The organism is Polynucleobacter sinensis, assembly GCF_001595985.1.
GTDB lineage: Bacteria > Pseudomonadota > Gammaproteobacteria > Burkholderiales > Burkholderiaceae > Polynucleobacter > Polynucleobacter sinensis.
Map to the genome: position 1 here is coordinate 279616 of NZ_LOJJ01000001.1, position 57449 is coordinate 337064.

General features: G+C 45.1%; 59 protein-coding genes and 1 tRNA gene (2 of these 60 only partly in view). 41 read left to right on the plus strand and 19 right to left on the minus strand.

What is annotated here, in order from left to right; translation table 11 throughout:
• The 4 genes in view from aroB to AOB49_RS01610 are tightly spaced (at most 12 nt apart) and all read right to left on the minus strand, a layout consistent with a single transcriptional unit that may run on beyond the window.
• Positions 1–1079: the 5' portion of a 3-dehydroquinate synthase gene (gene aroB, locus AOB49_RS01595; protein WP_062307087.1), read on the minus strand. The gene continues 4 nt to the left of window position 1, outside the view; the window shows 1079 of its 1083 coding nt (coding positions 1–1079); the start codon lies at positions 1077–1079; the stop codon falls past the left edge of the window.
• A gap of 8 nt (positions 1080–1087) precedes the next feature.
• Positions 1088–1612: a shikimate kinase gene (locus AOB49_RS01600; protein ID WP_082784011.1), complete on the minus strand. Its 525-nt coding sequence runs from the start codon at positions 1610–1612 to the stop codon at positions 1088–1090.
• 12 nt (positions 1613–1624) lie between these two features.
• Complete coding sequence (locus AOB49_RS01605) at positions 1625–2740, minus strand: secretin and TonB N-terminal domain-containing protein (RefSeq protein WP_062307093.1); 1116 nt, start codon at positions 2738–2740, stop codon at positions 1625–1627.
• A 3-nt stretch (positions 2741–2743) separates the two neighbouring features.
• Complete coding sequence (locus AOB49_RS01610) at positions 2744–3511, minus strand: hypothetical protein (protein WP_062307094.1); 768 nt, start codon at positions 3509–3511, stop codon at positions 2744–2746.
• A gap of 51 nt (positions 3512–3562) precedes the next feature.
• Between AOB49_RS01610 and AOB49_RS01615 the strand changes: the two genes are divergently transcribed.
• The 16 genes from AOB49_RS01615 (at position 3563) to hisD (ending at position 22152) form a co-directional block, all read left to right on the plus strand.
• Positions 3563–5899, plus strand: coding sequence for a penicillin-binding protein 1A (locus tag AOB49_RS01615; protein ID WP_062307097.1), 2337 nt, complete (start codon positions 3563–3565; stop codon positions 5897–5899).
• Positions 5900–5911: 12 nt separating this feature from the next.
• Positions 5912–6616 (plus strand): transposase, encoded by a 705-nt coding sequence (locus AOB49_RS01620; protein WP_062307099.1) that lies wholly within the window; start codon positions 5912–5914, stop codon positions 6614–6616.
• 194 nt (positions 6617–6810) lie between these two features.
• Positions 6811–11556 carry a glutamate synthase-related protein gene (locus AOB49_RS01625; protein WP_062307102.1) on the plus strand — a complete coding sequence of 1582 codons (4746 nt, stop codon included), beginning with the start codon at positions 6811–6813 and terminating at the stop codon, positions 11554–11556.
• Positions 11557–11607: 51 nt separating this feature from the next.
• Positions 11608–13071: a glutamate synthase subunit beta gene (locus AOB49_RS01630; protein ID WP_062307103.1), complete on the plus strand. Its 1464-nt coding sequence runs from the start codon at positions 11608–11610 to the stop codon at positions 13069–13071.
• A gap of 10 nt (positions 13072–13081) precedes the next feature.
• Entirely contained in the window at positions 13082–13948 is an 867-nt protein-coding gene (locus tag AOB49_RS01635; RefSeq protein ID WP_172793380.1) for an ABC transporter ATP-binding protein, read from the plus strand.
• Complete coding sequence (mlaE, locus tag AOB49_RS01640; protein ID WP_062307106.1) at positions 13945–14742, plus strand: lipid asymmetry maintenance ABC transporter permease subunit MlaE; 798 nt, start codon at positions 13945–13947, stop codon at positions 14740–14742. The genes AOB49_RS01635 and mlaE overlap by 4 nt, the downstream gene beginning before the upstream one ends.
• A 21-nt stretch (positions 14743–14763) precedes the next feature.
• Positions 14764–15246 carry an outer membrane lipid asymmetry maintenance protein MlaD gene (gene mlaD, locus AOB49_RS01645; RefSeq protein WP_062307109.1) on the plus strand — a complete coding sequence of 161 codons (483 nt, stop codon included), beginning with the start codon at positions 14764–14766 and terminating at the stop codon, positions 15244–15246.
• On the plus strand, positions 15246–15992 hold the full coding sequence (locus AOB49_RS01650; RefSeq protein ID WP_082784012.1) for an MlaA family lipoprotein: 747 nt from the start codon (positions 15246–15248) through the stop codon (positions 15990–15992). The genes mlaD and AOB49_RS01650 overlap by 1 nt, the downstream gene beginning before the upstream one ends.
• Before the next feature lie 72 nt (positions 15993–16064).
• A complete protein-coding gene (locus AOB49_RS01655) occupies positions 16065–16712 on the plus strand; it encodes an MlaC/ttg2D family ABC transporter substrate-binding protein (RefSeq protein ID WP_062307115.1) in 648 nt (215 codons plus the stop codon).
• Positions 16713–16745: 33 nt separating this feature from the next.
• On the plus strand, positions 16746–17006 hold the full coding sequence (locus tag AOB49_RS01660) for an STAS domain-containing protein (protein ID WP_062307117.1): 261 nt from the start codon (positions 16746–16748) through the stop codon (positions 17004–17006).
• Between the two features lies 1 nt (position 17007).
• Complete coding sequence (locus tag AOB49_RS01665; RefSeq protein ID WP_062307120.1) at positions 17008–17760, plus strand: ATP-binding cassette domain-containing protein; 753 nt, start codon at positions 17008–17010, stop codon at positions 17758–17760.
• Positions 17757–18545, plus strand: coding sequence for an ABC transporter permease (locus tag AOB49_RS01670; protein WP_062307123.1), 789 nt, complete (start codon positions 17757–17759; stop codon positions 18543–18545). The genes AOB49_RS01665 and AOB49_RS01670 overlap by 4 nt, the downstream gene beginning before the upstream one ends.
• A gap of 54 nt (positions 18546–18599) precedes the next feature.
• Entirely contained in the window at positions 18600–18848 is a 249-nt protein-coding gene (locus AOB49_RS01675) for a BolA family protein (RefSeq protein ID WP_062307335.1), read from the plus strand.
• Between the two features lie 33 nt (positions 18849–18881).
• A complete protein-coding gene (gene murA / locus AOB49_RS01680; protein ID WP_062307125.1) occupies positions 18882–20156 on the plus strand; it encodes a UDP-N-acetylglucosamine 1-carboxyvinyltransferase in 1275 nt (424 codons plus the stop codon).
• A 20-nt stretch (positions 20157–20176) separates the two neighbouring features.
• Positions 20177–20803 (plus strand): ATP phosphoribosyltransferase, encoded by a 627-nt coding sequence (hisG, locus tag AOB49_RS01685; RefSeq protein ID WP_062307127.1) that lies wholly within the window; start codon positions 20177–20179, stop codon positions 20801–20803.
• Positions 20804–20814: 11 nt separating this feature from the next.
• Positions 20815–22152 carry a histidinol dehydrogenase gene (gene hisD, locus AOB49_RS01690; protein WP_062307128.1) on the plus strand — a complete coding sequence of 446 codons (1338 nt, stop codon included), beginning with the start codon at positions 20815–20817 and terminating at the stop codon, positions 22150–22152.
• Positions 22153–22175: 23 nt separating this feature from the next.
• Here the strand turns inward: hisD and hisC are convergent, their stop codons facing one another.
• Positions 22176–23249, minus strand: a complete 1074-nt coding sequence (gene hisC / locus AOB49_RS01695; protein WP_062307130.1) for a histidinol-phosphate transaminase — start codon at positions 23247–23249, stop codon at positions 22176–22178.
• Between the two features lie 125 nt (positions 23250–23374).
• Here hisC and hisB point away from each other — a divergent pair, with 125 nt between their 5' ends.
• The 10 genes from hisB to tatC all read left to right on the plus strand — a co-directional run bounded on the left by hisB (position 23375) and on the right by tatC (position 29111).
• The gene (hisB, locus tag AOB49_RS01700) at positions 23375–23962 is read left to right on the plus strand and encodes an imidazoleglycerol-phosphate dehydratase HisB (RefSeq protein ID WP_062307133.1); all 588 of its coding nucleotides are present in this window, start codon (positions 23375–23377) and stop codon (positions 23960–23962) included.
• A gap of 62 nt (positions 23963–24024) precedes the next feature.
• Positions 24025–24687 carry an imidazole glycerol phosphate synthase subunit HisH gene (gene hisH / locus AOB49_RS01705; protein ID WP_062307135.1) on the plus strand — a complete coding sequence of 221 codons (663 nt, stop codon included), beginning with the start codon at positions 24025–24027 and terminating at the stop codon, positions 24685–24687.
• 18 nt (positions 24688–24705) lie between these two features.
• Positions 24706–25467, plus strand: a complete 762-nt coding sequence (gene hisA / locus AOB49_RS01710; protein ID WP_062307137.1) for a 1-(5-phosphoribosyl)-5-[(5-phosphoribosylamino)methylideneamino]imidazole-4-carboxamide isomerase — start codon at positions 24706–24708, stop codon at positions 25465–25467.
• 11 nt (positions 25468–25478) lie between these two features.
• The gene (gene hisF, locus AOB49_RS01715; protein WP_062307140.1) at positions 25479–26237 is read left to right on the plus strand and encodes an imidazole glycerol phosphate synthase subunit HisF; all 759 of its coding nucleotides are present in this window, start codon (positions 25479–25481) and stop codon (positions 26235–26237) included.
• A gap of 32 nt (positions 26238–26269) precedes the next feature.
• The gene (hisI, locus tag AOB49_RS01720; RefSeq protein ID WP_062307141.1) at positions 26270–26680 is read left to right on the plus strand and encodes a phosphoribosyl-AMP cyclohydrolase; all 411 of its coding nucleotides are present in this window, start codon (positions 26270–26272) and stop codon (positions 26678–26680) included.
• A 32-nt stretch (positions 26681–26712) separates the two neighbouring features.
• Positions 26713–27114 carry a phosphoribosyl-ATP diphosphatase gene (locus AOB49_RS01725; RefSeq protein ID WP_062307144.1) on the plus strand — a complete coding sequence of 134 codons (402 nt, stop codon included), beginning with the start codon at positions 26713–26715 and terminating at the stop codon, positions 27112–27114.
• Positions 27115–27117: 3 nt separating this feature from the next.
• Complete coding sequence (locus tag AOB49_RS01730; protein WP_062307145.1) at positions 27118–27474, plus strand: histidine triad nucleotide-binding protein; 357 nt, start codon at positions 27118–27120, stop codon at positions 27472–27474.
• A 15-nt stretch (positions 27475–27489) separates the two neighbouring features.
• On the plus strand, positions 27490–27723 hold the full coding sequence (gene tatA / locus AOB49_RS01735) for a Sec-independent protein translocase subunit TatA (protein WP_062307147.1): 234 nt from the start codon (positions 27490–27492) through the stop codon (positions 27721–27723).
• 50 nt (positions 27724–27773) lie between these two features.
• Positions 27774–28250 carry a Sec-independent protein translocase protein TatB gene (gene tatB, locus AOB49_RS01740; protein ID WP_062307148.1) on the plus strand — a complete coding sequence of 159 codons (477 nt, stop codon included), beginning with the start codon at positions 27774–27776 and terminating at the stop codon, positions 28248–28250.
• A 63-nt stretch (positions 28251–28313) separates the two neighbouring features.
• Positions 28314–29111 carry a twin-arginine translocase subunit TatC gene (gene tatC, locus AOB49_RS01745; RefSeq protein ID WP_062307151.1) on the plus strand — a complete coding sequence of 266 codons (798 nt, stop codon included), beginning with the start codon at positions 28314–28316 and terminating at the stop codon, positions 29109–29111.
• On the opposite strand, the gene AOB49_RS01750 is transcribed toward tatC, so the two are convergent.
• A complete protein-coding gene (locus AOB49_RS01750) occupies positions 29096–30571 on the minus strand; it encodes a tetratricopeptide repeat protein (protein WP_062307152.1) in 1476 nt (491 codons plus the stop codon). The genes tatC and AOB49_RS01750 overlap by 16 nt on opposite strands.
• Before the next feature lie 208 nt (positions 30572–30779).
• Here AOB49_RS01750 and AOB49_RS01755 point away from each other — a divergent pair, with 208 nt between their 5' ends.
• Together AOB49_RS01755 and AOB49_RS01760 are read left to right on the plus strand one after the other, a co-directional pair.
• The gene (locus AOB49_RS01755) at positions 30780–31973 is read left to right on the plus strand and encodes a porin (RefSeq protein ID WP_062307154.1); all 1194 of its coding nucleotides are present in this window, start codon (positions 30780–30782) and stop codon (positions 31971–31973) included.
• A gap of 217 nt (positions 31974–32190) precedes the next feature.
• Positions 32191–34380: a tetratricopeptide repeat protein gene (locus tag AOB49_RS01760; RefSeq protein ID WP_062307156.1), complete on the plus strand. Its 2190-nt coding sequence runs from the start codon at positions 32191–32193 to the stop codon at positions 34378–34380.
• Between the two features lie 13 nt (positions 34381–34393).
• On the opposite strand, the gene mscL is transcribed toward AOB49_RS01760, so the two are convergent.
• Entirely contained in the window at positions 34394–34816 is a 423-nt protein-coding gene (mscL, locus tag AOB49_RS01765) for a large conductance mechanosensitive channel protein MscL (RefSeq protein WP_062307159.1), read from the minus strand.
• Between the two features lie 137 nt (positions 34817–34953).
• Here mscL and petA point away from each other — a divergent pair, with 137 nt between their 5' ends.
• The 10 genes from petA to AOB49_RS01815 all read left to right on the plus strand — a co-directional run bounded on the left by petA (position 34954) and on the right by AOB49_RS01815 (position 43494).
• Positions 34954–35556: a ubiquinol-cytochrome c reductase iron-sulfur subunit gene (gene petA, locus AOB49_RS01770; protein WP_062307162.1), complete on the plus strand. Its 603-nt coding sequence runs from the start codon at positions 34954–34956 to the stop codon at positions 35554–35556.
• A 10-nt stretch (positions 35557–35566) separates the two neighbouring features.
• Positions 35567–36967 (plus strand): cytochrome b, encoded by a 1401-nt coding sequence (locus tag AOB49_RS01775; RefSeq protein ID WP_062307164.1) that lies wholly within the window; start codon positions 35567–35569, stop codon positions 36965–36967.
• A gap of 41 nt (positions 36968–37008) precedes the next feature.
• Positions 37009–37782: a cytochrome c1 gene (locus tag AOB49_RS01780; protein WP_062307166.1), complete on the plus strand. Its 774-nt coding sequence runs from the start codon at positions 37009–37011 to the stop codon at positions 37780–37782.
• A gap of 79 nt (positions 37783–37861) precedes the next feature.
• A complete protein-coding gene (locus AOB49_RS01785) occupies positions 37862–38473 on the plus strand; it encodes a glutathione S-transferase N-terminal domain-containing protein (RefSeq protein ID WP_062307169.1) in 612 nt (203 codons plus the stop codon).
• A gap of 30 nt (positions 38474–38503) precedes the next feature.
• Entirely contained in the window at positions 38504–38905 is a 402-nt protein-coding gene (locus AOB49_RS01790; RefSeq protein WP_062307172.1) for a ClpXP protease specificity-enhancing factor, read from the plus strand.
• An 18-nt stretch (positions 38906–38923) separates the two neighbouring features.
• Positions 38924–38999: transfer RNA gene (locus tag AOB49_RS01795), tRNA-Thr, on the plus strand.
• Between the two features lie 163 nt (positions 39000–39162).
• Positions 39163–40806 carry an exostosin domain-containing protein gene (locus AOB49_RS01800; RefSeq protein ID WP_172793381.1) on the plus strand — a complete coding sequence of 548 codons (1644 nt, stop codon included), beginning with the start codon at positions 39163–39165 and terminating at the stop codon, positions 40804–40806.
• Positions 40807–40852: 46 nt separating this feature from the next.
• Positions 40853–41956, plus strand: coding sequence for a glycosyltransferase family 4 protein (locus AOB49_RS01805; RefSeq protein ID WP_216634592.1), 1104 nt, complete (start codon positions 40853–40855; stop codon positions 41954–41956).
• 155 nt (positions 41957–42111) lie between these two features.
• Positions 42112–42786, plus strand: a complete 675-nt coding sequence (locus AOB49_RS01810; RefSeq protein WP_062307180.1) for a glycosyltransferase family 25 protein — start codon at positions 42112–42114, stop codon at positions 42784–42786.
• A gap of 42 nt (positions 42787–42828) precedes the next feature.
• The gene (locus AOB49_RS01815; protein ID WP_062307181.1) at positions 42829–43494 is read left to right on the plus strand and encodes a hypothetical protein; all 666 of its coding nucleotides are present in this window, start codon (positions 42829–42831) and stop codon (positions 43492–43494) included.
• Between the two features lie 6 nt (positions 43495–43500).
• Here AOB49_RS01815 and AOB49_RS01820 read toward each other — a convergent pair whose 3' ends face one another.
• From AOB49_RS01820 to hemA, 6 genes are all read right to left on the minus strand, one after another.
• Complete coding sequence (locus AOB49_RS01820; protein WP_062307184.1) at positions 43501–44844, minus strand: MFS transporter; 1344 nt, start codon at positions 44842–44844, stop codon at positions 43501–43503.
• Positions 44845–44847: 3 nt separating this feature from the next.
• On the minus strand, positions 44848–46122 hold the full coding sequence (gene rmuC / locus AOB49_RS01825; protein ID WP_062307187.1) for a DNA recombination protein RmuC: 1275 nt from the start codon (positions 46120–46122) through the stop codon (positions 44848–44850).
• Between the two features lie 49 nt (positions 46123–46171).
• Complete coding sequence (gene grxD, locus AOB49_RS01830) at positions 46172–46480, minus strand: Grx4 family monothiol glutaredoxin (RefSeq protein ID WP_062307190.1); 309 nt, start codon at positions 46478–46480, stop codon at positions 46172–46174.
• A gap of 104 nt (positions 46481–46584) precedes the next feature.
• On the minus strand, positions 46585–47433 hold the full coding sequence (gene prmC / locus AOB49_RS01835) for a peptide chain release factor N(5)-glutamine methyltransferase (protein ID WP_062307193.1): 849 nt from the start codon (positions 47431–47433) through the stop codon (positions 46585–46587).
• 12 nt (positions 47434–47445) lie between these two features.
• Positions 47446–48525: a peptide chain release factor 1 gene (gene prfA / locus AOB49_RS01840; RefSeq protein WP_062307195.1), complete on the minus strand. Its 1080-nt coding sequence runs from the start codon at positions 48523–48525 to the stop codon at positions 47446–47448.
• Positions 48526–49842, minus strand: a complete 1317-nt coding sequence (gene hemA, locus AOB49_RS01845; RefSeq protein ID WP_062307197.1) for a glutamyl-tRNA reductase — start codon at positions 49840–49842, stop codon at positions 48526–48528.
• Position 49843: 1 nt separating this feature from the next.
• Here hemA and AOB49_RS01850 point away from each other — a divergent pair, with 1 nt between their 5' ends.
• Positions 49844–50146, plus strand: coding sequence for a hypothetical protein (locus tag AOB49_RS01850; protein ID WP_245640582.1), 303 nt, complete (start codon positions 49844–49846; stop codon positions 50144–50146).
• A gap of 12 nt (positions 50147–50158) precedes the next feature.
• Here the strand turns inward: AOB49_RS01850 and AOB49_RS01855 are convergent, their stop codons facing one another.
• The 4 genes from AOB49_RS01855 to AOB49_RS01870 are packed head-to-tail and all read right to left on the minus strand — an operon-like array spanning position 50159 to position 54690.
• Positions 50159–50917, minus strand: coding sequence for a uracil-DNA glycosylase (locus AOB49_RS01855; protein ID WP_062307199.1), 759 nt, complete (start codon positions 50915–50917; stop codon positions 50159–50161).
• A complete protein-coding gene (locus AOB49_RS01860; RefSeq protein ID WP_062307202.1) occupies positions 50917–52701 on the minus strand; it encodes a M61 family metallopeptidase in 1785 nt (594 codons plus the stop codon). Before AOB49_RS01860 ends, AOB49_RS01855 begins: the two co-directional genes overlap by 1 nt.
• Positions 52702–52706: 5 nt before the next feature.
• Complete coding sequence (locus AOB49_RS01865; protein WP_062307338.1) at positions 52707–53423, minus strand: DsbC family protein; 717 nt, start codon at positions 53421–53423, stop codon at positions 52707–52709.
• The gene (locus AOB49_RS01870) at positions 53416–54690 is read right to left on the minus strand and encodes an FAD-dependent monooxygenase (RefSeq protein ID WP_062307204.1); all 1275 of its coding nucleotides are present in this window, start codon (positions 54688–54690) and stop codon (positions 53416–53418) included. Before AOB49_RS01870 ends, AOB49_RS01865 begins: the two co-directional genes overlap by 8 nt.
• 40 nt (positions 54691–54730) lie before the next feature.
• Between AOB49_RS01870 and ychF the strand changes: the two genes are divergently transcribed.
• Entirely contained in the window at positions 54731–55825 is a 1095-nt protein-coding gene (gene ychF, locus AOB49_RS01875) for a redox-regulated ATPase YchF (protein WP_062307206.1), read from the plus strand.
• 86 nt (positions 55826–55911) lie between these two features.
• On the opposite strand, the gene AOB49_RS01880 is transcribed toward ychF, so the two are convergent.
• Positions 55912–56256 carry a hypothetical protein gene (locus AOB49_RS01880; RefSeq protein WP_245640583.1) on the minus strand — a complete coding sequence of 115 codons (345 nt, stop codon included), beginning with the start codon at positions 56254–56256 and terminating at the stop codon, positions 55912–55914.
• Between the two features lie 115 nt (positions 56257–56371).
• Here AOB49_RS01880 and AOB49_RS01885 point away from each other — a divergent pair, with 115 nt between their 5' ends.
• A complete protein-coding gene (locus AOB49_RS01885) occupies positions 56372–56926 on the plus strand; it encodes a hypothetical protein (RefSeq protein WP_062307211.1) in 555 nt (184 codons plus the stop codon).
• Here the strand turns inward: AOB49_RS01885 and trpC are convergent.
• On the minus strand, positions 56923–57449 hold the 3' portion of the coding sequence (trpC, locus tag AOB49_RS01890) for an indole-3-glycerol phosphate synthase TrpC (RefSeq protein WP_062307214.1). It continues 277 nt past the right edge of the window; only the last 527 of its 804 coding nucleotides appear in the window; its start codon lies off the right edge, out of view — the gene reads right to left on this strand; its stop codon occupies positions 56923–56925. The genes AOB49_RS01885 and trpC overlap by 4 nt on opposite strands.

A 57449-nucleotide genomic window follows, 5' to 3' on the forward strand; every position in this document is an offset into this window, starting at 1 on the left:
ACTGCGCCTGTAGCGGCAAGGGTCTCAATGACTTGATCATCCGGGACGCTCTTAATCTGAGCTTTACCGATTTTTTCAAGAACCACATAACGAATTTGGCCGCTTTCAGTCTTTTTATCTACCTGCATCAGCTCCATATAGCGTTGTGCGCCAAATTTCGGGGGATTGGTTGGCAGATTCATTGATTGAATAATCTTGGTGAGACGGTCTACTTCAGCTTGCGTGATGTAGTTGAGGCGACGCGAAAGATCGGCGCCCATCACCATTCCGCAACCTACGGCCTCGCCATGAAGCCACTCACCATAACCCATGCCTGCCTCAATAGCATGACCAAAAGTGTGGCCAAAGTTAAGAGTGGCGCGGATACCTCCCTCTCTTTCGTCTGCAGAAACAACTGCAGACTTAATTTCACAAGAGCGTAGAACGGCATGAGCCATAGCAGTAGTATCACAAGCTAGTAGTGCCAGCGTATTTACCTCAATCCAATTGAGAAACTCAGCATCTGCAATGGCACCATGCTTGACCACCTCAGCTAGACCGGCGGAGAGTTCGCGGGCTGGCAATGTCTTTAGGGTATTGAGGTCAGCAATGACTGCCGCAGGTTGATGAAACGCGCCAATCATGTTTTTGCCGAAGGGGTGATTGATGCCCGTTTTTCCACCTACAGAAGAGTCGACTTGCGCGAGCAGCGTTGTGGGTACTTGAATAAATCTAATGCCACGCATAAAGCTGGCTGCTGCAAAACCAGTCATGTCACCAATGACTCCACCACCGAGAGCAACCAGCATTGTTTGGCGATCCGCGCCAAACTTTAAAAGATCATCAAAAATGAGTTGGAGATTTTTCCAATCCTTATAAGATTCACCATCTGGTAAAACGATAGTTCTTACAGGCTTTCCCAGCTTCTCTAGGGTCTTGGTAAGGCGCTCAGCATACAAAGGCCCAACCGTAGTATTTGTAACTATATAAATTGAACTGGCCTTTTCACAAGCACTAAAGAGATTAACTTGATCGATTAAATCCGTACCAATATGAATGGGGTAGCTGCGATTGCCGAGATCAACTTCTAGTGTTTTCATGGATAAATTCAAGCAGAGAGTTCAAGTTGCATGATTAAAGTATTGACTAATTGATTGACGCTTGGTTTACCAGTTTCAATGACGTGGTCGGCAATCTCGCGATATAGCGGATCGCGAATGGCGTATAAATTTTCTAAGATTTTTTTGGCATCGCCATTTTTAAGAAGAGGTCTTCCCTCTCCGCCTTTCGTGCGGTGCCAGAGCTCAATAGGATTTGCATGCAGGTAAATCACAGTCCCTCTTTCTTTGAGGAATTGGCGATTTTCTGGAAGTAGTACGGCGCCTCCGCCTGTTGCCAAAATAATGTTCTGTTCAGCTGTAATATCTTTTATGGCTTGCGCCTCACGTTTGCGAAAACCTTCCTCTCCCTCCATCTCAAAGATGATGGGAATTTTGACGCCGCAGCGCTCTTCAATGACATGATCGGCATCTAAAAAGCGACGCCCTAATTTTTTTGCCAGCAATTTACCAACGGTCGACTTTCCGGCGCCCATTAGGCCGATTAGAAAGATATTGGTAGACGAAGAGTTCACCTCTCGATTTTATTAGGGTTTATCGATAACGGTGGGAGTTAGGAAGACTAATAGCTCAGTTTTATCGGCTAATGTCGATTTATGGCGAAATAAATGGCCAATGATGGGAATATCACCCAGAAGCGGAACCTTTACCTCATCTTCTCTATGGGTGGTTTGAAAAATCCCTCCAATGATGGCCGTACCGCCATTTTCAACGGTAACCTCCGAGCTTAAGTTTTTGGTATCAATGGCATAGCCTTGTTCAGTTTTCATGCCAATTGTGTCTTTATTGATGCCGACAAGCATTGAGATTTTTCCATCTGGATGAATCTTGGGCAGCACTTCTAGCCTGAGGTTTGCTTTACGAAACTGGAGTTTGCTACCGCTCTGTGAGCTCACTTGATATGGAAGTTCTGTACCTTGCTCAATGACTGCCTTTACTTGATCGCCCGTCATGATGCGGGGATTGGATAGTATTTTTCCTTGACCATCTGATTCGAGCGCGGAAAGCTCTATTTGTAGTAATTGCGCAGCATTTCTAGATACCAGTGTAGCGGCGAGGGTTGCTGGTTGAAATCCATTGAGTCCTGCCCCGGCCAAATCGAGGCTCCCGCTGATCTTTTGGTCGGTATGTTGCCCAATGCCATTAGCTTGGTGGCCCAGCTTTATACCCAGTTCCCTGGCAAAGCGCTGATCGGCTTCAACGATGCGCGCCTCAATTAGTATTTGGCGTGGGCTGTTGATATGGTCGCCGCCAAAAGGCAGCGCTGCATCTTCCCTGCGAAATTTTTGGAAGCTTTGGATTTCTGCATGGGTACCAATCCAGTAGATGTCACCATTACGTATGAGTCTCAATCCTCTGCTGGCAAGAATGGAGTGTAGGGCGGTTTTCCATGGGGTGTTATCTAGATCGATGGAAATCTTCCCTTGAATGGACTCACTGAGGAGAAAGTTGGTTTTTCCGATTTTGGCCAAAACTTGCAATAGTTCGGTCACCTCAATTTGGTGAAATTGGAGGCTAATTAGCTCACTTTTGATAGGGTTTGACTGGTCGATTTCTGAACTGGTTCCTAGGGCTGGCTGGAGTAAAAGAGCGAGCAAGATTGCCGATAGTAATTTGAGGTTGGGGGGTGGGAATTTCAGCATTTTTTATTCCGACTTGGCAGATCTAAAGTTGAGTGACTTGCCCCTAGGATGAGATAAGGTAGCAAGCTCTTTTTGAATATCCATCAGGCGCCATTCCCCTAGGACAAGCTCGTTTTTAGCCATCATTCTTGTGGCCTTTCCGGTGTGGAAAAAAGCCTGCTCAACCCCATTCACTTTGATGAGCCCTAGATATCGCCAGCTACGTAGTTCTGCCTCGTGAGGCGTTGCTAATGGCTGGCTCCGAGGTGTTGAAATGGGGCGTTTTTCACTTAAAGAGTGAATACTCACTTGTAATTCTTCCAATGTATCGTAAAGATCCTCCTGTTTTTCATCTAAATCCCCTTGTTGCTTATGCAGCTCCCTTTTAAGGCCCGAGAGCTCGTCTTGAAGGCGATGAGTTTCCATTTTTAACGCTTCCTTATGGGACTCAAAGGCTAAAAAAAGTGCTCCATTAAGGAGAATCGATACTCCACCAAGAATGAATAAAGGAGCCATTTTGAGACCTGCTAACTTGATGTTGTTCATGGAAAGTGATGGCGACTTTGGTTTCATTTGGCTCTCGGGCGTAGGCCTTTGAGGTGCGGTTGATTTTCGAATTCCATGGGGGTCTGGAATGGCGGGGTCGTCCCCCAGCTCACTTAAAATGTCGTCAAAAGATTGGGAGGAAATGTGGCGTGAAGGCATGCCATATTGTTCGCCCTGGGGGTAGTAAAAACGATCAGGAAATGCGTAATTGCTCGTCAGAAAATAGAGCAATTTATTCTGAAACAAGGGTTTTGGAGCTTGAGGAGAAATTGGCCAAGCACCCTATAATTTGACTCTATGGCTCTACCTCCAAAAGACAAGCCGCCCTTAAATCGGCGGTTTAACCGTCAGCCTGATAGACGTCCCGGTCAGCAAAGAGCGGAGCATTCCTCATTTAATAAATCAGGCAGCAATCCCCTAGTAAAAGCCTTGCTGATTATTTGCATGGTTTTTGCAGTGGTATTTACCCTTTTGCTCGGATATGCGTTCTTGATCGCCAAGCCGAATTTGCCAAAAATTTCTGCTTTGGTGGATTACAACCCTAAAACCCCTTTACGAATCTATACCGCTGATAAGGTCTTGATTGGAGAATTTGGGGAGGAGCGCCGCAAAGTCATTCCCTTAAATGAAATTCCCATGAGCATGCGCAATGCGGTCTTAGCTATTGAAGATGACCGTTTTTATTCTCATGGTGGAGTAGATTATGTTGGCATCATGCGTGCCGCCCTCACAAATCTGCGCGGCAATCTTTCGCAGGGAGCATCAACCATTACGATGCAGGTGGCCCGAAATTTTTTCCTGAGTAATGAGAAGACATTCAGTCGAAAAATTTACGAGGTACTACTTTCTTGGGAAATTGAATCTCAATTGAGTAAAGACAAGATTCTTGAGATTTACATGAATCAGATTTTCTTGGGCCAAAGGGCGTATGGATTTTCTAGTGCAGCTCAGATTTACTTTGGCAAAGAATTAAAAGATATAACCATTGCAGAGTCTGCAATGTTGGCAGGTTTGCCAAAGGCCCCTTCGGCATATAACCCCGTTAGCAACTTCCGACGTGCCAAAATTCGTCAAGAATATATTTTGCAGCGGATGCGTGACTTGTCATATATCACGCCCGAGCAATATCAAATTGCCATGGCTGAGGAGTTGCATATTCGCGGTCTTGGGAATGAATTTAGTACGCGCGCAGATTTCCCTGCTGAAATGGTGCGTCAATTGCTATTTACCCAATACGGTGAGGCGATCTATTCTCAGGGTATTGATGTCTACACAACCATCTTGAAGGCTGATCAAGATGCCGCATACAAAGCAGTACGACATGGCATTTTTGAATATGACTTACGTCACGCTTATCGTGGTCCCGAGGGTTTTATTGATTTGCCAGACGATACAGTGAAGCGTCAACGCGCAATTGATGAGGCTTTACTTGCTTATCCGCAGTTAGATGACCTGCAATCTGGTGTAGTGCTCGACATCAAACCAAAAGAGATGCAAGTCATGATCTCTACTGGTGACACCATCACACTCAAGGGCGAAGGTATGAAACTCGCTGCCGCGTCTTTGACGGATAGTGCGCAACCTAAAAAACGCTTGCGCCCCGGTGCGATAGTGAGGTTGTTATCTGATAATGGGGTTTGGAAATTAGCCCAACTACCTCAAGTCGAGGCCGCTTTTGTTTCTATGAACGCAGAGACAGGTGCGATTCTGTCATTGGTGGGCGGCTTCGATTTTCGGCGCAACCAATTTAATCATGTCACTCAGGCGCAGCGCCAACCAGGCTCTTCATTTAAGCCATTCATTTATGCAGCCGCTATCGAAAAAGGTTTTTCCCCAAGCACTATGGTCAATGATGCTCCATTATCTATTGGCAGTATGGAAACGGGAAGTCAGGCTTGGGAGCCGAAGAATTACGATGGTAAATATGACGGCTTGATGCGTTTACGTACCGCTCTAGCAAAATCGAAGAACTTAGTTTCTGTTCGCATCATTCGAGCTATTGGCCCTTCTTACGCACAAGAATATATTCAGCGATTTGGTTTCGAACCTGAAAAGCATCCTCCATACCTAACGATGGCATTGGGTGCGGGTTCGGTTACACCTTTGCAAATGGCCGCAGCCTATAGTGTTTTTGCTAACGGTGGCTATCGTGTCGATCCTTTCTTAATTAGTAAGATGACCGATTCCAAAGGGGCGGTATTGTTTGAAGCTAAGCCTACGCATGCGCGTGAAGATGCTACTCGCGTACTAGATGCTCGAACTGCTTTTGTAATGGATAGCATGTTGCAAGAAGTAACCAAGAGTGGAACCGCTGCAAGTGCGAGGGCTAAGTTAGGTCGAAACGATATTGCAGGTAAGACGGGCACAACCAATGATTCTCATGACGCTTGGTTTGCTGGTTACAACCCCAAAGTAGTTGCCATTGCTTGGATTGGTTTTGATAAGCCTGCGAGTTTGGGCGATCGTGAAACGGGTGGCGGCTTAGCGTTGCCAATGTGGACTTCGTATATGGCAACCGCATTAAAGGATGAGCCACAACAAGGGCGCGAAGTGCCATCAGGTGTGACCCAAGTCGATGGTGATTGGTTTATTCCTGAGTTCTCTAATAATGGCGGTGTTCGCGAACTACAGTAGTTCGCTTGAATAATGGCTCGGCAAGCACGCACAATTATTCCCGGTCAGGCAATGCATGTGCTGGTGCGTGGTAACAATCGTGAAACCTTATTTTTTAATGAAGTAGATCGTCGTCAATATCTTGATTGGTTGCGTGAGGCGGCCAAACAATTTGGGTGTGCTGTGCATGCATTTGCTCTAATGCCAAATCATGTTCATTTGTTGATGACACCGCAGCATGAAGATTCATTATCTAAAACAATGCAGTCCTTGGGTAGACGCTATGCCCAGTACTTTAATCAATTGCATCATCGCTCTGGAACGATTTGGGAAGGTCGGTTTCGCTCTTCTCTAATAGACCCTAATTATTTTTTACGGTGCCAGCGCTTTATTGAGTTAAATCCTGTCAGGGTAGGATTTGAATCTAGCCCTCAGGATTCGGTGTGGACCAGCTTTTCATCCCATATCGGTGGAAATGTTGAATCTTGGCTTGTAGACCATCAGCACTTTTGGGGCTTGGGAAATACTCCCTTCGAAAGACAAATGGCTTGGGCGTCCTATGTCAAAGAGGGGGCTCCTCATTGGGAGGACCAGCAAATCACTGAAGCCTTAATTCGATCTAAGCCATGGGTCAGCGATGGCTACGCCAAAATACTCTTCAAAGATCATCCTGAGCGGGTATTAATACGCCATCGAGGGCGTCCAAGAAAGTTAGATTCAATCAATTCAACAACTTAGCGCAGAAGTTAGTTGATTTGCCCCTCAGAGGGGAAGCAATATTGTTTGACTCTGTCCCTTTTATGAGAATCAATTTGGCTCCTTCCGAATATTAAATGGGACAGAGTCATTTTATTTCTATTGCATCAGCATGGGTATTCCCCTATATTTGATCCTCCAAAAGTAATCAGCCCACGATGGCATACGGAAATACCATGACTACACAAATGAATACCGATCTTCGTCCAATCGCTCAAGGTCTATATGACCCACAAAATGAGCACGATGCTTGCGGCGTAGGATTCGTCGCGCATATTAAAGGTAAAAAAACTCACGAGATCGTTACCCAAGGGCTGCAGATTCTTGAGAACTTAGATCATCGTGGAGCCGTTGGTGCCGATCCGTTGATGGGCGATGGCGCTGGAATCTTGATTCAGGTTCCTGATACTTTGTATCGCGAAGAAATGGCTAAGCAAGGAATTGAATTGCCGCCATTCGGTGAGTATGGAGTTGGAATGATTTTCTTGCCAAAAGAACAAGCTTCACGTTTGGCTTGTGAGCAAGAATTAGAGCGTACTGTACGCCTGGAGGGTCAGGTTGTTCTAGGTTGGAGAGATGTTCCAATTGATGTCAAATTACCGATGTCTCCAACGGTTCAAATGACAGAACCATTTATACGTCAGATCTTCATCGGCCGCGGTCGTGACATCATGACAACGGATGCATTAGAGCGCAAGCTATATGTCATTCGTAAAACAGCTAGTCATGCCATTCAGGATTTGCATTTAAAGCATGGCAAAGAGTATTTCGTAGCATCGATGTCTGCGCGAACCATTGTTTATAAGGGTTTGCTGTTAGCCAATCAGGTCGGCGCCTATTACAAAGATTTACAAGATCCCCGTACTGTTTCAGCGCTGGCGCTTGTACATCAACGTTTCTCCACTAACACTTTCCCGGCCTGGGAGTTGGCTCACCCATACCGCATGATTGCTCATAACGGTGAGATCAATACAGTTAAGGGCAACGTCAACTGGGTAAATGCACGTGAGGGCGCTATAAGCTCCCCAGTGCTCGGTGACGATCTTAAGAAATTATGGCCACTAATTTATCCAGGCCAGTCTGATACTGCATGTTTTGATAATTGCTTAGAGCTGTTGGTAATGTCTGGCTATCCATTGGCACAAGCAATGATGATGATGATCCCAGAGGCCTGGGAGCAGCATTCATTAATGGATGATAACCGTCGCGCTTTCTATGAATATCACGCGGCCATGATGGAGCCATGGGATGGCCCCGCGGCAATGGCGTTTACCGATGGTCGTCAAATTGGTGCCACCTTGGATCGCAATGGTTTGCGTCCAGCGCGCTACTACGTAACTGATGATGATTTAGTCATCATGGCTTCTGAGGCGGGTGTATTGCCCATTCCAGAAAACAAGATTGTTCAAAAATGGCGCTTGCAACCAGGCAAGATGTTCATGATTGACATGGAGCAGGGTCGCATCATTGACGACGTTGAGTTGAAGAATGCCGTCTCTAAAGCGAAGCCATACAAGAGCTGGATTGATGCGGTTCGCGTTAAGCTTGATGAAGTCGATGCTAGCAAGGCTGACATTGTTGATGAAAAAACTAATATTCGTCCTGCCGCTAAATTACTAGATCGTCAGCAAGCCTTTGGTTATACCCAAGAGGATATTAAATACCTTATGGCGCCAATGGCCATGAATGGTGAAGAGGCTATTGGTTCAATGGGTAACGATAGCCCATTAGCTGTTCTTTCTAATAAGAACAAGCCTTTGTATAACTACTTCAAGCAATTGTTTGCGCAAGTAACGAATCCTCCGATTGATCCGATTCGTGAAAACATGGTGATGTCTTTGGTTTCATTTATTGGGCCAAAGCCAAACTTGTTGGATACCAACAATATCAACCCCCCCATGCGTTTAGAAGTAAGTCAGCCAATCTTGGACTTTGATGACATTACCAAGATTCGTCATATTGGCCATTACACGAACGGTAAGTTCCGCTCATACGAGTTGGATATCTGTTACCCAGCTTCGTGGGGCAAAGCAGGCATTGAAGCTCGCTTAGCATCTTTGTGTGCCGAAGCGGCTGATGCGGTTCGTTCCGGCTACAACATCTTGATCGTGAGTGATCGACAGGTCGATGAAAATCATGTGGCCATTCCGGCATTGCTGGCAACCTCGGCTATTCATCAGCACTTAGTTCAAAAAGGTTTACGCACAAGCGTTGGTTTGGTTGTCGAAACTGGTAGTGCCCGTGAGACACATCATTTTGCGCTCTTGGCTGGCTATGGTGCTGAAGCGGTACATCCATACCTCGCGATGGAAACTTTGGCAGATATGGCTAAGGGCCTGTCTGGCGATTTGTCTCCAGAAAAAGCTGTTAAGAACTTTGTGAAAGCAGTTGGTAAAGGCTTGCAAAAAGTGATGTCCAAGATGGGCATCTCGACTTACATGTCCTACACAGGCTCACAAATTTTTGAAGCTATTGGATTGAATCACGACATCATTGATCAGTATTTCAAAGGTACCCCATCTAATGTGGGTGGCATTGGCGTTTTTGAAGTGGCTGAAGAGGCGTTGCGCATGCATCAGTCTGCCTTTGGCAATGATCCAGTGCTAACCAATATGTTGGATGCTGGTGGTGAGTATGCCTTCCGTATTCGTGGCGAGAACCATATGTGGACTCCAGACACGATCGCAAAGTTACAGCATTCCACACGTATTGGTGCTGAGAAGGGTTATCAGACTTATAAAGAGTACGCCAACATTATTAACGATCAAACTAAGCGTCAGATGACGTTGCGTGGTTTGTTCGAATTCAAGATTGATCCAGCGAAAGCTATTCCACTTGATGAAGTTGAATCTGCAAAAGAGATCGTTAAACGTTTTGCTACAGGCGCGATGTCTTTGGGTTCTATTTCTACCGAAGCTCACGCCACGTTGGCGATTGCTATGAATCGTATTGGTGGTAAGTCCAACACTGGTGAGGGCGGCGAAGATCCAAACCGCTACGTTAATGAACTCAAAGGGATTCCGATTAAGAAGGGTGAGTCTCTTGCAAGCATCTTGGGCGAAGATGTTGTAGAGGCTAATATTCCTTTGCTTGACGGCGATTCATTGCGCTCTAAAATTAAGCAGGTTGCCTCGGGCCGCTTCGGTGTAACTACTGAATACCTACGCTCTGCTGATCAAATCCAAATCAAGATGGCTCAAGGGGCAAAGCCTGGTGAGGGCGGCCAATTGCCAGGCGGAAAAGTTTCTGACTATATTGGTAAGTTGCGCTTCTCCGTGCCAGGCGTTGGTTTAATTTCTCCTCCTCCGCATCACGATATTTACTCTATTGAGGATATTGCTCAGCTGATTCACGATCTGAAGAATGTGAACCCAGCTGCTGACGTATCTGTGAAGTTGGTTTCTGAGGTGGGCGTTGGTACGATTGCCGCAGGTGTTGCCAAAGCTAAAGCTGATCACGTAGTGATCGCTGGACACGATGGCGGTACTGGCGCCTCTCCACTGTCTTCAATCAAGCATGCGGGTTCTCCATGGGAATTGGGCTTGGCAGAAACTCAACAAACATTGGTGCTTAATGGCTTGCGTAGCCGCATTCGCGTTCAAGCTGATGGCCAAATGAAAACCGGTCGTGACGTTGTAATTGGTGCATTGTTAGGTGCAGATGAATTTGGCTTTGCAACAGCACCATTGGTTGTTGAAGGTTGCATCATGATGCGTAAGTGTCATTTAAATACCTGCCCAGTTGGGGTGGCTACGCAGGATCCACTATTGCGCAAGAAATTCTCTGGCAAGCCTGAGCATGTAGTGAACTTCTTCTTCTTTATTGCTGAAGAAGTTCGCGAGATCATGGCGCAATTGGGTATTCGTAAGTTTGATGATTTGATTGGTCGCGTTGATCTTTTGGATACACGTAAAGGTATCGAAAACTGGAAAGTTCATGGTTTGGATTTCAGTAAGATCTTTGCTGAACCTGCTGTTGCTAAAGATGTGCCACGCTATCAAGTCTTGACCCAAGACCATGGTCTTGACAGCGCACTAGATAACATCTTGATTGAGAAGAGTGAGCCTGCGCTACAACGTGGCGAGAAGGTCTCTTTCATTGTTCCGGTGAAGAACGTCAACCGTACTGTTGGTGCAATGCTGTCTGGTGAAGTAGCGCAACGTTATGGCCATGCTGGTTTACCTGATGACACGATTCACATTCAGTTAAACGGTACTGCTGGTCAAAGCTTTGCGGCCTTCCTGGCGCGCGGTATTACTTTGGACTTGGTTGGTGATGGCAACGACTATGTTGGCAAAGGTCTCTCAGGTGGACGCGTGATCGTGCGAGCTCCGCACGAGTTCCGTGGTGATACAGCGAAGAATATTATTGTCGGTAATACCGTCTTATACGGCGCTATTGGCGGTGAAGCATTCTTTAATGGTGTTGCTGGCGAGCGTTTTGCGGTCCGTAATTCTGGAGCGACTACCGTTGTTGAGGGCACTGGCGATCATGGTTGTGAGTACATGACTGGCGGCACAGTAGTCGTTTTAGGCGCAACTGGTCGTAACTTTGCAGCAGGTATGAGTGGTGGTATTGCTTATGTCTACGATGAAGATGGCATGTTTGATAAGCGTTGCAATACCAGCATGGCAACTCTAGAGAAGGTGCTTCCTTCTGCTGAGCAAATTGCCAAGATGCCGCAGTCTGAGTGGCATGCTCCTGTTGATGTGAAGGATGGCGGTGAGCGCTTAACTGATGAGCAGATTCTTAAGGGCTTGATTGAGCGCCACTTCCGTCACACAGGCTCAGAGCGCGCTAAGGCACTCTTGGCTGACTGGGAAAATGCTCGCGGTCGTTTTGTGAAAGTTCTCCCAACTGAATACAAGCGCGCATTAGGTGAGTTGTGGGAAAAGGCTCAAGTTAAAGCTGTTGCTGCATAAGTTGCTTAATTAACGTAGATAGATATTAAGAAAAGATACGAAGGATTCGATATGGGTAAGGTCACTGGATTTATGGAATTTGAGCGCGTAGAAGAAACCTACGAAGCTCCCACTAAACGCCTTCATCACTACAAAGAGTTTGTTGCTGCTTTAACAGACGAAGAGGCAAAAGTGCAGGGCGCACGTTGCATGGATTGTGGAATTCCTTTTTGCAATAACGGCTGTCCTGTCAATAACATCATTCCGGATTTCAATGACTTGGTATTCCATAGCGACTGGAAGAACGCCCTAGATGTTTTGCAATCTACCAATAACTTTCCAGAGTTTACTGGTCGTATCTGCCCGGCACCTTGTGAAGCGGCATGTACCTTGGGCATTAACAGCAATGCTGTTGGTATTAAGTCGATTGAGCACGCCATTATTGATAAGGGCTGGGAGAGTGGTTGGGTTAAACCGCAGCCCTCTAAAACTAAGACTGGTAAAAAGGTAGCTGTTGTTGGCGGCGGTCCTGCTGGTATGGCAACTGCGCAGCAACTTGCCCGTGTTGGCCATGATGTTACGGTGTTTGAGAAGAATGACCGTGTTGGCGGTTTGTTGCGCTACGGTATTCCTGATTTCAAAATGGAAAAGTGGTTAATTGATCGTCGTGTTGAGCAGATGCAAGCCGAAGGTGTGAAGTTTGAAACGGGCGTATTCGTTGGTAAAGAAGCCATTGGCGCTGAAGTTAAAAACTACTCAACTAAAACCGTTTCGCCAGATCAGTTAATGAAAGATTTTGATGCTGTAGTTATTTCTGGTGGCGCAGAACAGCCACGTGATTTGCCCGTGCCAGGTCGTGAATTGGCTGGCGTTCACTTCGCTTTGGAATTTTTGATTCCTCAGAATAAAGAAAATGCGGGTGACTTCAAAAATGAAATTTCCGCTGCTGGTAAGCATGTTGTTGTGATTGGTGGTGGTGATACAGGATCAGATTGCGTTGGAACTTCCAACCGTCATGGTGCTGCAAAGATTACTCAATTTGAGTTAATGCCGCAGCCACCAGAAACAGAGAATAAGCCTTTAGTCTGGCCATACTGGCCTACTAAGTTGCGCACATCTTCTTCCCATGAAGAGGGTTGTGATCGGGACTGGTCTGTTGCGACTAAGCGCTTCGAAGGTAAAAATGGCAAGCTCGAGAAATTGGTTTGCGTGCGTTTAGAGTGGAAAGACGGCAAGATGACTGAGATGCCAAACTCTGAGTTTGAGATTAAGGCTGATTTGGTTTTCTTAGCGATGGGTTTTGTCTCGCCTGCGCAACAAGTCCTCAATGCCTTCGGTGTTGATAAAGATGCTCGCGGTAATGCAAAAGCCACTGTTGATGGTCAAAATGCCTATCAAACCAACATTCCAAAGGTATTTGCGGCGGGTGATATGCGTCGTGGGCAGTCTTTGGTGGTGTGGGCAATTCGTGAGGGTCGTCAAGCAGCCCGTGCGGTAGATGAGTATTTGATGGGGTCTTCTGTTCTGCCGCGATAATATCGAGGATATGAACAGCCGTCACCCCGACTCAGTGAATTTACATCATCAGGCTGTAGGTAAAAGCCCAAGTGAAGTTGTCGTTGAAATTAAAGACGTCAACTTCTCTTATGCGCCCGGTGAGCGACAAATTCTGTCGGGGCTCAATATGAAGTTTCGTCGTGGCCAAGTGGTTGCGGTGATGGGTGGTTCAGGTTGCGGCAAGACAACCATTTTGAGGTTGATTGGCGGCCAGTTCGCTGCCCAGTCGGGTCAGGTATTGTTTGAAGGTCGGGATGTGGGCAAGATGACATCTGCCGAACTCATGATTGCGCGTCGTCGCATGGGCATGCTGTTTCAATTCGGCGCCCTTTTTACTGATCTTAGCGTTTTTGAAAACGTTGCCTTTCCATTGCGCGAACATACAGATTTGAGCGAAGAGTTATTGCGCTCGCTGGTTTTAATGAAGCTTAATGCAGTAGGTTTACGAGGCGCGCGCGATTTGATGCCATCGCAAATTTCTGGCGGCATGGCAAGGCGAGTTGCGCTTGCAAGAGCAATTGCTTTGGATCCGCCACTCATCATGTATGACGAGCCATTTGCTGGTTTAGATCCTATTTCCTTGGGTATTACAGCTCGCCTTATTCGGGATTTAAATAATGCCCTGGGCGCTACAAGTTTATTGGTGACGCACGATGTTGAAGAGACATTTGAGATTGCAGATTATGTTTATTTCATTGCAAATGGGCGTATTGGGGCGGAAGGCACCCCTGAAGAATTGAGTCGCTCAACAGATCCTTTTGTACGCCAGTTCTTAGACGCATCTCCAGATGGCCCTGTACCATTTCATTATCCAGGTCAAAGTCTTGAGGAAGATTTTGGAGTGCTTCTGAAATGAATATTTTTTATAAGAGCTTAGATCTTTTTGGCGATCTTGGATTTTTTATTCGTCGCAACTTAACGAGTCTTGGACTTGCTGCACGTATGTTTGTAGCTGTCATTTGGCGCTCTGCCTTTTTATTAAAAAGACCCCGCTTAGTTTCCGATCAAATTTTATTTGTGGGCAATCACTCCTTTGTGATCATTGCGGTGTCTGGTTTATTTGTTGGTTTTGTTTTAGGTCTCCAGGGTTATTACACTCTGAATCGTTATGGTTCAGAGCAGGCGCTAGGTTTATTGGTTGCCTTATCACTGACGCGTGAATTGGGCCCAGTGATTACCGCTTTATTGTTTGCTGGTCGCGCTGGCACTTCGCTAACTGCGGAAATTGGCCTGATGAAAGCCGGTGAGCAATTAAGTGCAATGGAGATGATGGCTGTTGACCCCTTGAGTCGCGTCATCGCTCCCCGTTTGTGGGCGGGCATTATTGCCATGCCAATTTTGGCAACAATCTTTACAGCGGTTGGTGTGATGGGCGGCTACTTTGTTGGCGTGCCTTTAATTGGGGTTGACTCCGGCGCTTTTTGGTCGCAGATGCAAGGCGGGGTTGATCTCTTCTCCGATATTGGTAATGGCCTCATTAAAAGTTTAGTTTTTGGTGTAGCCGTGACTTTTATAGCCCTATATCAAGGCTATGAGGCTAAGCCTACGCCCGAGGGAGTGTCGCAAGCAACCACAAGAACTGTGGTGATCTCATCTTTATCTGTATTGGCATTGGACTTCTTGCTAACCGCGATGATGTTCTCGAATTAGAAAGAATAAACTGGAACTCTTATGAGAAAAAGTGCAATTGATGTTTGGGTCGGGATCTTTGTAGCCATTGGCTTATTGGCAGCTTTGTTTCTGGCATTAAAAGTCGGCAATATGAATGCCGTTTCATTTGCACCGACTTATAAAATTTCTGCCCGTTTCGATAATATCGGTGGACTCAAGCCACGGGCGCCCGTTAAGAGTGCAGGTGTCGTTGTTGGACGTATTGCTAACATTTCCTTTGATGACAAGACTTATCAGGCCACTGTCACCATGACAATTGAAGATACTTATAAGTTTCCAAAGGATTCTTCCGCCAAGATTTTGACTTCAGGATTACTCGGCGAGCAATATATTGGTCTAGAGGCTGGCGGTTCAGATGACATGTTGGCTGCAGGAGATAAGATTACTCAAACACAGTCTGCTGTAGTGCTAGAAAACTTAATCAGTCAGTTTTTATATAACAAGGCCGCAGATAGCGGTCAAGACAAGGGCGCAGCAAAATAATGCACTTAGTGGCCAGGCTCAAACGTTTAGTGTTGCTAGGTCTAGTCACGACCATGGTGGGTTGTGCGTCTATTCCTGCTGGGGTTGAGCCTTCCCCACATGATCCTTGGGAGTCCTTTAATCGCTCAGTGTTTGAGTTTAATGAAGGCTTGGATGCATACTTACTAAAGCCCGTAGTTGCTGGTTACCGCTTTGTTTTGCCTGAATTTATTCGGGATGGTATTTACAACTTCTTTAGTAATTACAGCGATATTTATACGGCTTTGCAAAATCTGTTGCAGGGCAAGCCAGACTATGCCTTTAGCGATCTTATGCGAGTGGTCGTTAATACTACTTTTGGTTTGGGTGGTTTGATTGATATGGCAACGCCTGGCGGGTTGCCAAAGCATAAAGAGGATTGGGGTCAAACCTTTGGCGTTTGGGGTATCCCATCTGGCCCTTATGTGGTTTTACCGTTCTTTGGACCAAGTAACGTTAGGGATAGCTTTGGTACGGTGGCTGATTTGGAGTCTGATTACTTGTTTAGATTGTTGCCAGACGTTGCCTTGAGAAATAGCATTACGGGTCTGCGAGTTGTTAACGCACGCAATACTTACTATGAGGCTGGCGACTTATTAGATGGCGCGGCAATCGATAAATATAGCTTTATGCGAGATGCCTATATTCAGAGGCGTGCGTATCAGATTAACGAGGGGCGCGATGATGAGGAGCCTCTGATGCCTGTATACGAAAACCCATACGAATAAACCGTCTACCCTGGGCTAGATTTTGTTAAAGGGCTAAAATGAGCCTCAATTACCAGCATCGAACGAGGACACATGAAAAGCCATAAAACCATTCAAAAATATTTCAAGGTATTGCTATCAAGCCTGTTTTTATTTGTTGGCGGTGTTTATGCCCAGGGAGCAGATCAATCTACTCCTGATGGTTTGATCAAGGCTGTAGTTTCTGATGTCATGGCTTCCGTGAAGTCTGATCCCGAGATTCAAAAAGGGAATATTCCTCGCATCGTGGATTTAGTGGAAAAGAAAATTGTTCCCTATACCGATATGCGGCGCACTACTGAAATGGCGATGGGCCCAAATTGGAAAAAAGCTACCCCCGAGCAGCAGGCACAACTCATGACTGAGTTTAAGAATTTACTCATTCGCACTTACTCTGGTGCTTTAAGTCAGTTGCGCGATCAGACAATCCAATTTAAACCCTTGCGCGCGGCTCCAGATGATAAAGAAGTGATTGTGAAGACTGTGGTAATTGGCCGCGGTGATCCAGTTCCACTTGACTATCGCTTGGAGAAAACAGCTAATGGCTGGAAAGTCTATGACATGAACATCATGGGTGTGTGGCTGGTTGAGGCATATCGCAATCAGTTTGCGAATCAAATTAGCCAGAATGGTATTGAGGGTCTTGTGAAATTTTTGCAGGATCGCAATAAACAGCTTGCTGCTGCAAAGCCAGCAAACTGAAGCTTCCTAACATTAAGTAAAGAGAAACATTAGATGCCATTTTTGCTGCCCGTCTCAGTAACGCAAGACAATGTTTTGCAACTAGAAAAAGATGGATTATTAAATTTGGCTACTTTACAAACCGTGGATTGTATTCAGCTAAAAGAATTTGACTCTACCGTATTAACGGTTTTATTGGCATGGCAGAAAAAATTGCAAGCTATTGGTCAGCGGGTTAGTGTTCAAAATGCTCCTGAGAAATTAAAAGTATTGGCTGGTGTATACGGTGTTGCCGAGCTATTAGGTTTGCAATAGCATGCACGCTGCCATATCGATTAAAAACATAGCAAAAAATTATGGCGCACTTCAGGCGCTAGACGATGTCTCTTTAACAATTGAACAAGGCGAGTTCTTTGGTTTGCTTGGCCCCAACGGTGCTGGCAAGACAACGCTGATCTCGATTTTGGCTGGCTTAGTTACTGCAGACCATGGGCATGCTGCAATCATGGGCGCCGATGTTCAAGGTCAATTTCGTCAAGCTCGACGCATGCTTGGAGTTGTGCCGCAGGAGTTAGTGTTTGACCCGTTTTTTACCGTAAGGGAAACGTTGCAATTTCAATCTGGTTATTTTGGTATTCGTCAAAATGATGCCTGGATTGATGAGATTATGGCTAACCTAGACCTCACCGGTAAAGCTGACAGCAATATGCGCTCTTTATCAGGCGGTATGAAGCGCCGAGTATTAGTAGCACAGGCCTTGGTTCATAGACCACCAGTGATTATTTTGGATGAGCCAACTGCTGGCGTTGATGTTGAATTGCGTCAATCACTTTGGCAATTTATTAGTCGCCTTAATCAAGATGGACATACGATTGTGCTAACAACGCATTACCTGGAAGAGGCTGAAGCCCTATGCCAACGAATCGCTATGCTCAAACAAGGAAATATTGTTGCTTTAGATACCACTGCGAATTTGCTGAGTCAGTATGGCTCGGTCAAAAAAGACGGTGAGGGCAAGGCAGATCTCGAAGATGTTTTTGTGAACATCATGTCAGGCGGTGCGCGATGAAGTCTGTCTTGAATAAACCTAAAATTTCATATGGCAGCGGCTTTCCAACATTGCTCTTAAAAGAAGTAAAGCGTTTTTATAAGGTGGCATTTCAGACGGTTGCTGCTCCGGTACTTACAGCGGTCTTGTATTTAATGATTTTCGGACATGTTTTAGAAGGTAAGGAAGTTTATGGCCGCTTAAACTACACGGCCTTTCTTATTCCCGGGCTTGTCATGATGAGCGTATTGCAAAATGCTTTTGCCAATACCTCTTCATCCCTCATTCAATCTAAAGTGACTGGTAATTTAGTATTTGTGCTACTGGCGCCATTTAGTCATATAGAGTTTTATGCCGCTTATGTATTGGCTGCAGTATTTAGAGGAATCGTCGTTGGCACAGGTGTTTTGATCATCACGGCATGGTTTGCTATGCCATCCTTTGAATATCCGCTATGGATCATGGCGTTTGCTCTTTTGGGTGCCGCCATTTTGGGTAGCATGGGATTGATAGCAGGCATCTGGGCCGATAAATACGATCAATTAGCGGCATTTCAAAACTTTATCATCATGCCAGCAACAATGTTATCTGGTGTGTTCTACTCTATTCATTCTCTGCCAGTTGCGTGGCAAACCGTTTCTCATTTCAATCCATTTTTTTACATGATTGATGGATTTCGTTACGGCTTCTTTGGAGTGTCTGATATTTCCCCTTGGAATAGCTTGGTAATTGTTGCGTGCTTTTTCATTTTGGTTTCAGCAGTGGCTTTGCGTTTATTACAAAGGGGCTACAAGTTAAGGCACTAATGCCATTGGTAGGTATTGGTAGTGATGAGTAATTTTGAGAATGAGGAGATTGTGATGTTGCCAACCCCGGAGCAAATTGAGGGATACATTCAGCAGGGCCTTGCATGTACCCATGTCAAAGTCGAGGGCGATGGGCAGCATTTTTTTGCAACGATTGTGAGTCCTGAGTTTGAAGGTAAGCGTTTAATTCAGCGGCACCAATTAGTCTATGGGGCTATGGGTGATCGTATGAAAGCCGAGGTACATGCTTTATCCATTAAAGCCTTTACACCTGAAGAGTTTGCGAAAAATCCAACAACTTAAAATACAGCATTAGATTTTCACTGGAAAAGATTTATGGATAAATTACGAATGGTTGGCGGCACTCCCCTCAAGGGTGAAGTGGCTATTGCCGGCGCTAAAAATGCGGCATTGCCGATTCTGTGTGCCTGCTTATTAACGGATCAGCCAATCACTTTGCATAACGTTCCAGATTTACAAGATGTACGTACCATGCTCAAGTTATTGCAAGAAATTGGGGTCACCGTTACATTCCCTGACCCCAATAATCGCAACCATGTGATACTTAATGCGGCCAATATTAAGAGCTCAGAAGCAACTTATGAAATGGTGAAAACCATGCGCGCTTCTATTTTGGTCCTTGGTCCTTTGCTTACTAGAATGCACAGCGCTAAAGTTTCTTTACCTGGCGGTTGTGCGATTGGGGCGCGTCCAGTCGACCAACACATTAAAGGCTTAAAAGCCATGGGCGCCACAATCAAAATTAAGAGTGGTTATATTCAAGCTGAAACAAAATCGGCTACAGGTCGTTTGCAAGGCGCCTCTGTCTTGACTGACATGATCACTGTCACTGGTACAGAAAATCTATTGATGGCTGCTACTTTGGCATCGGGTACTACGATTTTGGAGAATGCTGCGCGCGAGCCAGAGGTGGGAGACTTGGCAGAGCTACTTGTCAAAATGGGCGCAAAGATCACTGGTATTGGTAGTGATCGCCTAGTTATTGAAGGTGTTGAAAAGCTGCATAGCGCAGAGCATGCCGTAATTGCTGACCGTATTGAGGCAGGTACTTTCTTATGCGCTGTTGCTGCGGCTGGTGGTGAGGTCTTGGTGAAGCACTGTCGCCCAGACACCCTTGATGCTGTGATGGTAAAGCTCAAGGAAGCTGGTTTACAGATGGAGGTTGGTCCTGATTGGATTAGAGCCTCGATGCATGGTCGCCCAAAGGCTGTTAGCTTCCGCACATCTGAATATCCCGCCTTTCCGACAGATATGCAGGCCCAACTTATGGCAGTCAATGCCATTGCTGAGGGCAATGCCACAATTACTGAAACCATCTTTGAAAACCGCTTTATGCACGTTCAGGAGATGAATCGTCTGGGCGCTGATATCGCAATTGAGGGCAATACGGCGATTGCACAAGGGGTAGAGAAGCTTTCTGGGGCTATCGTGATGGCTACCGATTTACGCGCTTCGGCCAGCCTGGTCATTGCCGGCTTAGCTGCCCAAGGTGAAACCCAGGTAGATCGGATTTATCACCTCGATCGTGGATACGACCGCATGGAGCAAAAGTTAACCCTCTTAGGGGCTAACATTCAGCGCATCAAGTGAGCCTGATGGATAATTAGTCCATGAAGTTAACTTTAGCCCTCTCGAAGGGGCGAATCTTCGAAGAAACCGCTGAGATCTTATCCAAGATCGGTATTCGTCCGCTTGAAGATCCTGAAAAGTCACGCAAACTCATTATTGAGACCTCTAATCCGGATGTACGCCTCATTATTGTGCGTGCTTCCGATGTGCCAACCTATGTTCAGTTCGGTGGTGCGGATTTTGGTGTTGCGGGTTTAGATGTCTTGATGGAGAACGGCACTGATGGTTTGTATGTCCCATTCGATTTGGATATTGCTAAATGCCGGATGTCTGTTGCTGTAAAAGAAGGTTTTGATTACGCCGCTGCTGTTCAGCAGGGCTCCCGCTTGAAGGTAGCGACAAAATATGTGAATTGCGCGCGCGAACACTTTGCAAATAAAGGTGTGCATATCGATACGATTCATTTGTATGGCTCGATGGAGTTGGCTCCATTAGTTGGTTTGGCTGATGCCATTGTGGATTTAGTGTCCACAGGCAACACCTTACGCGCAAACGGCCTCGTTGAGGTTGAGCCGATTGCCAATATCAGCGCGCGTCTTGTGGTGAATCAAGCTTCTTATAAACGTAAGCGCTCGCAGTTGCAGCCATTCTTTGAATTACTCAAGTAAAAGAAATTCATATGTCTGTTGCACGGGTTAACGTTAAACGACTGAATAGCCAGGATGCTGGGTTTAAAGAAACCTTGCTCTCAAGCCTTTCTTTGCCAATGGCCGATGATGAGGCGATTGATGCTGCGGTTGTTAGAATTTTGGCGCAAGTGAAGGCCGACGGTGATGCTGCTGTCCTTGCATTTACAAAACAGTTTGACCGTTTAAATGTTGCCGACGTCACTGAGCTAGAGATTACTCAAGAAGAATTAAAAAAAGCCTACGAAGGTTTATCGGCTGAACAGAAAAATGCACTGGATATTGCTGCACAAAGAGTTCGTGCATATCACGAAAAACAAAAGATTGAAGCGGGATGTCACTCGTGGGAGTATGAAGAGGCAGATGGCACACGCTTGGGGCAAAAAGTCACTCCATTAGATCGCGTAGGCATTTATGTTCCTGGCGGTAAGGCCGCCTATCCATCCTCTGTTTTGATGAATGCGATTCCTGCAAAGGTTGCGGGGGTGACAGAGGTCATCATGGTGGTACCCACTCCCGATGGGGCGCGTAATTCTTTGGTCTTGGCTGCGGCCTATTTGTCGGGTGTAGATCGTGTCTTTACGATCGGTGGCGCACAAGCAGTTGGCGCTCTGGCTTACGGCACTAAGACCATTCCACCAGTCGATAAAATTGTTGGTCCCGGTAATGCCTATGTCGCTGCTGCTAAGCGCAGGGTGTTTGGAATTGTTGGTATCGACATGATTGCTGGCCCCTCAGAAATTTTAGTTTTGTGCGATGGCTCAAGCAATCCCGATTGGATTGCGATGGATTTGTTTTCTCAAGCTGAGCATGATGAATTAGCGCAGTCTATTTTGCTTTGTCCAGATGAGCAATTTATTGAGCAGGTACAGAGCAGTATTAATAAGTTGTTGCCAGAAATGCCGAGAAAGAAAGTGATTGAAACATCACTTGCTAATCGCGCTTTACTGATTCAGGTGAGAGATATGAAGGAGGCTTGCGACATTGCGAATGCAATCGCTGCTGAGCACTTAGAAATTTGCGCTGCAGAGCCACGTAAGTGGGCTGACCTCATTCGTCATGCAGGTGCCATCTTCATGGGTAACTACACTAGCGAGTCTCTTGGCGATTATTGTGCAGGGCCAAATCACGTTTTGCCAACAGCACGAACTGCGCGTTTCTCATCTCCACTAGGGGTGTACGATTTTATCAAGCGCTCGAGCATGATTGAGGTTAGTGAAGCTGGCGCGCAAACATTGGGTGCTGTAGCCAGTACTCTCGCGCACGGCGAGGGCCTGACGGCTCACGCTCGTGCTGCTGAGATGCGTCTGAAGAAATACATTCAGAAATAAAAAATTACCGTAATGAATCTAGCTCAAGCACTAGCTAGGATTTCTTTCAAGGCTGCAACTAGCTCGTTAGTTTGCTCGTCGGTGCCGATAGTGATGCGTAGAAATTCTTCTATGCGTGGCGATTGAAAGTGACGCACGATAATTCCGCGATCTCGTAAGGACTGATACAGTTTCACACCTTTATGTTTTGGGTGGTGCGTAAATATGAAGTTTGCTGTTGATGGCAAAGTATCAAAACCCAACATTGTTAGTTCGTGTACCAAGCGTTCACGAGTCTGAATCACTTTCTTTGTAGTGATCTCTAGATGCGCTTGATCTTGAATGGCAGCGATTGCACCTGTTTGCGCCAAGCGCCCAAGAGGATAAGAGTTAAAGCTATTCTTGACGCGCTCTAAACCTTCAATGAGGGCGGGGTGACCTACAGCAAATCCCACCCGTAATCCCGCTAGGGCGCGAGACTTAGATAGGGTGTGAACGACTAAGAGATTCTCTGGGCAAGCATTCCCGCGTAACAGTGGGATAGAGGATTCGGTTCCGTAGTCGACATAAGCCTCATCGATAACCACTACTGAATCTATATTTCTGCCGAGGAGTGATTCGATATCTGCCCTAGGAATGGCTCGTCCAGTGGGGGCGTTGGGGTTGGGGAAAATAATCCCACCATTGGGAAATTTGAAATCTTTTGTCTCAATTTCAAAATTAGGGCCTAGGGCGACGGTTTGATAGTCAATCCCAAATAACTTGCAGTAGACAGGGTAGAAGCTATAGGTGATATCCGGAAACTGGATCGGCTTAGCTTGTTTGAGGAGCCCTAGAAATACGTGAGCCAGGACTTCGTCCGAGCCATTGCCTAAAAACACCTGTTTTGGGTCTAGGCCATGCAAATCAGCGATGGCTTTTTTAAGGGCTACTCCTTCTGGGTCTGGATAAAGCCTTAAATCATCATTTGTTTGCTCATTTATCGCTGCTAGCGCCTTGGGAGAGGGTCCATAAGGGCTCTCGTTAGTGTTTAGCTTTACTAACCGCTTCATTTGCGGTTGCTCCCCAGGAACATAGGGGGTAAGGGTCTGAACAACGGGGCTCCAAAAGCGGCTCATTAGGGACTCTAGTTAAAAATCTGCAAAAGTTAATAAATACCAGCAGGCAAATCAGCATTTATATCTGTATTAGGAATGATATTATGAGGCTTCAATCAACACTTCGCCTCGCGGCGCACTGAAGCATGCGGCAAGCCGACGTTACCCGAAACACTTCGGAAACCAAAATTCAAATTGCTATCAATTTAGATGGCACTGGTAAGGCTGAGCTAGCCTCAGGTGTTCCATTCCTAGACCATATGCTCGATCAAATTGCCCGTCACGGCATGATTGACCTCAAAGTGGTGGCAAAAGGGGATACCCATATTGATGATCACCATACCGTTGAGGATGTCGGCATCACTCTGGGTCAGGCATTTGCCAAGGCGGTTGGTGATAAAGCGGGCATTACTCGCTATGGCCACTCTTATGTCCCTTTGGATGAAACCCTATCTCGCGTTGTAATCGATTTTTCAGGTCGACCAGGACTGGAGTTCAATGTGCCATTTACCCGAGCGCGCGTGGGTGACTTTGACGTGGATCTGAGCATTGAGTTTTTCCGCGGCTTTGTAAACCACGCTGGAGTAACCTTGCATATTGATAATTTGCGGGGTATTAATGCTCACCATCAGATTGAAACCGTGTTCAAGGCTTTTGGCCGTGCTTTACGGATGGCTTTAGAGCTTGATCCCCGTGCGTCTGGCGTTGTTCCATCTACCAAGGGCAGTCTCTAATCTAGAAAATTTCTAGCATTGGGTAGAAGACCGTCAAAAAACTACAGAACATAGGCTAACAATTGGCGCAAACCATTGCGATCGTCGATTATGGAATGGGTAATTTACGTTCTGTATATCAAGCATTTCATCATGTGGCTCCTGATGCCAATGTGGTGATTGCGCGTAAGCCCGAAGAAATTATTGCCGCAGAGCGAGTGGTTCTGCCTGGACAAGGCGCAATGCCTGATTGTATGAAGCATTTAGAAGAGTCTGGCTTGCTTGAAGCATTGTTGGAAGCTGCAAAAAACAAGCCGTTATTAGGTGTTTGCGTTGGCGAACAAATGCTTTTTGATCGGAGTGCCGAAGTGCGCTCAAGCGCTGATGCATCCTGGACCCCTTGTTTGGGTCTGATTTCAGGGGAAGTCAGGCGTTTTGAGTTAGCTGGTAAATTCCAGCCAGATGGATCTGCTTATAAGGTTCCTCACATGGGTTGGAATCAAGTTCGTCAGAATCGTCAGCACCCGATTTGGGATGGCATACCTGATATGACCAGTTTTTATTTTGTGCATAGTTATTACGTTGTGCCGCAAGACAAAGAAGATATCGCGGGCTCAACGGAGTATGGGGATTGGTTTACTTCTGCTGTTGCAAGGGATAATATTTTTGCAACCCAATTTCATCCTGAAAAAAGTGCAGAATACGGCTTAAAGCTCTACAAAAATTTTGTTTCTTGGCAACCTTAATATTTATCTGACGCTGCTATGCTTCTAATACCTGCAATTGATTTAAAAGACGGCCACTGTGTTCGACTAGAGCAAGGTGACATGGACAAGGCCACGGTTTTTTCTGAAGATCCTGGCGCAATGGCGACACATTGGATTAGCAAGGGCGCACGTCGCTTGCACCTAGTTGATCTCAATGGCGCATTTGCCGGAAAACTCAAAAATGAATCTGCTATTAAATCTATTCTTAAGGCGGTAGGAGATGAAATTCCTGTTCAGCTTGGTGGTGGTATTCGTGACCTAGAAACGATTGAGCGTTTATTGGATGACGGCATTAGTACAGTCATTATCGGTACGGCTGCTGTCAAGAGTCCGGGGTTTGTGCAAGATGCGTGCACCGCTTTTCCTGGACATATTATGGTGGGTTTAGATGCGCGTGATGGCAAAGTTGCCACGGACGGTTGGAGCAAAATTACAGGTCACGAAGTGATCGATCTTGCTAAGAAATTTGAAGACTACGGCGTGGAGGCAATTATCTACACCGATATTGGTCGTGACGGTATGCTCAAAGGCGTGAATATGGATGCGACGATCAAGTTGGCCCAAGCCATTCGCATTCCGGTAATTGCAAGTGGCGGACTATCAAGCAACCAAGATATCGAGGCACTTTGTGCGGCTGAGGAAGAGGGTGTTATGGGCGTGATTGCGGGCCGCTCTATTTATGCTGGCGATCTCGATTTAACTGCGGCCCAAAAGTATGCCGATGAGCTGACTCTCAAGTTTGCAAAGAAAATTGTCTAGAGTGCTTCTCAGTGCTAACTAAACGAATTATTCCTTGCCTTGATGTAACGGCAGGCCGTGTTGTAAAGGGCGTGAACTTTGTTGGTTTGCGTGACGCCGGTGATCCAGTCGAGATCGCAAAGCGTTATGACACTCAAGGCGCTGATGAGTTAACTTTCCTGGACATTACTGCAACATCAGATGGGCGCGATCTCATTTTGCACATCATTGAAGATGTTGCATCCCAGGTGTTTATTCCTTTGACCGTTGGCGGTGGTGTGCGTGCTGTAGCGGATGTGCGTCGTTTGCTTAATGCTGGTGCTGATAAGGTAAGTATGAATTCATCAGCGGTAGCAAATCCAGATTTAGTTTCTGATGCTGCTGCGTACTATGGTTCTCAGTGTATTGTTGTCGCGATTGATGCCAAGAAGACCGAGACGGGAAATTGGGAAGTGTTTACTCACGGCGGTAGAACTGCTACTGGTATGGATGTTGTAGCCTGGGCAACAGAAGTGGCCAAACGTGGTGCTGGTGAAATATTACTTACTAGTATGAATCGCGATGGTAGTAAAGATGGATTTGACCTTGAGTTAACTGCGGCGGTCAGCGATGCGGTGAGCGTTCCTGTTATTGCTTCTGGCGGAGTAGGCAATTTGCAGCACCTGGTCGATGGCATTACGAAAGGTCATGCTGACGCTGTTCTTGCGGCGAGTATTTTTCACTATGGTGAATACACTGTGGGGCAGGCAAAAGAATACATGGCGAGCCAAGGAATTCCGGTGCGGATTTAAGTGGTAATAAAGCAAATTTAGAAAAGATATTCATGAGCATATTTACCCCAATCCAATCGTTAGAAGCCGGCCCATGGCTGGATGCTGTTAAATGGAATGAGCAAGGTTTAGTTCCTGTGATTGCTCAAGAGCTAGGTAGTAAAGATATTTTGATGATGGCTTGGATGAATCGCGATGCTTTGCTGGCCACTTTGCGCTTAGGAGAGGCAGTGTATTGGACTCGTTCAAGACAAAAACTGTGGCACAAGGGTGAAGAATCTGGCCATACCCAAAAGGTCAAAGAAATTCGTCTTGATTGCGATGGCGATACGATTGTTCTTTTGGTTGAGCAAAAAGACGGCATTGCATGCCACACTGGCGAGCATAGTTGCTTTTTTCAGCGGTGGGATTCCACGAAATCAGCTTGGGTTGATGAGTCTCAGGGAAAAAATAGGACTTCTTAGTTTTCCTGGCATAAAAGACATAAAATCTCTTTATGACTAGTCCAGCCAATACCCCTTCTAATTTAGATGCTGCTTTAGCCCACTTGGCTAATGTGGTGGATCGGCGCCGCGATGCATTCAAAGCCGGGCAAGCCGATCCAAAAACTTCTTATACAGCCCTGCTCTTTTCCAAGGGTGATGATGGCATTTTGAAGAAAATTGGCGAGGAGGCTACTGAAGTGGTCATGGCGGCCAAGGATGCTCGCAATGCCAACCTAGCTCCTGAGCAGCAAAAGCTTTTGGTTGGAGAAATGGCCGATCTCTGGTTTCACTGCCTGATTGCTTTATCTCAATTTGGCTTGCGGCCGGAGGATGTGATTGCCGAGCTGGAGCGTCGTTTGGGTACTTCGGGTATTGAAGAAAAAGCTGCCAGAAAAGCCGCTCATAAGGAGTAATCGATGTCCCACGATCCAAATTGCCTGTTTTGCAAGATTTCCCAGGGATTAATTCCCTCTCAGAAAGTGTATGAGGATGAGGAAATCTGTGCCTTTAAGGACATTAACCCAGCTGCGCCAATCCATTTCTTGATGATTCCTAAAAAACATATTCCCATGTTGGAGTCTGCGCAAAGCGACGATGCCCCTTTGCTAGGTAGAATGATGGAATTAGCGCCACGTCTGGCCAAAGAGCAGGGTTGCCGCCCAGGAAAAGACGGCGGCTTTAGATTGATGGTAAACAATGGCGCGGATGGTGGGCAGGAGGTTTATCACTTGCACTTGCATGTGATGGGCGGTCCGCGTCCCTGGAAAAAATAGTCTGAGGAGATTGAAATGGGTTCATTTAGCATTTGGCATTGGTTAATTGTTTTGGTAATCGTGATGTTGGTATTTGGTACCAAAAAATTACGTAATATCGGCACCGACTTGGGAGGCGCGGTAAAGGGTTTCAAAGATGGTATGAAAACATCGGATGAGCCACAAAAAGCAAATGATCAAATTCAGCAATCTGCCGCAGGCACTCCAGAGAAGACTGTAGATGTGCAAGCTAAGGATGTGAACAAATAATTGTTTAATTTGATGCACTCGAATGCGGTGCGCAATGCATTTCAACTTCTATGATTGATCTTGGTGTTTCAAAGCTTGCGCTAATCGCTGTAGTGGCCCTAGTGGTCGTTGGCCCTGAGCGTCTTCCAAAAGTCGCGCGTATGGCTGGCAATCTTTTTGGTCGTGCGCAGCGTTATATGGCTGACGTGAAGTCTGAGGTTAGTCGTCAAATGGAAGTTGAGGAATTTAAGAAATTGCGCGAGGAAAGCGTTTCCGCATTTAAGGATGTCGAAAACACAATTCAATCCACCGTTCATGAGGCAGGCGCAAATCTTAGCGATCAAGCGGATATTTTTGAGAGCAATTTCACTAGAGCGCCGCTTGATGCAAAAGAAGTGTTACAAAAATCCATGCGTCAAGGACGCAAGAGCTGGGGCGTAAGGCGGGCTGCTAGACCAATTTGGTTTAAACGTTCTACGGGTATGCGTACAAGAGTTCAATCCGGTGCTGCTCGTATGAAGCGTTTTCATCACAGCGCTAATAAATAAGCAGTCAATACATTCAGCTATACAGCTAAACCCACACCAGAACTCAAAACAAGCCATATTTCGATGACGCAAAATAATTCAACAGAAGATTCAGGTTTACAGGAATCTTTTTTATCTCATTTATATGAGTTGCGTGATCGCATTATTAAATCTGCACTAGCAATTATCATTGTTTTTGTTAGTTTGGTGTATTGGGCGCCCGATATTTTTCATCTGTTTGCGCAGCCCCTACTTCAGGCATTGCCCGCGGGTGGCAAGATGATTGTCACTGACGTGACGGGCTCATTTTTTGTGCCTATGAAGGTAACGATGTTAGTTGCTTTCTTAATTGCTTTGCCTGTGGTGATGTATCAATTGTGGGCTTTTATTGCTCCCGGGCTCTATCAGCATGAGCGAAAGCTAATCCTGCCCTTGGTAGTGAGTAGCTACAGTTTGTTTATCTTTGGAATGGCTTTTGCTTACTTCCTGGTTTTTCCAACTGTATTTCAATTCATGGCGAGTTATAACGCACCATTGGGTGCGGAAATGTCGACAGATATCGATAACTATCTGAGTTTTGCCATGACGACATTTTTAGCATTTGGTATTACCTTTGAGGTACCAGTCGTTGTTGTGGTTTTAGTCCGCATGGGAATGGTTCCCTTAGCTAAGCTTAGGGAGATTCGCCCCTATGTGATCGTAGGCGCATTTGTGATTTCAGCTATTGTTACGCCGCCCGATGTCTTATCCCAGCTGCTGTTGGCAGTGCCCATGAGCTTGCTATATGAATTGGGCTTATTGATTGCGCGCTTCTACGTATCAAAACCATCTGAGGATGAGGTTGGTGGCGCGAAAGATGCTGACCCTCAAGCAAGCACTTGATCTTGTGAGAAGGTAGTTTTAAGCCACTCCGTTACTCGATCAAAGCGGTAACGTCTTTGTCGTAAATTACCCTCTTGATCCGCATCGCTTCCAGCGAATGCTTTTCCAGCGGCTAAGAGTGAGCGACGTTGTTGTGTCGTATCAATCTGAATCAGTCTAGGTAATATTTTTGGCAGTTCATGACGAATATCTACAACCACACAGTGCTCATGTTGTAGCTGCCCGACATCACATAAAAGCAATTCGGCTTTGCTCAAATTAAATTGATTGGCAATAATCAGTCTGTGGCATAACAAAATCCATTCATGATCGAGCTTATGTTCGGCATGATGATTGAGAGCCTCTTCTGCAAAAGTAGCTAGCTCATACCAGTCATTTTTTTGAGGGTTGGATACATTCTCTAAAATTTTCCCGAGTAATTCTTTTGCCTCAGGCACTCCTTGCTGATGTGCCTGCCAAACCCAATAGGAAGCCTGAAGTCCCCGCACTTTCTCTTCAACCTTTTCGCGTTTGCGCCACAAGTTGGCACCTCTTCTGAATTGGGCTTGTGGGTGACCCAGGTCAGCGGCACGATCAAAGCAGCGATCGCTCTCGGCAGCGTTGTATCCTGAAAACTGTGGACGGCGATATATCTCACCTAGAGCAAACCACGCATCACGGTCTCCATCCTTGGCTGCCAACTCTAACCAGTAAGCGGCTTTTTTCAGTGAGGCATTGGATTTCCCTGCTAGCTGGCTAGACGCCGCTTTTTCATCATGAGATTGATCTTCAAATTGCGCTAGGCGTAAGCCCAATGTGAGCTTTGCAATCGTAAGCCCCAGTTCAGCTGCTTGAATTAAGGCCGCCTCATTCTTTTCGGAGAGCCAGGCACTCCAAAGGGAGGAAAGCGCCTCATCTTTAGGTTGAAGCTTAATGAGAAGTTCTTTTGCGGCGTTGGTGAATGCCGTTTCTGATTCTGCCAATTGAAGAAGAAAATCCTTGGCAGTTTTTTGCAGTGATGAAAAATCAGTGCCAGCTTTGTGTCTCTGAACCCAGTTGGCAATTTCAGTTTGCAAATCTTTTTTATTGGGGTCTAGTAGTAATGCGGCTAGTTGCCATTGGGCCGCAGAGCTCGCGGAAACATTGGCTTCTGCTAATTTCCAGAACGATTCCCAGCCAAAAGAAAATGCCGGAGAATTAAAAGTTCCTTCTAGCGGAACCAGTGAGATTTGCTCCAGAATCTCCAAAATTTCAGCTGAAGTGCTTGCCGATCCTGAAATTTCAGTATTTCTAGAGCTCAATTCGCTAACTATTTGATTTTGAATGGATAAATAGGATTTCTCCAGCCAAATCAGGGCATTAGCGGGCTGAATGGGGGTTTTAAACGCCCCAGTCAGGTAGGCGGATGCCAATTTTTGTTGTGCGGATACATCACCCAGTCGGGCAGATTGTAGGATTTTTAAGAATTCACGGCTCGCCATGTGACAATTTTGACATCTAAGGCCATAAAACACCCGAAAAGGATGCCCTTGTTGCCGTGATACAACAAAGAAAACCAAAAAACTGCCTTTTGACAAGCAAAAAGAGTTCCTAAATACCCTTACCCCCAGTCTAGCTGGGCAAAACAAGCAAAATTCATAGGTCCCAGTTTTATTCGGGCATTACTTTCAATTTATGGAGATTTAAAGAATGAAAAAATCGCTATTCGCAGTTGCAGCGGTAACAGCTTTTGCTGGTGCTGCTCAAGCTCAGTCATCAGTGACTGTTTACGGTATTTTGGACGCTGGTTTCTCAGGTAAATCAACATCTACACCTACATCAGCTTCAGGTGGTGTTAACAAGACAACTACAACCAAGTTTGGTGATAGCTATGAGCAGTCAAGCCGCTTAGGCTTTAAAGGTCAAGAAGACCTCGGTGGTGGTTTGTCAGCTGTTTTCACAATTGAAACAGGTTTGAACAATACATCAACTACATTCTCTTCGATGAACAATCGTCAGTCTTTTGTTGGTTTGAACAAAAAAGGTCTTGGTCAAGCTGCTATCGGTACACAGTACACTCCAGTTCACATTGCGTTTGCTGCTACTGACCCAGGTCAAAACAACAATACCGTTGGTAACGTAGTACGCCCTCAAGCTGGTACAGACGGTGGTCAGTCTACGGCTTCTTCTGCTTACACAATTAGCACAACCAATACATTGACAGCGCAAAGCGATTCTTTCGCTGGTTTCAAATTCAATGCTCAGTACACACAAAACGGTGTAGATGCAACACAACGTGGTAACCAAACTACTGTTGCAACAAACGGTGGTAACACTAACTTCACTGGTTGGGGTTTGGGTGCTAACTACACATGGAATAAATTGTTTGCAACCCTTGCTTATCAGTCATTCAAGATCGAGGCTAATAACGCTGCAACATTGACTCCAACAGCTGCTTCAGTTGGAAGCCCTGGTACAACTTGGTCTGAGGCTTCATTGCCAAACACTACGGATCGTCAGTGGTATGCTGGTGTTACATATGATTTCGGTATCTTGAAGGCATACGCTAACTACATCAACCGTAAGGCAACTTCTGGTTTGAATTCTAACCAGTATGCTAGCCGTACTGCCGAGCAGATCGGTGTTCGTAGCTTCATTACTCCAACAATCGAAGCTTGGGGTTCAGCTGGTTTAGGTCGCTACAGTGCTTTTGGCGAAGGTCAGCCAACAGTTAACTTTAATGCTTGGCAGTTGGGTTCTAACTACTGGTTGAGCAAGCGTACAAACTTGTATGCAATCTATGGCCAGACTTTGACATCAAGCGCATCTGCAGCTTATAACGTTAATGCTGGTGGTGGTGCTAAGGCTAGCCAGTATGCAATGGGCGTTCGCCACACTTTCTAATTGGATGCTAGCTTAGCTAGTTGATAATTTTTAAGTAGTTGCAAAGTTGTAATGAACCCACTGTGGTAACACAGTGGGTTTTTTCTTTGCTGGAATATTGGTTTATTCTGAAAATCACCAATCTTGTTTGTTTCGATTGGAGGAGTGATCAGTCTTGGAGTAAATAAAATAGAGAGTAAATGATCTATGGTTTGGCATTTAGAAGGCGCTCAATACGGTGCTTAAATCACTATTAGGGCAAGCAAGTCTTAGCTTGAAAAATGGCAATGCTAAAGAGGCAACTGCGATTCTTCAAAAGGCTATTTATTTACACCCTAGCTCCTATGAGCCACACTATAAGCTTGGCATGCTGTATGCAAGGGCGGGTCAACTTGATTTTGCAATTGAGAGTTTGCAAAAAGCAATTGCTATAAATGATAAAAATTCAGAGGTGTATTACAACCTCGGTTTAATTCTATCAATGGATGAGCAGTATGAGGCTGCCCTTCATGCCTATGAGAAGGCTCTAGATTTAGCGCCTTCTGATATTGAGGCGCAAATTAATATGGCTGGGGTTTTGAATAACTTAGGTCGATATCAAGAAAGTTTGGACGTTTCACAAAATGTGATCTCCAGGAATTCGAGTTATGCGCAAGCATGGTTTAACCAAGCTAGCTCGCAAAAGCAATTGTATTTATTGGAGGATGCCTTAAGGTCCTATGAAGGCTGTTTACAGTTGAGTCCTGCTTATGCTGAGGCCTGGGCTGCAAAAGGAATTTTATTGGATGCAATGAATAGGCCCAAAGAGGCAATCCTTGCATTTAATCAAGCTTTAGTAATCAGGCCTAATTTTTATGAGGCCTGGAAAAATAGGGCGGATACATTTTATTCAGCCTTGGCACTTGATAGCGCCATCGAAGATTACCGTAGAGCAATCAGCTTAAGTCCAAACTTTATAGATGCTTGGAGTAGCTTAGGAAATGCCCTTCAAGATCAAGGTAATTATCTGGAGTCGATTAAGGCATTCGACAAGGTGTTGCAATTAAATGCCCATCATGACTTTGCATTAGGATCTCATGCCTTTCTTAAGCGAAATGTGTGTGATTGGAATGATGTCAAAACCGAGATGGATAAGATAGTGCAAGCAGTTAATGGCGATCAACTTGTTATCCACCCATTTTATCTTTTGGCTATGAGCGACGATGAAGCCAAGGTTCTTGATGTAGCTCGGACATGGGTCGGCGCTAAACATGTATTAAAAGATGGGCTTCCCGAAATTTCTTCAAGGACCAAGAGGAGCCGTATACGGCTTGGATATTTCTCAGCTGATTTTCGTCTGCATGCAGTGGCTCATTTAATTGTTGGGCTTTTAGAGTCCCATGACAAATCTCAATTTGAAGTTTTTGGTTTTGCCTTTGGTCCGAATGCGCAAGATGGAATGAATGTAAGAATATCTTCAGCCTTCGATCGCTTCATTGACATACGGGAAATGTCGGATAAGGACGTAGCGCTTTTGGCTAGAGAGCTTGAAATCGATATTGCTGTGGATCTCACGGGCCTGACTCAACATAATCGACCCGAAATATTCATGCATAGAGCAGCGCCAATACAAATCAATTACTTGGGCTATCCAGGATCTGTTGGGTACAAAGAGATGGATTATTTGATGGCCGATAAGGTGGTGATTCCTCCAGAACATCGGCAGAACTATCTTGAAAAGATTGTTTATTTACCAGATACCTACCAGGCAAATGATTCCAAAAGGGAGATTGCAAATCGTGCTTTCGCTCGGCAGGATTTTGGATTGCCGCATAAGGGTTTTGTATTTTGTTGCTTTAATAATCTTTACAAAATTACACCAACCTCTTTTGATAGTTGGATGAGAATTTTAGGGCGAGTAGAAGGTTCTGTCCTTTGGTTATTAGACGGCAATCCTACTGCTGTGAATAATCTAAAAAAAGAGGCCATGAAAAGAGGCATTAATTCATCCCGCCTGGTATTCGCTCCAAGGGCAGAGTTAGCAGAGCATCTCGCACGCCATTGTTTGGCGGATTTGTTTATTGATTCCTTGCCTTATGGTGCGCACACTACCGCAAGCGATGCGCTATGGGCTGGTTTGCCAGTGCTGACCTGTTTAGGTAAGACATTTGTAGGCAGGGTTGCGGCATCGCTACTTCATGCAATGAGTATGCCGGAATTAGCTGCTCAAAATATTGAGGATTTTGAGAATATGGCAGTTGAATTGGCGCTAAATCCAGAGCAACTACAGTTGTTAAAAGATAAGCTGCACAAAAATAGACTCACCACCCCATTGTTTGATACAAAACTATTTGCTCAAAATATTGAGCGGGCATATTGCAAAATGATGGAGAGGCATCTCTTAGGATTACCCCCCGATCATTTAGATATTGAGTCAGCTAATCGCTAGTCTCGGTTGAGAATTATTTTTTTAAGCTGTCTCTAATTTCTCGAAGCAAGACAGTGTCTTCTGGTGTGGGTGGAGCTGGTGGGGCATCTATCGTGCGAACTTTATTGACAATCTTGACCATTTGAAAAATGACAAATGCCAGCAAAATAAAGTTGATTGAGATAGTGATGAAATTGCCATAAGCAAAAATTGGTACCCCAGCCTTTTTGAGTGCGTCAAAAGTGCGTGGAACCCCCTCTGGAACCCTCCCCAGAACAAGAAAGAGGTTGGTAAAGTCAATGTGACCACCTAAAAGGGTTGAAATGACCGGCATCACAATGTCATTTACCAAGGAGTCGACGATTTTCCCGAAAGCCCCGCCAATAATCACACCAACCGCTAAATCAATAACATTTCCCTTGACTGCGAAGTCCCGAAATTCCTTTAAAACAGCCATAAATACCTTTCTTTTCTATTAGATTGAGATTAACTCAAGATTAACCCCATAACTTTCTTGCATACCCTACTTTTTACTTTAAAATCTTACCTTTAAGCAATTTCCACCCATAAATGCTCTTCCAAGGAATTTTGTAAATGAGTGACAAGCCCTGTATGGACAAGGATCGTCGTAATTGGTTGATCGCTACTTCAGCGGTTGGCGGCGTTGGTGCTGCCGCAGCCCTTTACCCTTTTGTTGATAGCTTTGAGCCTTCCGAGCGCGCTAAGGCGGCTGGAGCAGCTGTTGAGATCGATATCGCCGGTATGCAGCCAGATGAGATGAGAATGGTTGAGTGGCGCGGCAAACCAGTTTGGGTAGTGCGTCGCACTCCAGAGCAAGTGGCTGAGCTCTCCAAAATTGACTCAGAGCTTGCAGACCCTGATTCTTTAAGGGATCCAGCCCAGTTCACCCCTCCATACGCCCAGAATCAATGGCGCTCAATCAAGCCTGAATACCTCGTAGTAGTTGGGATTTGTACGCATTTGGGTTGCTCACCCACGGCAAAATTTGAGGCAGGTCCACAGCCATCTTTGCCCAACACTTGGCCAGGTGGCTTCCTTTGCCCATGCCATGGTTCTACATTTGACATGGCCGGCCGAGTATTTAAGAACAAACCAGCCCCAGATAACCTTGAAGTGCCGCCACATATGTATTTGAGCGATACCAAGATTCTGATTGGCGACGATAAGAAGGCCTAAGGAGAGATAAATGGCATTTCACGAAAAAGAAGTTCCGGCAGACGCTCCTGTAGCCCAGAAGGTTCTGGCTTGGGTTGACTCCCGTTTCCCCCTGACATCCTCGATTAAAGCCCATTTAACCGAGTATTACGCTCCTAAAAACCTCAATTTTTGGTACTTTTTTGGCTCTTTAGCGATCGTTGTATTGGCTTTGCAGATCATCACCGGCATTTTCTTGGTAATGAACTATAAGCCTGATGCAGCCAAGGCTTTTGAGTCCGTTGAGTACATCATGCGCGAAGTGCCTTGGGGCTGGTTGATTCGCTATTTGCACTCTACTGGTGCCTCGATGTTCTTCGTGGTGGTGTATTTACACATGTTCCGTGGATTAATCTACGGTTCATATCGTAAGCCACGTGAATTGATTTGGATCTTCGGTTGCGCGATTTTCTTGTGCCTGATGGGCGAGGCTTTCTTCGGATACTTGCTCCCATGGGGTCAAATGTCTTACTGGGGTGCTCAAGTAATCGTTAATTTGTTCTCAGCAATCCCATTCATTGGTCCAGACCTCTCATTATGGTTGCGTGGCGACTATGTTGTAGGCGATGCCACCCTCAATCGTTTCTTCGCATTCCATGTCATTGCGATTCCATTGGTATTGATTGGCTTGGTTGCTGCTCACATCATTGCCTTGCATGAGGTTGGCTCAAACAACCCAGATGGTGTTGAAATCAAAGAAAATTTAGACGCTAGCGGCAAGCCCGTTGATGGCATTCCATTCCATCCTTACTACACCGTTCACGATGTATTTGGATTAGGCGTGTTCTTGATGGTTTTTGCTTGCATCGTCTTCTTTGCTCCTGAGATGGGCGGATACTTCTTGGAAGCAAACAACTTTGTTCCTGCTGATCCATTGCAAACGCCTCCGCACATTGCCCCAGTTTGGTACTTCACGCCGTTCTATTCAATGTTGCGTGCAACAACTACCAATTTCTTATTACCACTATGGATTTTCTTGGCGGTAATTTTGGGGATGTTCGCACTGAAATCCAAAGATCTCAAAGTTAAAGGCGCATGCGCAGCGATTGCGCTTGTCTTAGCTGCTGGCTTCTATGCATTTGATGCGAAATTCTGGGGTGTTGTGATTATGGGTGGCTCAGTAGTCATCATGTTCTTCTTGCCTTGGTTGGATCATTCACCAGTGAAATCGATTCGCTATCGCCCACAATTCCATAAATATATTTATGGGGTTTTTGTGATTAGCTTTGTGATTTTGGGTTACTTGGGAATTGAGCCGCCATCACCAGTTTTTGAAAAGATTTCTCAGATTTGCACGATTTATTATCTGGGCTTCTTCCTGGCAATGCCGTTTTGGAGCACGCTTGGTACTTTCAAGCCAGTTCCAACACGCGTTACTTTTAAGTCCCATTAATTTACGCCTGAGATATTGGCAAAGAGAAATTAGGAACTAGTATGAAACGAATTCTGCAAACTTTGATGGGCGCCTGCCAGGCTACAGTTTTGGTTGCTGCCCTTGGTTTTAGTTTGATTGCTAACGCTAACGAAGGCGGCTTTCCATTAGATAAAGCACCTGATCGCGTTAGTAGCAATGCATCGCTGCAAAATGGTGCAAAGTTATTTGTGAACTATTGCTTAAACTGCCATGCAGCTTCGAGTATGCGTTACAACCGTTTACGTGATATTGGCCTCACCGATCAGCAAATCAAAGACAACTTGATTTTGAATGATGCAAAAGTTGGTGATCTCATGACGATCTCAATGACGCCAAAAGAAGGCAAGGCATTCTTTGGAAAAAATCCTCCAGACTTATCGGTTGAGGCTCGTGCGCGTGGAACGGATTGGTTGTATACCTACTTCCGCACTTTTTACAAAGATGATGCAACGCAAACCGGTTGGAATAACTTGGTCTATCCAAACGTAGGTATGCCGCATGTTCTTTGGCAGTTACAAGGTGAGCGTGCTGCAAAGTTTGAGGAGCGCAAAGATCCACATGATGAGAGTCGGACAGAAAAAGTATTTGTTGGTTTCGAGCAATTGACTCCGGGAACTATGAAGCCGCAAGAGTACGACGACAATATCGCTGACTTAGTTGCCTTTATGTCTTGGATGGCTGAGCCAGTTCAACTCGAGCGTAAGCGTCTAGGAGTTGTAGTGTTGATTTTCTTGGCAATCTTCACTCTACTGGCCTGGCGTTTGAATAAGGCTTACTGGAAAGATATTCACTAAGCCAAAGTTGTAATGGATTTAAAGTCGCATTTGTTTGTGCGTTTGTTGTATTGATGTAGAAATTTAAGGAAATAAATTTATGATGGTGTTGTACTCGGGCACTAACTGCCCATTCTCGCAACGCTGCCGTTTGGTGCTTTTCGAAAAAGGCATGGATTTTGAGATCCGTGATGTGGACTTGTTTAACAAGCCGGAAGACATCTCGGTAATGAACCCTTACGGTCAGGTACCAATTTTGGTTGAGCGCGATTTGATTTTGTATGAGTCAAATATCATTAATGAATATATTGATGAGCGCTTTCCGCACCCACAACTGATGCCGCCAGACCCAGTGGCACGCGCACGCGCAAGACTCTTCCTCTTTAATTTTGAAAAAGAGTTATTCGTACACGTAGCGGCTTTAGAGAATGAAAAAGGCAAAGCTGCCGAGAAGGTTCATGAAAAAGCGCGTTTAGCGATTCGTGATCGCTTGACTCAGCTCGCCCCAATTTTTGTAAAGAACAAGTACATGTTGGGCGAAGAGTTCTCTATGCTTGATGTAGCCATTGCTCCTTTATTGTGGCGCTTGGAGCATTACGGTATTGATCTCTCTCGTAATGCTGCTGCTTTGTTGAAATACGCCGAGCGTATTTTCAGTAGGCCTGCTTACATTGAAGCGCTAACACCTTCAGAAAAGGTAATGCGCCGCTAAGCGGTTCATTACTCAGGCGGCTTCTTCCGCATGTCTGATATTCCAAGCAATAAACCTTACCTAATCCGTGCGCTGCATCAGTGGTGTACGGATTTTGGTTTTACCCCCTTTATTGCTGTTTTCGTCGATGAAAACGTTGAGGTGCCTATGGAGTTTGTTAAGAACGATGAAATTGTTCTTAATCTATCTCTTGAGGCATGTCATCAGCTTAATTTAGAGAATGACTGCATTAGTTTTCAGGCTAGATTTGGGGGATTCCCCAGAAAAATCATGGTTCCGGTGAGCCATGTACTTGCTATCTATGCTCGAGAGAATGGTCAGGGCATGTCATTTCCCTTTGATGCTGGTAGGGCTAATAAGCCCAAAGAGCAGAGCCCTGAAGGGCCTGAACAAGCCAAGGCCAGCAGACCTGCCTTAACGATTGTGAAATAGGTTAGAATATTAACCGTTGCCCCTTTAGCTCATCTGGTAGAGCAACTGATTTGTAATCAGTAGGTGGTCTGTTCGAGTCGGACAAGGGGCACCAACACAAATTCTTCATGAATCAAATCACAATTATTCTGATTCACACTGGGCACGGAACTCCGCCGAGCTACCTTAGGGATGCTTTAGAGAACACTCTAAAAATTGCAAAAAAAAGTCGTGTTGTTTTTTTATCTAATGAGATAAATCGCGATGAATTTGATGGATTGATTCAAAGCTTTCAATTCAATCGTTTAGACGTTGAGTTTGTTGCAATAGAAGGTATTCCTGAGGGTGAGTTTTCTAGAAGATTTAGGGAAACCTCAGGTCTAGATCGTGTATTTCGTGATGGATTTTGGTTCAATGCATCGAACCGTTTCTTTGTGCTGGCAGATTACATGGCACACGCAAGAATCGAGAATGTAGTACACCTTGAAAATGACTATGTTCTATATTTCGATCCTACAGATAAGTTCCAGGCCTTTTCTGAATATGCTGATTTTTCTGTGCCGCTGGATAGGGTTAGGGCGATACCCGGAATAGTTTGGTTAAAGAATTCAAAGGTAGCGAACGGATTGGCTAAATATATTTCAGAAAATTCTCATCTCGACGACATGCATAATCTTGGTCGGTTTTGCTATGAATCACCTGAATTAAATGCGAAACCATTGCCAACATTGCCTTATCTTTATGCCAAGAAGAAGGATTTAGATATCGGAAAATACTCAAGTGGGATTGACTTGTTTGGTGGGGTATTTGATGCTGCCGCTATAGGCCAATATGTTGGCGGGATTCATTGGATGAATAATTCTGCGGACACTACGTTTTTCATCAATGAAAGTAGCGATCTTAATCTAGATGAGTTTTTGTTCTCATGGGTCTTACAGGAAGGCCTCAAAAGCCCGGTCTTAATTTTTGATGAGGAATTTACTCCCGTCTTGGGAATGCATGCCCATTCAAAAAATTTAGTTGGCATATCTCCATTCAATCACGGAGTGCCAAAGGATACTGAAAGCGTAGTTACTGGCGAGCGCATACAAGCACTTTGTGAGCTTACAATTGGCACTCCTTCGATTACTCAATTTCATGGGCGAAATAATATCCAATCTGAGGATTTGATAGAGTTGGCTGAAGATCAGCAAGGAAATTTGCTTCCACCATCAAATGACATAATCGAGAGGGTTTGTAATGCAAAATCTATTTTTCTCTATACGCATTTAATACCATACTTTAAGTATTATCTAGCACCAAGAATTGACTCTCCATTTACCTTAGTGACCCATAATTCAGATCACTCGGTCACGATAAATGACTTTCAGTTGCTAAACCATCCGTGGCTTAAAAATTGGCATGCGCAGAATTGTGAATTTAGTCATACGAAGCTAAAACCATTACCGCTGGGCCTTCAAAATCAACAATGGGGTGTAGAAAAGATCCAAGAAATAGTTAGCGCTGGAAAAAAAATAAGCAAAGAAAAGATCCTGTACGTTAATTTTTCGACTCATACGCACCCTTCAAGAGTTGCTGCAATGCAGGTCATGAAAGAGTTGAAATATCCGACTATTGAATTAGATGTAAATTATCAAACTTATTTGCAGAATCTAGCAATTCATAAGTTTTGCCTTTGCCCAAGGGGGAATGGAATTGATACGCATCGTTTTTGGGAGGCTCAGTATTTGGATTGCATACCCATCATATTGTGGCGTGATTGGACCATGGCGTATTCTGAAATGCCGATTTTAATTCTGGATAGCTGGAATGATCTTCAAGAGCTTGACCTAGAAAAAATTTACATCTCTCTTACTAATAAGAAATATTCAAGAGTTAGTTTGGATTTGCAGTTCATTGATAGGCAAATAAATGATATCTAAGACGCTGTTGGTTGAGGGGTGGCGGGGCATCAATCATTCATATGCAATGGTGAATCAGTATCAACTTTTAGAGCTGAAAAATCGCACAATAAATCTATACCATAAGGATGTATCTTTTTATCGCAATAGCTGGAATTCAACCCAAAATTTTTGTGGGTTCAATCCTGTGGAAATGCAGAAAATTGAATCAATCCCACGCCCAACAAAGGGCGTGATTCCGGATGTTACTTATAGAATTGGTTTTCCATATAACTTAAAGCCTCCTAAATATGGGCGCTTATTTGTTTTTGGAACGTCTGAATGTCAGATTCTTACTGGCGAGATGATTCCAGCTGGTGATAGGTCTTTTCAATTCAATAAGCTTCCTCTCACCATTATTACACCCTCAAATTGGTCGAAAATTGGATTCTTGAATGCGGGATTTGATGAAAAGCAAGTAATCGTGGTTTCTCATGGAGTCGATTTATCAATCTTTAAACCTCTTGACGGTGTTTTAAGAGCAAATTTCAGAAGGTTAATTGGTGCGGATGAAGCCTCTTTTGTGCTTCTGTCTGTAGGTGCAATGACTGGCAATAAAGGTATAGACATACTGCTGTCAGCATATATGCAGTTGAAAGGAAAATATCCCCAGCTCAAGTTGGCCCTTAAAGATCAGAGTGGCTTATATGGCCTTTATGCTAAAGATTTGCTGTTGCAGTACTGTAGTCAAAGAAACATAGACCCTAGCTCCAATGCGATGGTGGAGATTTTGGCGGGAATTATATTTGTTGAGGATAATTTGAGTTTAGTCCAGTTAAATGGCCTGTATAACGCTTGCGATTGTTACGTATCACCCTATAGGGCTGAGGGGTTTAACCTTCCGCCGTTAGAGGCTGCTGCAGCTGGCGTGCCTGTAATTGTTACAAAGGGTGGGGCTACAGATGATTATGTTCAACCATCTTTTGCATTGTTAATCGAGAGCCAAAAAAAATCTGAAAATAGCCAATCCTATCTTGAGCCAAACATAGAGAGTCTTATGGAACAAATAGAGGCGTTGATTAATAAAAAAACTTTCAGCATCAATCCTCAAAATGCTCGAGAGTTTATTGCTAACAATCTATCATGGGGCATTGTTTGCGACGAATTAATTAGAAAAATGGAATTAAATTAAAGTCATAAAAGTTAATTTAAAACAAATAAAAAACTTAAAAATATTGCGAATGCGGTGTTCAAGATTGACTAATCATTTTTTGATATAAATTTCATGGGACATCCGCGTTATTCTAAAAAGATATTAATGCCGCTATATCTCAAAAAGGCAATCATATGAATAGTTATCGAGGTTATATTGTTCACAACTATAAGCTAGTCGATAGAAAGCGCTACTTGAATTCAAGACTGGGTAGGGCCAACAAATTTTCATTTATTGAGATTGAGAATATCCAGCCTAATTACGTAAATGAGAGATATTGTGGGGTTAATGAGAAATCCTGGAATAAAAAATCAAAAAATTTATGGGTTCCGGCTCCTGCCCCAAGGCAACTAACGTTTGGCGAGATAGCTTGTACTGCTTCCCATTTTTATATCTATGAACAATATCTTAGGAATGGGAAAGAGGGTTGGGTCGTAGTGCTCGAAGACGATGCAATTTTTGAGTGTGACTTAACTGAAGAGATATCCGGCATATTGAAAGAGGTCCCGGACAGAGTTGATGCAATTTTTATAGGTGGCGGTTATCACCATGATGCAGTATCTCTAACGGTTGGCGGATATAAAAATTTTATCATTAAGCATCATCCAGCTACCAATACAGCTGTTGGGTATATGCTCAGAAAAAGTATTGTGGAGGCGATAATGGAGGATTTTACAAATTTTGATATGCCTATAGACTTTGAATTGGCATACTTATTGATGATAAAAAATGCTCTCGTTATGCATCTCAATCCCTATTTAATTTCAGAGGGCTCTAAATTTCATTATCAATCCTCAATATCACGCTAATATATTTGGTAAGCCGAGAAAATAGTTGCCATATCCAGAGGAGTGCTATCAATCTATTTGGGTGATGAAACTAAGTTGCCAATTGAGCGCTTAAAACTGTCTGTTCGTAAATTTCACCCAGAATTGCCTCACGAAATTATTAAAGTAGATGCTCCGATGGATCGGCAGGACAGTCTATATATCAAGTCTCAAATGATGGACATGTCACCATTTGAAGAGACCTTATTTTTAGATATTGATACTGTAGTCATGGGCAATCTAAATTTTGGTTTTCAAAAAGCCGAACAGTTTGGGCTTGCGGTTTGTATCTGTGAAGCTCCGTGGGCAAAAAGATATAGGAATATCTTCAGCGGGGATGAAATCGAGTACAACACCGGCGTTCTTTTCTTTACAAAAAAGGCTTTCCACGTATTTGAGAGTTGGAAGAGTCTTGTAAAGGTCGTTGACTCCTCTATAGATTTAGTAAAAGGCTCTGAAAGAGCAAGAATGGAGGCGAATGATCAGGGCTCATTTGCATTAGCAATTGAAAAGACAGGATTTAACCCTTTCGTACTTCCATTAAATTGGAACTTTCGGCCAATGTGGCAACGTAGCTTCTTTGGGCCAATTAAGGTTTGGCATGATTATGCGGATCCTCCTCCATTCTTTGAGGAAATGAATCGGTATTACGCAAGTCCTGATTCAATTATTCAGTATCACCAAGGGTGATCTGAGCTATTTTTGAAGTGAGTTATTCCTAGTTTCGGGAAGATAAAGAAGTGCTACAACTCCAGAGGTCGCTAAAAAGATAGTGGGGTAGCAAAGCCCCGCCACATCGCTTGCCCACTCTCGATTCAACCAGGTAACGATAAGGGGAAGAAGTCCACCAATCCATCCGGCTGCGAGATTATGGGGAAGCGTAGCAGCGCTGTTTCTTGTTTTGGCGGGAAATAGCTCTGCAAGAAGTGCTGTTTGTGGGCCCACTACAAGCGCAAGTATTGCGGATAGGCCAATCAGAATAATGACGATAAAGATAGATTGGTTCGCGCTTGCCGAGTCCGCCTTTCCGCCAATTTCTTGAAGCAGATAAAACGCTGGCAAGGTAAATGCTGCTCCTAAAATAAGGCCACTAACGATCACAGGTTTTCTACCTATCCTATCTGAGAGCCATCCAGAAAGGATGGTTAGCGGAAATAAGGCAATCGTGGCATACACACTTAATTGATCTACTAATTGTGGCGCTAGCTTGACGGAAGTCTTTAGAAAGATCGAGGTATAAACTTGGACACAGAAAAAAAGTACCGCACCACCAGCAGAGATGCAGAAAAATAACAGAAACATTCTCTTCCTAGTTTCAGGATCTTTAAGGTTATCTCGTAGTGGGTTTTTTGATCGAGCTTCAGTCTTGCTAAGCTGTAAATAGATGGGCGTTTCTTCTAGAGCCATTCGAGCTTTGAATGCGACCAATAGTAGGATGAGAGAAACCCAAAATGGTACCCGCCAGCCCCAGGAAAGAAATTCATCTTGGGTGAGGTAGTGTTGAAGAAGGGCGATTTGTAGGGTCGATACTAAAATCCCGAGTGGCCCCATTAATTGTAGAAAACTGGTTTTGAATCCTCGATTGGAGTCGCCAGCATGTTCAGTGAGATAAACTGCGCTACCCCCAATTTCTCCTCCTGCCGAGAGGCCTTGAAGAAGTCTTAGGCCAACCAAAAGAATGGGTGCCCAAATCCCGATATGAGAGTAAGTTGGTAAGAAGCCTACGCAGACTGTGGCAAATCCCATTAAGGTGATGGTGATCATGAATACGGGGCGACGCCCAATGCGGTCACCTATGCTTCCAAAAATGGCTGCGCCGATAGGGCGCACGACCATGCCAACACCGAAGGTGGCAAGACTAGCTAATAAGCCTGCGCTAGGGTCGTTTGAGGGGAAGAATAGAGGGCCAAATACCACTGCTAAGGTGGCAAAGGTTAGAAAGTCATACCACTCTAAAAAAGTTCCAAAGCAGGCTGCAATAGCCACTTTTCTATAAGAATGTGATGAGGTTTGGCTATCTGATGCGCTAATAGCAGTCAATTTTTATTCTGAGTCTGTTGATGATTCAATCAGTGGTGCAGATAGATTTTTGCTGGGTTTAACGCCAAGTTCGCGAACTCTCTCGGCTGTACGAATGAGGTTACCTTTACCAGACTTGAGTTTATTAAAAGCATCGTGGTAGCTGGTTTGGGCTTGATCTAAGCGTTGACCTAATTTTTCAAGGTCGTCTACAAAACCAACAAATTTGTCATAAAGAGTGCCACATTGTTTGGCGATTTCTAGGGCATTGCGATTCTGGTGATCTTGCCTCCACAAGTGAGCAACGGTTCGAAGTGTGGCCATCAAGGTGCTTGGACAGACTAGGACAATATTTTTTGCTAACGCCTCTTGGTAAAGATTAGGGGCGGTCTTGAGCGCCAATAGAAAGGCTGGCTCAATTGGAACAAACATCAGCACAAAGTCTACAGAGCCAATGCCATATAGAGAGCTATAGTTCTTGCCAGAGAGCCCCTGTATATGCTGACGCAAAGACTGAATATGCGCTGCTAATTCTTGTTCAGCAACTGCTGGATCGGAAGCGTCGGCATGGCGTGAGTAGGCAGTAATTGATGCTTTACTATCGACCACCAAGCTTCTTCCTTCTGGTAGCTTGACTACTACGTCAGGTTGTAGGCGTGATCCATCTGCCTGAGTGTGGCTATCTTGTACCAGATACTCTTCACCTTTGCGTAGACCCGAAGACTCTAGAATGGATTCGAGCACTAACTCACCCCAGTTGCCCTGAACCTTCGAATCTCCCTTTAGTGCTTGAGTAAGGGAGCGTGTTTCATCTGACATCCGTAAATTGAGGTTGGCAAGTCGCTCGATTTCATTTTTGAGAGCAAATCGTTCTCGCGCTTCGTTGCCATAAGAGGTGTTGACCTGCTCTTTAAATTCTGCCAACTTTGTTTGAAGAGGTTTAAGTAGGGCATCTAGATTGGCGACATTTTGCTCTGTGAAGCGTTTGGATTTATCTTCCAAGATTTCATTGGCTAAGTTCTTAAACTGATTGGTTAATGCCTCTTTGGCCTCATTAAGAGACTCAATTCTGCCAAGACCTTGTTTACGTTCAGAATCTAATTCCGCTTCAAGACGGATCGCATTTTGTAATGCTTGATCGCGTTCATTGCGAAGACTGACGGCTAAAGCAGCATCAGTTAGGCTTTGCTCCTCTAAGCGAGTTAATGAAGAGCGTAAGTTAAGCGCATAAACCAAAAGGCCTGCACATAAAGCAAATGGCAGGCCAAATAGTAGAAGGGTGCTTAAGTCAAAAGTCACAAGTGAGCGTGGTAAATGCTAATGAAGTAAATGCTAATGAAGTAAATGCTTAGGCTTTTACTAATTTTTGCAGTTCACCACTTTGAAACATCTCAGTCATGATGTCTGAGCCACCAATAAATTCACCATTGATATAAAGCTGTGGAATCGTTGGCCAATTGGCAAACTCTTTGATGCCTTGGCGAATAGCCTCATCCTCTAATACGTTTACGGTATGGAGATTTTCAACGCCGCTAGCGCGCAAAATGTTGATAGCGTTTCCAGAGAATCCGCACTGTGGAAATTGCGCATTGCCCTTCATAAACAATACAACGGGATGGCTAGAAACGATTTCTTGAATTTTTGCTTGGGTATCCATAATTTTTTCCTGAATATATTCTATAAAGCACTGTTGATGAGCAACTGATGATGTAGCTAATTTTAAAGCTATCCGGAGAAAAGGGTTAATTCCTATGCTGGGATTTAAGATCTTTTTCGCCCCGACACAACCCGATGGTGACCCGCTAAATCGAGGTGTGTTTGTATATCTCGTAAATCGGCCGCTTGCATGAGCCCAACAACGGCCTTGGACTGATCAAAGCCATGCTCTACCGCAATCAGACCGCCAGGTTTAAGGTGCTGATTTGATCCAGAAATGATGCTCTCTAAGCAGCCTAGGCCGCTACCAAAGTCGGTGAGGGCTGACTGGGGCTCAAACCGAAGATCGCCCTGGGTGAGATGGGCATCCTGATTTGCTATATAGGGTGGATTGCTGACAATCACATCAAACTGATCTTCCTGATCTATTGCCTCATACCAGCTGCCTTGCGTAAATTCAACTTGGCTGCCCAGCTTCAGAGATTGTGCATTCTGTTTAGCAATAACCAGGGCCTGGGCCGACTGGTCGCTTGCGCAAACTGACGCTAGTGGGCTTGCGTTTGCAATGGCAAGCGCAATGGCGCCAGAACCAGTGCCTAGATCTAACACCTTTGTGGGCCTGTTATGTTTGGCAATTTCAGCTAGAGCAATATCTACCAATAGCTCAGTTTCGGGGCGGGGAATTAATACTCCTGGTGCGACTAGTAGTTCAATGGCATGAAACCCCTTCTTGCCCAAGAGATAGGCGATGGGCTCCCCAAGAATTCTTCTGGATACCAAGCTTTCCCATTCTTGGAAGGCCAATTCATTTAGGCTCATATCATCCCGAGACAGAAGGGCTGAGCGAGGAAGTTGATAGTATTTATCGAGTAAGTGAGCCAGCAGTATGCGCGCTTCGCTCGCTGGTAGGGCGCAGTTATTTATTAGGGCGCGTAAAGACTGGCTAGCACTCATTCTCTGGCGAAATTAATTATCACCAAGTGCTGCAAGGAGCTCTGCCTGATGCTCTGAGGCAAGCGCATTACACAGATCATCCAAGTCGCCATCCATCATGGCATCAATTTTGTAAAGCGTGAGGTTGATGCGGTGGTCGGTAATGCGACCTTGAGGAAAGTTGTAGGTCCGAATCCTGTCACTACGATCTCCAGAACCAATTAAAGATTTTCTGGTTTGCGCTTCAAGCTGGTGTTTTTCACGTTCGCGTGCATCCATGATCCGCGAGACAAGAACTTTCATTGCTTGTTCACGGTTGCGATGTTGGCTTCGATCATCCTGACACTCAACTACAGTGCCGGTGGGGAGGTGAGTGATGCGAACCGCAGAATCTGTTTTATTGATATGTTGGCCGCCCGCTCCTGATGCGCGAAAGGTATCTATACGCAACTCTGCAGGATTAATTTTGACTGCCTCAAGCTCATCTGCCTCAGGCATCACAGCCACAGTACATGCTGATGTATGGATTCTTCCTTGAGTTTCGGTTTGCGGGACACGCTGAACGCGATGACCGCCTGACTCAAACTTTAAGCGCGAGTACACCGACTGCCCAACAAGACGTAAAACAACCTCTTTGTATCCACCTAGATCGGATTCTGCGGCATTCACCACTTCCACTTTCCAGCCTTGACGTTCGGCAAAGCGGGTATACATTCTGAGGAGGTCGCCTGCAAAGAGTGCGCTTTCATCACCCCCGGTGCCAGCGCGAATTTCCAAGAACACATTGCGTTCATCATTCGCATCTTTAGGCAGTAGAAGCTTTTGGAGAGTACTCTCAAGCTCTTCCATAGTGGCTTGCGCCCGCTTTTGTTCCTCATCGGCAAAGTCCTTCATTTCGGGATCTTTGCGCATATCTTCGGCAGCTTGCGAATCTGCTTCGGCCTGCTTGTATAGACCAAATTGCTCAACTACGGTTGCAATATCGGAATGCTCACGTGTGAGCTTCCGATAGTTGTCCATGTCTTTTGTAGACTCTTCGGTAGTTAATAGGGAATTAAGTTCGGCTAAGCGTGTATCAAGGTGTTCTAGCTTAGCCCGCATGCTGGGCTTCATCTAATGATCTTCTGATTTGGAGTGCGAGGTGAATAATTTAGGCAGCAGCTTGATCAGGGCGTCACGCTCAGCACCGTTGGAATGTTGTAGGGCATGCAAAGACCCATGTAAAAACTTATTGGTTAAGCCTTGTGCCATTGCATTGAGAACTTCTTGGGGATCATCACCACGCATTAATCGTTTCATGGCGCGATCGAGCTCAAGTTGTCTCAGGTGTTCACCTTGTTGCTGAATATCTTGGATGAGTGGAACCGTCTTTCGGCCTTGCATCCAATGCATAAAGTTGCCTACGCGGTCTTCAATAATCGCTTCTGCCTGGCTAACTGCTGCTTGTCGTAGAGATGCGCCAGTTTGAATCATTACACCTAAGTCATCCACCGTATAAAGATAGACGTCATTTAAGCGAGCAATTTCAGGTTCAAAATCTCTCGGTACCGCTAAGTCAATCATCACCATAGGTTTGTGACGGCGCTGCTTTAGTGCGCTCTCCACCATACCCAATCCAATGATGGGAAGGGAGGATGCAGTGCTTGAAACAATGATGTCGAATTCATGCAACCGATTTGGAAGTTCTGAAAGCTTGAATGATTCCGCTTCAATATCCTGTGCAGAAATTGAATCTGCCAATTCTTGCCCGCGTTCGATTGTCCGATTGGCGATGGCGACAGTCTTTGGTTTGCGTGCCACAAAATGGGTCGCGCATAAGGTGATCATCTCTCCGGCACCGATAAACAGTACACGTTGATCGGCAATTGTTTCGAAAATGCGTTCGGCTAATCGCACTGCAGCCGCTGCCATAGAGATTGAGTGAGCACCAATTTCAGTAGAACCACGTACCTCTTTCGCAACAGCAAACGTTTTTTGAAAGAGTTGGTTTAGGTAAGTGCCTAATACGCCTGCATTATTTGCAGTACGAACGGCATCTTTCATTTGGCCCAAAATTTGAGTTTCGCCAATCACCATGGAGTCTAGTCCGCAGGCGACTCTAAATGCGTGACGCACTGCATCTGATTGTGGGAGCGAATATATGTGCGGCTCTAAGCTGCTAGGCGCAAGCCGTTGGGTTTTTGCGAGCCAGTCAAAAGTCGCTTCGTGTAGAAGGCTCGCTGCATCCGCATCATTTGCCGCACAATAGACTTCAGTTCGATTGCAGGTAGATAAAATCGTTGCCTCTGGCAAGCCAGCCTGGTTGGCTCCAACGAGATGTTGTCGAAGGTCATGCAATGCCTCTTGAAGGAACTCCGGCTCAAAGGCGACCTTTTCCCGAATGGCGACAGGTGCCGTGTGGTGATTGATGCCGAGTGTCAACAACTTCATAATGGTGATTATAGATTTGATGGCGGCATTAATGGGGGTGGCGATGGGGTTTTTGGCTTTTCTGGTGCTAGGAGGTTTATCGGGGCTTTTTGCTTGGAGTCTTTATCCGGGCGTTAGGGTTAGCAAACCCGGAGTTCAAAAACTGCTTAAGGTTGTCTTGCTAGGCTTTCTTGCTGCGTTAACCAGTTCGTATTTAGGGCAATTTATGGGATATTTTCAGCCTGGTCAGATGCTTGAGTGGTTAAGCGCCATGGTGGCATCGAGTGTGGCTGGGGGATTTTATCGGGCAATCCCCCAAAAGTAGTCAAAAACCGTTCTAAGCCCTTGAATTCGGGTTATCACCGGCTTCTTTCACCCATACAATGGGAGCCATCCCGTGGGAACGTAGCCAGGCGTTTGCCCTGGTGAAATGCCCACAACTAACTTGGCCACCTGGTTGTAGGAAGGGTTGATTGGTTTTGTAAACCCCCAGTCCAGATGGATGGGAGGATTTCAAAATCAATTGGTCTGAGCCCAGCTCAATGAGGGGTAATTTGGACTGGGCGTGACCGCCCCAGAGCATCCATACGAGCCCTGGTTTTTGTTGGGCCAAGGCGCTAATTAATCTATCGATGAGTGCTTTCCAGCCTAGGTTTGTGTGGCTTCCCGCTTCACCTAATTTGACGCTCAGTGCGGTATTGAGCAAAAGTACGCCTTGGCTCGCCCAGCAGTGCAAATCTCCATGAGATAGGGCTCCAAAGCCTTCAAGCGCCAGTGCTTTGCTGATATTTCGTAATGAGCTGGGAAACGCTCTTGAATTTGTGGGAATATTGGCTGGAATTGAAAAGGCTAAACCCTGAGCGAGTCCTGGTGAATGATAGGGATCCTGACCCAAGATGACTACTTTGACCTTGCTTAAGGGGGTCAGCGATAAGGCTTTGAAAAAGTTTGCTGGTTCAGGCCGAATCAGCGTTGCATTTTGATTAAGCTCCGTTCTTAAATTAGTTTGGAGCTCTTGCCAATCAGCGGACTCAAAGTAGTCCCCAAGCAGGGTGCGCCAGTCCTCTGGAATATCGGCCGCAGAAAAGGATTGCATTAGTCAGCGGGCGTTAATTCATATTGCGCTGGAATTTGCTCATTCTTGAGGATGGTCATGCACTCGTGCTGCAAGTCATCCCGATAAAAGCAAATACTAATGACTTGTTCATTGTTGAGGCTAGATAGCACCTTATCCCAGCGCGCCGCAGTAATCCGTTCCCCATTAATACTGGCAAGCAAATCCCCAGGAGCGATTCCTGCTAATTGTGCAGCGCCTCCATCCAATACATGCGTTACCTTGAGCCAGCCACTTGCTTCTATATGGCGCAATCCCAGTTGGAGTTTGATTTTCTCAAGTTTGGATTGAGTTTTTATTTTGATGGAAATGAAATTAGGGTTGAACCATTTTTGCAATTGAAGATCTTCACAACCCTCGATAAATTTTTCTTTAAATTCATTCCAAGTGTTTGTAAATCCTTTGCCTAATAACTTGAGAATTAAATGATCTAGGCCGTCTTCGGCTAAGCCACTTAAAGTCACACCATGTTCTTGCCAAATGAGGCGCATGAGATCATCTAAGGACTGTTGCTCGCGTGTGAAGTGGCGGATTTTTAAATCCAATCCAAGCGCAAGTAAGGCGCCCTTCCCGTAATAGCTGACAACTGCATTTGGCGTATTTTCATCAGCTTGGTAATACTTAGTCCAAGCATCAAATGAGCTATCTGCCAAGCTCTGCTTGAGTCGGCCTGGTCCGCGCAGAATACCATTCCAATTATTGGCGACCAGCTTTAAATAGGTCTTGAGGTCGATCCGCTTGCTGCGGAATAACTGCAAGTCATCGTAGTAGCTGGTAAATCCCTCGAATAGCCAAAGCAGGCGGGTATGATTTCTGCGATCTAATTGATAGGGTTGAAATGCTGCTGGTTGAATACGCTTTACTAGCCAGGCATGAAAGTATTCATGACTGCATAGCCCAAGAAACTCTCGATAAGATGCTTCATCTAAAGGGGTATGAATTTGTGGGATCTGATCACGCCTACAAAGCAGTGCTGTACTATCGCGATGCTCAAGACCTCCGTAGCCTGCAAGTACCGCATTGACCAAGAATAAGTATTGCCCAAATGGAGCCTGCTTTGTTTTGGGTTCAAAAAGATTAATAGTGCTCGTACAAATAGCCTGCAAATCTTTGGCGATTCGTTCGAGATCGATTTCATGAACGCAGCCTTGAATCGCCATCGTATGTGGCACACCATTAGACTGCCAATGAGCAATCTGAAATTCTCCCAGAGCAATTGGGTGATCGATTAAATCATCATAATTTTTAGCCAAATAAAAACCGTAGCCTTGATCATCCGTTTTGACTGCTCTAAGACTTGTTTGTACGGTCCAGTCTACTGCTGAAGTATCCTTTGGTGGAACGAGTATGAGAGCGCATGGCGATAACTCTTGACCTTTAACTGAAAAACAAAGGCTGCTTGCGTTAATAAATGCTCGTTCAGTATCAAGGTATGACGCACGCACTGAAGAGTCAAATGCATAAACTGTAGTCAAAATCTCTACTGGGCCAGAAACATTCGGTAGGCGCCATTGATCATTATTAATTCGCTCAAGCTCTAGACTGTGGTTGGGATTTTCAATTGCGTACGCGCTAATTGTTTCAATTTGTTTGCTGAAATCTCGAATTAAATAGCTTCCTGGAATCCATGCAGGCATTTGCAAAACTTGACCATTTAGTGCCGGGTCTTGAATACGCAATTTCACATGAAAGCGATGACCATGAAGATCTGCTGCCCAGATGGTGTATTGAATGGCGGGAAAGCTCAAAGTATCTAATTCGCTCATGATATTTATTTTAGGCTTGCTAATTTCTTTTCAATATCGCTCACTTGTACAGCACCAGGAAAGCGGCTGCCATCAGTAAAGAAAATGGTAGGTGTTCCAGTAATGCCATATGTTTTTGCAAAAGCGAGGTTTTTATCTAGCGGCGTTGAGCAATCACTTTTTCCACTGGGAGGGATTCCATTAATCATCCAATCGATATAGGTTTTCTGCGGATCTGTTGAGCACCAAATTTGTTTGGATTTCTGTGCGGAGTCTGGGGAGAGGATTGGTATGAGGTATGTATAGATCGTAATGTTATCGAGCTGTTGAAGCGACTTCTCAAGGCGTTTGCAGTAACCGCAATTAGGATCTGAAAAGATCGCAATCTGTCTGCTGCCATTGCCACGTACCAATTTAAGCGCATTGGACGGGTTGAGTTCAGACCATTTGATGCGATTTAAGTCTGCTTGCCTTTGCTCGGTGATATTTTTACCGCTAGCAAGCTCAATGATTTCACCCTGAATTAAATACCTACTATTTGCATCCGTATAAAACACTTCATTGCCAACCAGTACCTCATATACGCCTGCGATTGGTGACGCAGTAACACTTTTGATTTTGGTGTTCGCCCCAATCTTCTTCTGTAACTCGGATTTAATTTGTTGCTCAGATTGCGCATAGGAATTATTTGCAGAGAGAATGAATGTGAAAATGAGTGCGACAGAAAAAAATAATTTATTCAAAATCAATATCTCCAAGGGCGCGCTCAATCAAGCGCCGTTTAATAAAGTGACTGCGATTTACAATGCCCAACCCCCAGTTGCGCAATTGTCTTTCGGTTGCGCTGTCTGCTGAAAACAGTTTTTTGAGTTTGTCTGTTACCCAAAGAAGTGCGCTAGTGTCGCCTTGACGTTGCCGTTCGTAGCGACGCAATAAGACTTTGTTGTTTGGCAGTCGAAAGGATTCACGCTTGCTGAGAATAGTGAGCAGCGTTGCAACGTCTCGTAAACCCAAATTCAATCCTTGCCCTGCTAAAGGATGCATCACATGAGCGGCATCACCGATAAGTAAGGCTTTGGGGTTTTCTGCTGGACCAATAAAGCGATTTGCTCGAATTTTTCTCAAGGGAAATGCGGCAGGCTTGGAGTGCAGTGTAAGCGTTCCTAATTGAGTAATGATCGCACCATTCGCAATCGCGGCTAATTTTTTGGACCATGCCTCATGATCCAGCATCAATAGCTCTGCTGAATTATCGGCTGAGGTTGACCATACCATCGAAACCTGTTGATTAGGTAGGGGGAGCATCGCAATAATATCCCCGCCTGGTAAGAACCACTGATAGGCAGTTTCTAGATGGGGGCGCGTACAAATCCAATTAGCTACCACCGCGTTTTGCTCATAACTTTCTTCGCTAATCGAAATTCCTAATATCGCCCTAGTGGGCGAGTTGGCACCATCGGCAGCGATAATGAGTTGCGCATGTACTGGCACACTATTTTTCAGATGAAGTGTTCCTCCGTCTGAATTCATCTCAATACGCTCAACAACGTCAGTGATGCGCTCTAACTTATTTTGAAAGCGTGAGGCTTGATCGAGCGTGTGTTCGATCGCATTCGATTCTCCGATCCAAGCAAGTTCAGATGTGCCTGCCTCAAAGGCAGAAAGATGCAATTCATTCTCTTTTCCTCCGCGATCACCGAATATCCGCATATCTCGAACCGTTTGTATTCGGCTGTGGTCTAAGGCGTCCCATACCTGAAGGTGGGAAAGTAACTTCTGGGTACTCGGAGAGAGGGCATAAATGCGTTGACCCCATTCAGGGCCTTGGGGTACTGGTACCACTTCATCGAGATCAGGCGCTATTTGGACCGTTTGCAGCCCCATTTGAGCTAGACCCAGTGCACAAGCCTTGCCTGTGATGCCTCCACCCACTACCGCAATGTCAACCGAGCGGTTTTGGGTTGAATTTTTGGGCAATTTGCCAAGGGGGTTTTGATGGGCTTTCGACATATCTCGATGATATCGAAACCAGCCCCTTTACAATACGAACATGTCTTTGAAATGTGGCATCGTCGGCCTGCCTAACGTCGGCAAATCTACCCTTTTTAACGCGCTTACCAAAGCTGGAATCGCGGCGGAAAATTACCCTTTCTGCACGATTGAGCCCAATGTAGGTGTAGTTGAGGTTCCTGACCCTCGTCTTGCCGCTTTGGCTGAGATAGTGAAGCCTGAGCGCATACTTCCCGCCGCAGTGGAGTTTGTGGATATCGCCGGCCTTGTCGCCGGAGCCTCTAAAGGAGAGGGTTTAGGGAATCAATTTTTAGCCAATATTCGAGAAACGGATGCGATTACCCATGTGGTGCGCTGTTTTGAGGATCCTAATGTGATTCACGTTGCCGGGAAGATTGATCCAATAGCTGATATTGGTGTGATTGATACAGAGCTGGCTTTATCGGACTTGGCAACGGTTGAAAAGACTCTGAATCGCTCTAGTAAAGCTGCCAAGTCTGGTAACGACAAGGAGGCTGCCGCTCTTGTCGCTGTGCTCACAAAAGTTCAGGCGCATTTAGATTCTGCTCAGCCAGTACGAAGTCTGGATTTAAGTCCTGAGGAACATGTCTTATTAAAACCACTTTGCCTCATTACTGCTAAGCCTGCGATGTACGTAGCAAACGTGAAGGAAGATGGTTTTACGAATAATCCACATTTGGATGCTGTAAAACAGCATGCGGCAAAAGAGGGTGCCCCAGTAGTTGCTGTATGCGCAGCAATTGAGGCAGAGATTGCCGATCTAGACGAGGCCGATAAGATTGAGTTTTTGGCTGATCTCGGTATGGAGGAGCCTGGTTTGGATCGTGTAATTCGAGCGGGTTACGATTTACTTGGCCTTCAAACTTACTTTACAGCTGGCGTGAAAGAAGTCAGGGCATGGACTATCCATAAGGGTGACACCGCTCCACAAGCTGCCGGGGTGATTCATACTGATTTTGAGCGCGGGTTTATTCGTGCACAAACCATTGCTTTTGAAGACTTTATTCAATACAAGGGTGAATCTGGTGCAAAAGAGGCCGGAAAAATGCGTGCGGAAGGCAAGGAGTACGTAGTGAAGGATGGAGACGTCTTGAACTTCTTATTTAACGTCTAACTCGAACTCATAAAACAAAAAAGTCCCTAGTATCAGCTAAGGACTTTTTTGTTTTAAGCCACCCAAGATTGGGCAAAACTTAATTCTTAGCTGGCTTTGACAGCCTTTTCCAAGCATTTAGAGATTTCATCGTATCGTTTTAGCGCGATTTTGCTGGGAACAACTTCTTTCTTGCGACCATCTTCATTAGCTGCCATTTTAATAAAGCCCATTGCACTGAGGTTTTTTAGGCGACCATGAAGGGTGGCTTGAGAACCAAGCTCAGACATCGAAATAAGATCGCCAACCAAGATAGATTGCTTTGCATGAAAGCTTAAAACAATTTTATCGAGCAAGCTCTCTTCAATAGAGTCGAGTTTTTTCCCTGGATTGATGCGGTCCAGAACGTCAATTAAATTTAAAAAACGAATGTAGCTAGATGATTTAGTCATAGACATTTTGTGATGCTTAAAAGAATATTTATTAGCCTAAGGGTTAACACCATTGTAGCCCCATAAATCTTGTATGCAACTTGTATGTATTTTTAAAATCAACCATACTTGAAGAATGGTTAGAAAGGGTCAAGAATGGATTATAGGATTTTTATTAAGCCTCTTGGCTTATACCGTCCTATTCTATGCAAATGAATGGCTGACTAGTCATTTGGTCTATGGCTTGGGGGTCAATTGGATCTATTTGCCTGCAGGATTGAGGTTATTTTTAACCCTCATTTTTGGTCTGCCTGGCGCTCTCGGTATCGCCCTAAGCTCATTCTTAATTAGCTATTTAGGCGACTTTCCTCACGATATTACGACATGCTTAGGTGTGGGGCTCATCTCTGGTTTTGCCCCCTATTTGGCGAGAATATTTGTTCTAGCAAACATTAAGATTGACCCAGACTTAAGTGATTTAAGTTTGCCCAAGTTGGTGGCTTGCACCTTAATTTATGCTCTATTGAGCGCGGGATTGCATCAGTGGTGGTTTGCAGTGCGAGGGCTTGATGAATCCGGAAGCTTGAATTATCTACTGGTAATGTTCATTGGCGATGTATTTGGCACAGTCCTGCTTGTTGCTTTAATTAAGTACGGCCTAGACTTGCTCAGACATTCCAGAGCTGCTTAATTAAATAACTCACCAAGTGCGAGTCCTGGATCGGGCGCGCGCATAAATGCTTCGCCTACTAAAAATGCATTGACGTTGTGATCTCTCATCAACTGCACATCTGCGCGAGTCATGATGCCAGACTCTGTGACTAGAGTTTTTTCTGATGGAACCATGGATAGTAGTGACAGCGTAGTTTGTAGTGTGACATCAAAAGTTTTGAGATTACGATTATTGATGCCTAGCAATGGGGTACTCAACTCTAGCGCTTGTTCTAACTCTGGCGCATTATGAACCTCCACTAGAACATCTAAACCCAGCTCATGAGCACATATTTCCAGCTCTTTCATTTGGTTTAAATCTAAGCAAGCCACAATTAATAAAATTGCATCAGCGCCAATTGCCCTAGCTTCATAAATTTGATAAGGATCGATTGTGAAGTCTTTGCGTAATACTGGTAAAGCGCATGCAGAGCGAGCGGCCTGTAGGTAGCTATTTGCCCCTTGAAAAAAATCCTTATCGGTCAGAACGGATAAGCATGCCG

What these genes read in the sequence shown, in the direction of transcription:
- grxD (WP_062307190.1), bottom strand. Translation starts at nt 46,480, where the DNA reads ATGGATACCCAAGCAAAAATTCAAGAAATCGTTTCTAGCCATCCCGTT.
- AOB49_RS01805 (WP_216634592.1), top strand. Translation starts at nt 40,853, where the DNA reads ATGGTGAATCAGTATCAACTTTTAGAGCTGAAAAATCGCACAATAAAT.
- hisD (WP_062307128.1), top strand. Translation starts at nt 20,815, where the DNA reads ATGTCTGTTGCACGGGTTAACGTTAAACGACTGAATAGCCAGGATGCT.
- AOB49_RS01810 (WP_062307180.1), top strand. Translation starts at nt 42,112, where the DNA reads ATGAATAGTTATCGAGGTTATATTGTTCACAACTATAAGCTAGTCGAT.
- AOB49_RS01635 (WP_172793380.1), top strand. Translation starts at nt 13,082, where the DNA reads ATGAACAGCCGTCACCCCGACTCAGTGAATTTACATCATCAGGCTGTA.
- AOB49_RS01670 (WP_062307123.1), top strand. Translation starts at nt 17,757, where the DNA reads ATGAAGTCTGTCTTGAATAAACCTAAAATTTCATATGGCAGCGGCTTT.
- murA (WP_062307125.1), top strand. Translation starts at nt 18,882, where the DNA reads ATGGATAAATTACGAATGGTTGGCGGCACTCCCCTCAAGGGTGAAGTG.
- AOB49_RS01870 (WP_062307204.1), bottom strand. Translation starts at nt 54,690, where the DNA reads ATGTCGAAAGCCCATCAAAACCCCCTTGGCAAATTGCCCAAAAATTCA.
- hisA (WP_062307137.1), top strand. Translation starts at nt 24,706, where the DNA reads ATGCTTCTAATACCTGCAATTGATTTAAAAGACGGCCACTGTGTTCGA.
- AOB49_RS01725 (WP_062307144.1), top strand. Translation starts at nt 26,713, where the DNA reads ATGACTAGTCCAGCCAATACCCCTTCTAATTTAGATGCTGCTTTAGCC.
- AOB49_RS01620 (WP_062307099.1), top strand. Translation starts at nt 5,912, where the DNA reads ATGGCTCGGCAAGCACGCACAATTATTCCCGGTCAGGCAATGCATGTG.
- hisC (WP_062307130.1), bottom strand. Translation starts at nt 23,249, where the DNA reads ATGAGCCGCTTTTGGAGCCCCGTTGTTCAGACCCTTACCCCCTATGTT.
- tatB (WP_062307148.1), top strand. Translation starts at nt 27,774, where the DNA reads ATGATTGATCTTGGTGTTTCAAAGCTTGCGCTAATCGCTGTAGTGGCC.
- AOB49_RS01660 (WP_062307117.1), top strand. Translation starts at nt 16,746, where the DNA reads ATGCCATTTTTGCTGCCCGTCTCAGTAACGCAAGACAATGTTTTGCAA.
- AOB49_RS01665 (WP_062307120.1), top strand. Translation starts at nt 17,008, where the DNA reads ATGCACGCTGCCATATCGATTAAAAACATAGCAAAAAATTATGGCGCA.
- AOB49_RS01655 (WP_062307115.1), top strand. Translation starts at nt 16,065, where the DNA reads ATGAAAAGCCATAAAACCATTCAAAAATATTTCAAGGTATTGCTATCA.
- AOB49_RS01625 (WP_062307102.1), top strand. Translation starts at nt 6,811, where the DNA reads ATGACTACACAAATGAATACCGATCTTCGTCCAATCGCTCAAGGTCTA.
- mscL (WP_062307159.1), bottom strand. Translation starts at nt 34,816, where the DNA reads ATGGCTGTTTTAAAGGAATTTCGGGACTTCGCAGTCAAGGGAAATGTT.
- AOB49_RS01615 (WP_062307097.1), top strand. Translation starts at nt 3,563, where the DNA reads ATGGCTCTACCTCCAAAAGACAAGCCGCCCTTAAATCGGCGGTTTAAC.
- tatA (WP_062307147.1), top strand. Translation starts at nt 27,490, where the DNA reads ATGGGTTCATTTAGCATTTGGCATTGGTTAATTGTTTTGGTAATCGTG.
- AOB49_RS01730 (WP_062307145.1), top strand. Translation starts at nt 27,118, where the DNA reads ATGTCCCACGATCCAAATTGCCTGTTTTGCAAGATTTCCCAGGGATTA.
- AOB49_RS01880 (WP_245640583.1), bottom strand. Translation starts at nt 56,256, where the DNA reads ATGACTAAATCATCTAGCTACATTCGTTTTTTAAATTTAATTGACGTT.
- hisG (WP_062307127.1), top strand. Translation starts at nt 20,177, where the DNA reads ATGAAGTTAACTTTAGCCCTCTCGAAGGGGCGAATCTTCGAAGAAACC.
- AOB49_RS01755 (WP_062307154.1), top strand. Translation starts at nt 30,780, where the DNA reads ATGAAAAAATCGCTATTCGCAGTTGCAGCGGTAACAGCTTTTGCTGGT.
- AOB49_RS01790 (WP_062307172.1), top strand. Translation starts at nt 38,504, where the DNA reads ATGTCTGATATTCCAAGCAATAAACCTTACCTAATCCGTGCGCTGCAT.
- AOB49_RS01605 (WP_062307093.1), bottom strand. Translation starts at nt 2,740, where the DNA reads ATGCTGAAATTCCCACCCCCCAACCTCAAATTACTATCGGCAATCTTG.
- AOB49_RS01750 (WP_062307152.1), bottom strand. Translation starts at nt 30,571, where the DNA reads ATGGCGAGCCGTGAATTCTTAAAAATCCTACAATCTGCCCGACTGGGT.
- mlaE (WP_062307106.1), top strand. Translation starts at nt 13,945, where the DNA reads ATGAATATTTTTTATAAGAGCTTAGATCTTTTTGGCGATCTTGGATTT.
- AOB49_RS01780 (WP_062307166.1), top strand. Translation starts at nt 37,009, where the DNA reads ATGAAACGAATTCTGCAAACTTTGATGGGCGCCTGCCAGGCTACAGTT.
- hemA (WP_062307197.1), bottom strand. Translation starts at nt 49,842, where the DNA reads ATGAAGTTGTTGACACTCGGCATCAATCACCACACGGCACCTGTCGCC.
- AOB49_RS01785 (WP_062307169.1), top strand. Translation starts at nt 37,862, where the DNA reads ATGATGGTGTTGTACTCGGGCACTAACTGCCCATTCTCGCAACGCTGC.
- AOB49_RS01675 (WP_062307335.1), top strand. Translation starts at nt 18,600, where the DNA reads ATGTTGCCAACCCCGGAGCAAATTGAGGGATACATTCAGCAGGGCCTT.
- hisB (WP_062307133.1), top strand. Translation starts at nt 23,375, where the DNA reads ATGCGGCAAGCCGACGTTACCCGAAACACTTCGGAAACCAAAATTCAA.
- AOB49_RS01630 (WP_062307103.1), top strand. Translation starts at nt 11,608, where the DNA reads ATGGGTAAGGTCACTGGATTTATGGAATTTGAGCGCGTAGAAGAAACC.
- AOB49_RS01850 (WP_245640582.1), top strand. Translation starts at nt 49,844, where the DNA reads ATGGTGATTATAGATTTGATGGCGGCATTAATGGGGGTGGCGATGGGG.
- petA (WP_062307162.1), top strand. Translation starts at nt 34,954, where the DNA reads ATGAGTGACAAGCCCTGTATGGACAAGGATCGTCGTAATTGGTTGATC.
- AOB49_RS01860 (WP_062307202.1), bottom strand. Translation starts at nt 52,701, where the DNA reads ATGAGCGAATTAGATACTTTGAGCTTTCCCGCCATTCAATACACCATC.
- ychF (WP_062307206.1), top strand. Translation starts at nt 54,731, where the DNA reads ATGTCTTTGAAATGTGGCATCGTCGGCCTGCCTAACGTCGGCAAATCT.
- tatC (WP_062307151.1), top strand. Translation starts at nt 28,314, where the DNA reads ATGACGCAAAATAATTCAACAGAAGATTCAGGTTTACAGGAATCTTTT.
- mlaD (WP_062307109.1), top strand. Translation starts at nt 14,764, where the DNA reads ATGAGAAAAAGTGCAATTGATGTTTGGGTCGGGATCTTTGTAGCCATT.
- AOB49_RS01775 (WP_062307164.1), top strand. Translation starts at nt 35,567, where the DNA reads ATGGCATTTCACGAAAAAGAAGTTCCGGCAGACGCTCCTGTAGCCCAG.
- prmC (WP_062307193.1), bottom strand. Translation starts at nt 47,433, where the DNA reads ATGAGTGCTAGCCAGTCTTTACGCGCCCTAATAAATAACTGCGCCCTA.
- prfA (WP_062307195.1), bottom strand. Translation starts at nt 48,525, where the DNA reads ATGAAGCCCAGCATGCGGGCTAAGCTAGAACACCTTGATACACGCTTA.
- AOB49_RS01650 (WP_082784012.1), top strand. Translation starts at nt 15,246, where the DNA reads ATGCACTTAGTGGCCAGGCTCAAACGTTTAGTGTTGCTAGGTCTAGTC.
- AOB49_RS01885 (WP_062307211.1), top strand. Translation starts at nt 56,372, where the DNA reads ATGGTTAGAAAGGGTCAAGAATGGATTATAGGATTTTTATTAAGCCTC.
- hisI (WP_062307141.1), top strand. Translation starts at nt 26,270, where the DNA reads ATGAGCATATTTACCCCAATCCAATCGTTAGAAGCCGGCCCATGGCTG.
- AOB49_RS01855 (WP_062307199.1), bottom strand. Translation starts at nt 50,917, where the DNA reads ATGCAATCCTTTTCTGCGGCCGATATTCCAGAGGACTGGCGCACCCTG.